This window comes from Roseibium album, from assembly GCF_001404515.1.
GTDB lineage: Bacteria > Pseudomonadota > Alphaproteobacteria > Rhizobiales > Stappiaceae > Roseibium > Roseibium album.
Genome location: NZ_CXWE01000002.1, coordinates 575801 through 633471, shown reverse-complemented (window position 1 = coordinate 633471; position 57671 = coordinate 575801). Strand labels below are relative to the sequence as shown.

Annotated in this window: 52 protein-coding genes (2 of these 52 running past the window's edge); 30 read left to right on the top strand and 22 right to left on the bottom strand. The window is 56.8% G+C overall.

The annotated features are described in order from the left end of the window. The 6 genes from LA5095_RS08130 to LA5095_RS08105 form a co-directional block, all read left to right on the top strand. On the top strand, nt 1-826 hold the 3' portion of the coding sequence (locus LA5095_RS08130) for an ABC transporter ATP-binding protein (protein WP_055113752.1). Its footprint begins 11 nt before the window's first position; the window shows 826 of its 837 coding nt (coding positions 12-837); its start codon lies off the left edge, out of view; it ends in the stop codon at nt 824-826. A gap of 1 nt (nt 827) precedes the next feature. Beyond that, entirely contained in the window at nt 828-1658 is an 831-nt protein-coding gene (locus LA5095_RS08125; RefSeq protein ID WP_055113750.1) for an ABC transporter ATP-binding protein, read from the top strand. Nucleotides 1659-1741: 83 nt separating this feature from the next. Then, on the top strand, nt 1742-3097 hold the full coding sequence (locus LA5095_RS08120; RefSeq protein WP_055113748.1) for an MFS transporter: 1356 nt from the start codon (nt 1742-1744) through the stop codon (nt 3095-3097). A gap of 85 nt (nt 3098-3182) precedes the next feature. Next, nucleotides 3183-3536 carry an ArsR/SmtB family transcription factor gene (locus LA5095_RS08115; protein ID WP_055113746.1) on the top strand — a complete coding sequence of 118 codons (354 nt, stop codon included), beginning with the start codon at nt 3183-3185 and terminating at the stop codon, nt 3534-3536. A gap of 28 nt (nt 3537-3564) precedes the next feature. Further along, complete coding sequence (locus tag LA5095_RS08110; protein ID WP_055113745.1) at nt 3565-4053, top strand: arsenate reductase ArsC; 489 nt, start codon at nt 3565-3567, stop codon at nt 4051-4053. Nucleotides 4054-4067: 14 nt separating this feature from the next. Further along, nucleotides 4068-4742 (top strand): aquaporin, encoded by a 675-nt coding sequence (locus LA5095_RS08105; protein WP_055113743.1) that lies wholly within the window; start codon nt 4068-4070, stop codon nt 4740-4742. 31 nt (nt 4743-4773) lie between these two features. On the opposite strand, the gene LA5095_RS08100 is transcribed toward LA5095_RS08105, so the two are convergent. Both LA5095_RS08100 and LA5095_RS08095 read right to left on the bottom strand, forming a co-directional pair. After that, nucleotides 4774-5211: a GNAT family N-acetyltransferase gene (locus LA5095_RS08100; protein WP_055113741.1), complete on the bottom strand. Its 438-nt coding sequence runs from the start codon at nt 5209-5211 to the stop codon at nt 4774-4776. A 78-nt stretch (nt 5212-5289) separates the two neighbouring features. Next, the gene (locus tag LA5095_RS08095) at nt 5290-5937 is read right to left on the bottom strand and encodes a GntR family transcriptional regulator (protein ID WP_055113740.1); all 648 of its coding nucleotides are present in this window, start codon (nt 5935-5937) and stop codon (nt 5290-5292) included. 197 nt (nt 5938-6134) lie between these two features. On the opposite strand from LA5095_RS08095, the gene LA5095_RS08090 reads away from it, so the two are divergent. Then, nucleotides 6135-6560, top strand: a complete 426-nt coding sequence (locus tag LA5095_RS08090) for a hypothetical protein (protein ID WP_144435915.1) — start codon at nt 6135-6137, stop codon at nt 6558-6560. A 72-nt stretch (nt 6561-6632) separates the two neighbouring features. Here the strand turns inward: LA5095_RS08090 and LA5095_RS08085 are convergent, their stop codons facing one another. After that, nucleotides 6633-7319, bottom strand: coding sequence for a DUF2270 domain-containing protein (locus LA5095_RS08085; RefSeq protein ID WP_029064737.1), 687 nt, complete (start codon nt 7317-7319; stop codon nt 6633-6635). A gap of 261 nt (nt 7320-7580) precedes the next feature. Between LA5095_RS08085 and LA5095_RS08080 the strand changes: the two genes are divergently transcribed. The 3 genes from LA5095_RS08080 (at nt 7581) to LA5095_RS08070 (ending at nt 10116) form a co-directional block, all read left to right on the top strand. Continuing rightward, nucleotides 7581-8246, top strand: coding sequence for a hypothetical protein (locus LA5095_RS08080; RefSeq protein WP_055113736.1), 666 nt, complete (start codon nt 7581-7583; stop codon nt 8244-8246). Nucleotides 8247-8473: 227 nt separating this feature from the next. Continuing rightward, nucleotides 8474-9187 carry a hypothetical protein gene (locus LA5095_RS08075; RefSeq protein ID WP_144435916.1) on the top strand — a complete coding sequence of 238 codons (714 nt, stop codon included), beginning with the start codon at nt 8474-8476 and terminating at the stop codon, nt 9185-9187. 167 nt (nt 9188-9354) lie between these two features. Further along, nucleotides 9355-10116 (top strand): hypothetical protein, encoded by a 762-nt coding sequence (locus tag LA5095_RS08070; RefSeq protein WP_055113732.1) that lies wholly within the window; start codon nt 9355-9357, stop codon nt 10114-10116. A 3-nt stretch (nt 10117-10119) separates the two neighbouring features. Here the strand turns inward: LA5095_RS08070 and LA5095_RS08065 are convergent, their stop codons facing one another. Beyond that, complete coding sequence (locus LA5095_RS08065) at nt 10120-12567, bottom strand: Tex family protein (RefSeq protein WP_055113730.1); 2448 nt, start codon at nt 12565-12567, stop codon at nt 10120-10122. A 403-nt stretch (nt 12568-12970) separates the two neighbouring features. Here LA5095_RS08065 and LA5095_RS08060 point away from each other — a divergent pair, with 403 nt between their 5' ends. Further along, nucleotides 12971-13621, top strand: coding sequence for a TetR/AcrR family transcriptional regulator (locus tag LA5095_RS08060; RefSeq protein WP_055113728.1), 651 nt, complete (start codon nt 12971-12973; stop codon nt 13619-13621). On the opposite strand, the gene LA5095_RS08055 is transcribed toward LA5095_RS08060, so the two are convergent. Continuing rightward, nucleotides 13605-14726, bottom strand: a complete 1122-nt coding sequence (locus LA5095_RS08055) for an ATP-dependent DNA helicase (RefSeq protein WP_055113726.1) — start codon at nt 14724-14726, stop codon at nt 13605-13607. The two genes, LA5095_RS08060 and LA5095_RS08055, sit on opposite strands and share 17 nt — an antisense overlap. A gap of 100 nt (nt 14727-14826) precedes the next feature. After that, nucleotides 14827-16158 carry an NAD(P)/FAD-dependent oxidoreductase gene (locus tag LA5095_RS08050; protein WP_055113725.1) on the bottom strand — a complete coding sequence of 444 codons (1332 nt, stop codon included), beginning with the start codon at nt 16156-16158 and terminating at the stop codon, nt 14827-14829. 282 nt (nt 16159-16440) lie between these two features. On the opposite strand from LA5095_RS08050, the gene LA5095_RS08045 reads away from it, so the two are divergent. Together LA5095_RS08045 and LA5095_RS08040 are read left to right on the top strand one after the other, a co-directional pair. Further along, complete coding sequence (locus LA5095_RS08045) at nt 16441-17358, top strand: fatty acid desaturase (RefSeq protein WP_055113722.1); 918 nt, start codon at nt 16441-16443, stop codon at nt 17356-17358. Further along, nucleotides 17355-18182 carry a phosphate/phosphite/phosphonate ABC transporter substrate-binding protein gene (locus LA5095_RS08040; RefSeq protein WP_208992592.1) on the top strand — a complete coding sequence of 276 codons (828 nt, stop codon included), beginning with the start codon at nt 17355-17357 and terminating at the stop codon, nt 18180-18182. The genes LA5095_RS08045 and LA5095_RS08040 overlap by 4 nt, the downstream gene beginning before the upstream one ends. A gap of 26 nt (nt 18183-18208) precedes the next feature. On the opposite strand, the gene LA5095_RS08035 is transcribed toward LA5095_RS08040, so the two are convergent. Further along, nucleotides 18209-19090, bottom strand: coding sequence for a LysR family transcriptional regulator (locus LA5095_RS08035; RefSeq protein WP_055113720.1), 882 nt, complete (start codon nt 19088-19090; stop codon nt 18209-18211). 151 nt (nt 19091-19241) lie between these two features. Between LA5095_RS08035 and LA5095_RS08030 the strand changes: the two genes are divergently transcribed. From LA5095_RS08030 to LA5095_RS08020, 3 genes are all read left to right on the top strand, one after another. Further along, nucleotides 19242-20279, top strand: a complete 1038-nt coding sequence (locus tag LA5095_RS08030) for a haloalkane dehalogenase (RefSeq protein WP_082442653.1) — start codon at nt 19242-19244, stop codon at nt 20277-20279. A 27-nt stretch (nt 20280-20306) separates the two neighbouring features. Further along, nucleotides 20307-20783, top strand: a complete 477-nt coding sequence (locus tag LA5095_RS08025; RefSeq protein ID WP_055113718.1) for an SRPBCC family protein — start codon at nt 20307-20309, stop codon at nt 20781-20783. A 147-nt stretch (nt 20784-20930) separates the two neighbouring features. Next, on the top strand, nt 20931-21236 hold the full coding sequence (locus tag LA5095_RS08020; protein ID WP_029064726.1) for a hypothetical protein: 306 nt from the start codon (nt 20931-20933) through the stop codon (nt 21234-21236). Nucleotides 21237-21257: 21 nt separating this feature from the next. Here the strand turns inward: LA5095_RS08020 and LA5095_RS08015 are convergent, their stop codons facing one another. The 3 genes from LA5095_RS08015 to LA5095_RS08005 are packed head-to-tail and all read right to left on the bottom strand — an operon-like array spanning nt 21258 to nt 26755. Beyond that, nucleotides 21258-22634: a M24 family metallopeptidase gene (locus LA5095_RS08015; protein WP_055113715.1), complete on the bottom strand. Its 1377-nt coding sequence runs from the start codon at nt 22632-22634 to the stop codon at nt 21258-21260. A gap of 51 nt (nt 22635-22685) precedes the next feature. Beyond that, entirely contained in the window at nt 22686-25121 is a 2436-nt protein-coding gene (locus LA5095_RS08010) for a GcvT family protein (protein ID WP_055113713.1), read from the bottom strand. Between the two features lie 53 nt (nt 25122-25174). Further along, entirely contained in the window at nt 25175-26755 is a 1581-nt protein-coding gene (locus LA5095_RS08005) for a trimethylamine methyltransferase family protein (RefSeq protein ID WP_055114296.1), read from the bottom strand. A gap of 187 nt (nt 26756-26942) precedes the next feature. Between LA5095_RS08005 and LA5095_RS08000 the strand changes: the two genes are divergently transcribed. Both LA5095_RS08000 and LA5095_RS07995 read left to right on the top strand, forming a co-directional pair. Next, complete coding sequence (locus LA5095_RS08000) at nt 26943-27935, top strand: phosphotransferase (RefSeq protein WP_208992591.1); 993 nt, start codon at nt 26943-26945, stop codon at nt 27933-27935. A 59-nt stretch (nt 27936-27994) separates the two neighbouring features. Beyond that, nucleotides 27995-29041 (top strand): ABC transporter ATP-binding protein, encoded by a 1047-nt coding sequence (locus LA5095_RS07995; protein WP_055113711.1) that lies wholly within the window; start codon nt 27995-27997, stop codon nt 29039-29041. A gap of 11 nt (nt 29042-29052) precedes the next feature. Here the strand turns inward: LA5095_RS07995 and LA5095_RS07990 are convergent, their stop codons facing one another. Together LA5095_RS07990 and LA5095_RS07985 are read right to left on the bottom strand one after the other, a co-directional pair. Next, entirely contained in the window at nt 29053-30753 is a 1701-nt protein-coding gene (locus LA5095_RS07990) for an ABC transporter permease (RefSeq protein WP_055113710.1), read from the bottom strand. Between the two features lie 88 nt (nt 30754-30841). Beyond that, a complete protein-coding gene (locus tag LA5095_RS07985; RefSeq protein ID WP_055113708.1) occupies nt 30842-31822 on the bottom strand; it encodes an ABC transporter substrate-binding protein in 981 nt (326 codons plus the stop codon). 221 nt (nt 31823-32043) lie between these two features. On the opposite strand from LA5095_RS07985, the gene gnd reads away from it, so the two are divergent. Beyond that, entirely contained in the window at nt 32044-33468 is a 1425-nt protein-coding gene (gene gnd / locus LA5095_RS07980; RefSeq protein ID WP_055113705.1) for an NADP-dependent phosphogluconate dehydrogenase, read from the top strand. 57 nt (nt 33469-33525) lie between these two features. Here gnd and LA5095_RS07975 read toward each other — a convergent pair whose 3' ends face one another. From LA5095_RS07975 to LA5095_RS07955, 5 genes are all read right to left on the bottom strand, one after another. Further along, on the bottom strand, nt 33526-33948 hold the full coding sequence (locus tag LA5095_RS07975) for a thioredoxin family protein (RefSeq protein WP_055113704.1): 423 nt from the start codon (nt 33946-33948) through the stop codon (nt 33526-33528). A 22-nt stretch (nt 33949-33970) separates the two neighbouring features. After that, nucleotides 33971-34687, bottom strand: a complete 717-nt coding sequence (locus tag LA5095_RS07970; RefSeq protein WP_055113702.1) for a cytochrome c biogenesis CcdA family protein — start codon at nt 34685-34687, stop codon at nt 33971-33973. A 155-nt stretch (nt 34688-34842) separates the two neighbouring features. Further along, nucleotides 34843-35661, bottom strand: coding sequence for a sugar phosphate isomerase/epimerase family protein (locus tag LA5095_RS07965; protein ID WP_055113700.1), 819 nt, complete (start codon nt 35659-35661; stop codon nt 34843-34845). Between the two features lie 81 nt (nt 35662-35742). After that, a complete protein-coding gene (locus tag LA5095_RS07960; RefSeq protein ID WP_055113698.1) occupies nt 35743-36690 on the bottom strand; it encodes a 2-hydroxyacid dehydrogenase in 948 nt (315 codons plus the stop codon). Nucleotides 36691-36807: 117 nt separating this feature from the next. After that, nucleotides 36808-38412, bottom strand: coding sequence for a TolC family outer membrane protein (locus tag LA5095_RS07955; protein ID WP_144435917.1), 1605 nt, complete (start codon nt 38410-38412; stop codon nt 36808-36810). Between the two features lie 768 nt (nt 38413-39180). Between LA5095_RS07955 and LA5095_RS07950 the strand changes: the two genes are divergently transcribed. After that, nucleotides 39181-39852, top strand: a complete 672-nt coding sequence (locus LA5095_RS07950) for a GntR family transcriptional regulator (RefSeq protein ID WP_055113696.1) — start codon at nt 39181-39183, stop codon at nt 39850-39852. Nucleotides 39853-39913: 61 nt separating this feature from the next. Here LA5095_RS07950 and LA5095_RS07945 read toward each other — a convergent pair whose 3' ends face one another. Continuing rightward, the gene (locus LA5095_RS07945; protein WP_082442652.1) at nt 39914-40951 is read right to left on the bottom strand and encodes a LacI family DNA-binding transcriptional regulator; all 1038 of its coding nucleotides are present in this window, start codon (nt 40949-40951) and stop codon (nt 39914-39916) included. A gap of 248 nt (nt 40952-41199) precedes the next feature. Between LA5095_RS07945 and LA5095_RS07940 the strand changes: the two genes are divergently transcribed. The 10 genes from LA5095_RS07940 to LA5095_RS07895 all read left to right on the top strand — a co-directional run bounded on the left by LA5095_RS07940 (nt 41200) and on the right by LA5095_RS07895 (nt 53051). After that, a complete protein-coding gene (locus LA5095_RS07940; protein ID WP_055113694.1) occupies nt 41200-42567 on the top strand; it encodes an ABC transporter substrate-binding protein in 1368 nt (455 codons plus the stop codon). A 141-nt stretch (nt 42568-42708) separates the two neighbouring features. After that, a complete protein-coding gene (locus LA5095_RS07935) occupies nt 42709-43950 on the top strand; it encodes a carbohydrate ABC transporter permease (RefSeq protein ID WP_055113692.1) in 1242 nt (413 codons plus the stop codon). Next, nucleotides 43950-45098 carry a carbohydrate ABC transporter permease gene (locus LA5095_RS07930; protein WP_055113689.1) on the top strand — a complete coding sequence of 383 codons (1149 nt, stop codon included), beginning with the start codon at nt 43950-43952 and terminating at the stop codon, nt 45096-45098. The genes LA5095_RS07935 and LA5095_RS07930 overlap by 1 nt, the downstream gene beginning before the upstream one ends. A gap of 33 nt (nt 45099-45131) precedes the next feature. Next, on the top strand, nt 45132-46223 hold the full coding sequence (locus tag LA5095_RS07925) for an ABC transporter ATP-binding protein (protein WP_055113687.1): 1092 nt from the start codon (nt 45132-45134) through the stop codon (nt 46221-46223). Between the two features lie 653 nt (nt 46224-46876). After that, nucleotides 46877-47665, top strand: coding sequence for a DeoR/GlpR family DNA-binding transcription regulator (locus tag LA5095_RS07920; RefSeq protein WP_055113685.1), 789 nt, complete (start codon nt 46877-46879; stop codon nt 47663-47665). Continuing rightward, nucleotides 47665-48735, top strand: coding sequence for an ABC transporter ATP-binding protein (locus LA5095_RS07915; RefSeq protein WP_055113683.1), 1071 nt, complete (start codon nt 47665-47667; stop codon nt 48733-48735). The genes LA5095_RS07920 and LA5095_RS07915 overlap by 1 nt, the downstream gene beginning before the upstream one ends. 67 nt (nt 48736-48802) lie before the next feature. Next, nucleotides 48803-50086 carry an ABC transporter substrate-binding protein gene (locus LA5095_RS07910; RefSeq protein ID WP_055113681.1) on the top strand — a complete coding sequence of 428 codons (1284 nt, stop codon included), beginning with the start codon at nt 48803-48805 and terminating at the stop codon, nt 50084-50086. 130 nt (nt 50087-50216) lie between these two features. Beyond that, nucleotides 50217-51104: a carbohydrate ABC transporter permease gene (locus LA5095_RS07905; RefSeq protein WP_055114291.1), complete on the top strand. Its 888-nt coding sequence runs from the start codon at nt 50217-50219 to the stop codon at nt 51102-51104. Beyond that, entirely contained in the window at nt 51101-51922 is an 822-nt protein-coding gene (locus LA5095_RS07900; protein WP_055113679.1) for a carbohydrate ABC transporter permease, read from the top strand. Before LA5095_RS07905 ends, LA5095_RS07900 begins: the two co-directional genes overlap by 4 nt. Nucleotides 51923-52142: 220 nt before the next feature. After that, a complete protein-coding gene (locus tag LA5095_RS07895) occupies nt 52143-53051 on the top strand; it encodes a sugar kinase (RefSeq protein ID WP_055114289.1) in 909 nt (302 codons plus the stop codon). Between the two features lie 127 nt (nt 53052-53178). Here LA5095_RS07895 and iolB read toward each other — a convergent pair whose 3' ends face one another. The 4 genes in view from iolB to LA5095_RS07875 are tightly spaced (at most 20 nt apart) and all read right to left on the bottom strand, a layout consistent with a single transcriptional unit that may run on beyond the window. Further along, nucleotides 53179-54000 (bottom strand): 5-deoxy-glucuronate isomerase, encoded by an 822-nt coding sequence (iolB, locus tag LA5095_RS07890; RefSeq protein ID WP_055113677.1) that lies wholly within the window; start codon nt 53998-54000, stop codon nt 53179-53181. Next, a complete protein-coding gene (gene iolE, locus LA5095_RS07885; RefSeq protein WP_055113675.1) occupies nt 53997-54893 on the bottom strand; it encodes a myo-inosose-2 dehydratase in 897 nt (298 codons plus the stop codon). Before iolE ends, iolB begins: the two co-directional genes overlap by 4 nt. A gap of 20 nt (nt 54894-54913) precedes the next feature. After that, nucleotides 54914-56755 carry a 3D-(3,5/4)-trihydroxycyclohexane-1,2-dione acylhydrolase (decyclizing) gene (gene iolD / locus LA5095_RS07880; protein ID WP_055113673.1) on the bottom strand — a complete coding sequence of 614 codons (1842 nt, stop codon included), beginning with the start codon at nt 56753-56755 and terminating at the stop codon, nt 54914-54916. Next, nucleotides 56752-57671, bottom strand: the final stretch of a protein-coding gene (locus LA5095_RS07875) for a bifunctional 5-dehydro-2-deoxygluconokinase/5-dehydro-2-deoxyphosphogluconate aldolase (RefSeq protein WP_055113671.1). It continues 1027 nt past the right edge of the window; the window shows 920 of its 1947 coding nt (coding positions 1028-1947); its start codon lies beyond the right edge, outside the window; its stop codon occupies nt 56752-56754. Before LA5095_RS07875 ends, iolD begins: the two co-directional genes overlap by 4 nt.

Genomic DNA, 57671 nt, shown 5'->3' with positions numbered 1-57671 from the left:
GGAAATCAGAAACCTGAGGGTTGAATTCGATACCGCGAAGGGTCCGTTCAGGGCGCTTGACGGTGTCGATTACCTGGTCGATGCCGGTGAAGTTCTGGCGATTGTCGGCGAATCGGGTTCCGGCAAATCCGTTGCCATGCTGGCAACAATGGGTCTGCTGCCGGACACTGCGACGATTACCGCAGACAAGATGGACTTCGAAGGCCTTGACCTGAGATCGTTGTCGGCAAAAGAGCGCCGCAAGGTAATCGGAAAAGATGTCTCGATGATCTTCCAGGAACCGATCGCGAGCCTCAACCCTTGTTTTACGGTCGGGTTTCAACTCGGCGAAACGCTCAAAGCGCATACGGACCTGAAAGGCAAACAGGTCAAGGATCGGGTCATCGAGCTAATGACTTCGGTCGGCATTCCCGATCCTGGGGGACGCGTCAATGCGTTTCCGCACCAGATGTCCGGCGGCCAGTGCCAGCGCGTGATGATCGCGATGGCGATTGCCTGTGCGCCAAAACTGCTGATCGCGGACGAGCCGACAACAGCGCTTGATGTGACGATCCAGAAACAGATCCTGGACCTTCTCGTCAAGCTTCAGCAGGACAGCGGCATGGGTCTGATCATGATTACCCATGACATGGGTGTCGTTGCTGAAACGGCCGATCGCGTGATCGTGCAATACAAGGGCCGCAAGATGGAGGAGGCGGACGTGCTGTCTCTTTTTGAAAACCCGAAAAACCCATACACCAAGGCGTTGCTTTCGGCGTTGCCGGAAAACGCGACCGGCGACCGGTTGCCGACCGTGAGCGACTTTGCCGAAGCGGGAGGATTCTGACTTGTCCGAAGATGTGATCCTCAAGGTCCGCGATGTCTACCGGACGTATGACATCAAGGGCGGCCTGTTCAAGCCGGCATCGACGCTTACCGCGGTCAAGGGTGTCAGTCTTGATGTCGCGCGCGGTTCCACGCTCGCGGTTGTTGGCGAAAGCGGCTGTGGCAAGTCCACGCTAGCCCGCATGTTGACAATGATAGACGCACAGACTTCCGGTTCCATCGAGATTGACGGTTTGCCTATCGACATTTCGAAGACAGGTATTTCCCGGGAAATGCGGCAGAAGGTGCAGATTGTCTTCCAGAACCCCTACGGGTCGCTGAATCCGCGCCAGAAGATCGGTCACGTTCTGGAAGAACCGCTCCTTTTGAATACCGACATGCCGGCAGCGGAAAGACAGGACCTTGCGCTGCAGATGTTGCAGAAGGTCGGATTGCTGCCTGAACATTACGGACGCTATCCACACATGTTCTCAGGTGGTCAGCGTCAGCGTATCGCGATAGCACGCGCAATCATGATGAAGCCGAAACTTCTGGTGCTCGATGAGCCGGTGTCCGCGCTCGATCTCTCCGTGCAGGCGCAAATCCTCAACCTTCTTGCCGACTTGCAGGACGAAATGGGCCTGACCTACGTGTTCATTTCGCATGACCTTTCCGTGGTGCGTTACATCGCCGACAAGGTGATGGTCATGTATTTCGGTGAAGTGGTGGAATACGGCACGCGCGAGGAGGTCTTCGATAACCCTCAGCATGACTATACCAAGACGCTGTTTGCCGCGACCCCGCAGGCCGATATCGAGAGCATCAGAAAACGGTTGGCGGCGAAGGCAGCTTAGCGGGCTGGCCGCTTGGCGAGACCGGAAGTGTTTTTCATCCGCCTGAACTGCGATAGGCTCTCGGACTTGTGCCGAGGGCCTTTATGCATCTGATCGACGAACAAAATCGCAAATGGTGGCTTCTGGGTGCGATCAGCTGCGTGCTTGGCATCGTCCTTCTGGACGAAACCGTTGTCGGGGTGGCGCTGCCGACCATTCAAAAGTCTTTCGGCCTGTCGAATACAGAAGCCCACTGGGTCGTCAATGCCTACCTTCTGACGTTTGCTGCGTTTGTTGCGATCGGAGGACGGCTGGCAGACCTGTTCGGCACGCTACGCGTCTTTCTGACGGGCCTGACAATCTTCAGCGTGTGTTCTCTTGTCTGCGGTTTTGCGCCAACCGGTTCCATTCTGATTGCAGCGCGCGCAGCGCAGGGTCTGGGTGCAGCTATTATTTTTCCGCTCTACGTGGCCATGATCGGCATGACCTTTCCCAAAGAACAGCGCGGCTTTGGTCTCGCGGTCGGCGGGGCGGTCGGAACAACTTTTCTGGCACTTGGACCCTTAACTGGCGGATTGCTGACAGAACTTGTCTCCTGGCGTTGGATCTTCTGGATCAACCCGCTGATTGCGGTCGGAGTCGGTACGATCGTGGCCCTGACCTGGCGCGAGATCGATCGCCCCGCCGGTCAACGGATGGACTGGATCGGGCTGCTGCTGATTGCAGTGGGCATGTTCTGCGTGGTGTTTGCGCTGATGGAGGCCAACAACTGGGGCTGGGAAGATCTACGCATTCCGGGGTTTCTGGTGGCTGGAGTTGCGCTGCTTGTCTTGTTCTGCCGTGTTGAAGTCAGCCGGAGAACACCGCTGATCGAAGTTCAACTGTTTCGAGACATGGTCTTTACAAGCAGTAACCTCACCATCCTGATGGCGCAATATTCGAAGATCATCCTGTTTGTTTTCATCGCCCTTTACGCGCAGACCGAGTTGGGCCTTGGACCCTTGCAGGCTGGTGCGCTGGTCATGCTGTCACCGATTCTGCAGCCTCCGGCTGCGCTTGTTTGCGGGCGTATGACCAAGAAAATGTCCTACAAGGGTCTTGTTCTCATCGGCATCACGGGACTGGGCGTCTGTCTGATCTGGTTAACGGTCGTTGCGCCTTTGAAAAACCTCCTGCTGGTAGCGTGCATTTTGCCCTTGTCCGGCGCGGTGTTTCCTTTCGTCATGATCCCGACAAGAGCAGCTATCCTTGCCATGCTGCCGGAACACAAACACGGGCAGGGTGGGGGTGTTTCCATGGCTTCACAGATTTCGGGCGGAACGATCGGCCTTGCAATCTCGAGCGCTGTCTTTCCGTTCGGCGGCTACCAGGCCGTGTTCGGGGTGGCAGCTGCGCTGTTTCTTGCGTTGCTCGGTTTCACGTTGCTGGTGTTCCGCACCGGTCCGCGCGAAAACGCCTGATCCGATCATCCGAAACCCCCTTCTGAAAACCACCTTGGTGCACAAATTGAATTGCATTGTTCGTTATTTCGAGTATTCTCGAACAATGGAAAAAAATAAAGCCCTTGATGCTCTTGCTGCCCTTGGTCAGGAAACGCGACTCGATGTGTTTCGCCTGTTGGTGAAGGTGGGTAAAGAAGGCATGACTGCCGGTGCCGTCGCAGATGCGCTTGAAGTCCGCCCGAACACCCTGTCGACCCATCTGGCTGCGTTGTCGCGTGCCGGTCTTGTTCAGGCAGAACGCGACGGGCGCTCCATTCACTACAGTTCCGATCTGACGACAATGCAGTTTCTGGTGACCTATCTCCTGCAGGATTGTTGCGGCGGCAATCCGGAACTCTGTGCTCCGATCGCCGATCTGTTCACTTCCGGTTCGTGCTCGAAAGCCAAGGCTCTCTGATTTCAAAATCCAGGTGGACATTCCAACAATGCGCAATGCTCTAATTTTATGTACGGCGAATTCCGCTCGTTCCGTGCTTGGAGAAGCACTGCTTCGCCATCTCGGGCAGGGCAGGTTCGCTGCCTTTTCTGCAGGATCGACACCGAGAGGCTCAGTCAATCCGGACGCACTGGCCTGTCTTGAGCGCCGTGGCCTGTCGACAGAAGGGTTCCGGTCGAAAAGCTGGGAAGAATTCGCGGGCGTTGATGCCCCGGCAATGGACCTGATCATCACTGTCTGCGACAGCGCGGCGGGCGAAGCCTGCCCGGTCTGGCCTGGTCATCCGATGGTCGTGCATTGGGGCATTCCCGACCCGGCTTCTGTCGAAGGGGACGACGCAACCCGCGGGGCGGCATTCGATCTGGCCTACCAAAGGCTGGAACGGCGCATCAATGACATGCTCGCGCTTGGCGACGAGGTATTCGAGGCCGAAGACGGCAAATCCAGGCTGGCGGCGATCGGCACTTCTTTCAACTAGTTGGGAAATTTTTCATGTCAGAATTCAGTTTGTCCCGGCGCCTGGCGGCGGAGGCGCTCGGGACTGCAATGCTTGTCGGCACGGTAGTCGGTTCGGGGATCATGGCCGACAGACTGTCGGACGATGTCGCCGTTTCCCTGCTCGGCAACACGATCCCGACAGGTGCTATCCTTGTGGTTCTGATCACTATCCTTGGGCCGATTTCGGGCGCGCATTTCAACCCGGCGGTGACCTTCGTGTTCTGGCTCAAACGGCATCTTGGTCTGGTGGTCGGTCTCAGCTATATCAGCGCGCAAATCATCGGTGGCATCTGCGGTTCGCTGATTGCACATGTGATGTTCGAACTGCCGGTGTTGCAGGCATCGACGACCGTGCGGACCGGTGCCGGGCAGTGGGTGGCTGAAATTGTTGCGACTTTCGGGCTGCTTGCCAGTATTCTGGCCGGTATACGGTTTCGGGAAACTGCAGTGCCATGGCTGGTCGGACTTTACATTACCGCCGCCTACTGGTTCACCGCATCGACGTCCTTCGCAAATCCGGCAGTCGCCATTTCCCGGGCCTTCACCGATACATTCGCCGGCATTCGTCCGATCGATCTCCCCGGCTTCATCGTGGCGGAAGTTGCCGGCGCTGCCCTGGCACTCGCGTTCTTTTCCTGGTTGCTGAGGTCCGAAAAGCCGTCAGACTGACAGAACAGACGTCCGGTTCATCGTCGCCTGGTCAGAGATCCTTCTTCATGAACCAACGGCGATGATCCGGCAGGGCCTGATCCGGCCTGTTTCCCAGAACCCCGAAATCCTGGTATCCGAGGCCCTGATAGAATTTGCGGGCTGTTTCATTCGAAGTGTCCAGCCATGCGCCATGACATCCAAGCCGTTTTGCTTCGAGTTCAGCCAGTTCGACAAGCCGGCTGCCGAGCCCGCCGCCCCTGACTGCGTCATCCACCCAAAGGGTCTTGATCAGCAGCCAGTGGTAGGACGTGCTTGCGCGCAGCCCACCCAGCAGGTGCCCGTTTTCATCGGTCGCCTTCAGGATGAATTCATCATTGTTCGCCTGCTTGTTTTCCTTGGCCAAGGACTGGAGCAGGCGATCCTCGATCGCCCTGGAAGTAGACGCCTTTTCCGCTTCATCGGCAAAGGAGATTTCGACATAGCTCATTGTGGTTCCGCAACCTGACTGTCCGGCTACAGCATCTCCCAAATGGCAAACTGGCGTCAATAACTTCACGCAGCCGGACTATCGTGGCCCGCTCATAAGGGCTGTCGCCTGCCTGCGGAGATACAGCATCAGGTTTTCGATCTGTTCCATGGCCTCTCCCTCGTCGCCATTGGCAATTGCCTGCATAACTTCCAGGTGGCTCCAGGCGGCCGGATTGAGATCCGCCCGGCCGAAATGCCGGTACCAAAACCTGCGGCTATGGGTCTGAAGGGGAGCCAGCGCCTTTGCCGCGAAAGGATTGCAGGCGGCCTGCGCGACAACTTCGTCAAATGCCTTGTCGAGGCGCAGATATTCCTCGACATCGGGAACGGAACCTGCGTCCCGCATGTCTTCGGCGATTTGTTCAAGTGTCCGACGTTCGTCCTGACTCGCAAGGCGTGCAGCCGACCCGGCAACAAGGCGTTCCAGGGCGTGCCTTGCGTCCAGCACCTTGATGAAATCCGCCGGGTTCATTTCCGCAACAATGACACCGAGACGCGGACGGATGCTCAAAAGACCTTCAAGGCTGAGTCGCAACACGGCCTCCCGGATCGGTGTGCGGCCCAGTCCGAAACGCTGTGCAAGAGCAACTTCTGTTACCGCTTCACCGGGTTTCAGTTTCAGTGTCACGATTGCCTCTTCCAATTGCCTGTAGGCCTGGGCGGATTGGCTGAGGTCACCTGTCATGTTGAGTTTAGTCCTGTCCACAAGAGATGTGCGCTTGATATATCAGCTGTCGATAAAAGGGAAGCTTCTTCTGAATTTGTGAATTTGTCCGGGTGTGATCCGGTGCCCACTGGAGGGCAATTGAAGATGTGTGACAGCTTGTGCGTGTAGCGCGCGTCTGCTACCGCTGATGCGATCTTTGCTGCCGAGAGTATCCCGTGAAACTTTGTTTATTGATTCTGGTTTTTTCTCTTTTGCTGGCCGGCTGTCAGACCAGCAACGAAACGATTGAGTTCGGAAACAAAACCGTTGTTGCCTTTGATGAAGAACACGGTGTGCAGGTTGCTTACATGTCGCAAAATCGACGCTCTTATCTTTGGTATCCGGGTAACGATCAGGTCACGAGAGGAAAATGGGAAACGCGCAAAATCGGGAGTGAAATCTGTTTCAAGTATCCTAACGCTTACAACCCGGTTACAAAGAAATCTGGCGGATTTTGGAGCTGCCTCGTCAGATCTGCATTTAAGAGAAAGTTGCACGCTTCATGTGTCGGAGACCCGTTCGGCCTGGAGAGTGGAAAAATTCCGTTTGTCCTTGAAAAAGGGCGCGTCCAGCTTGGTCAGCTCAAAAAGACCTGTTCTTGAAGTCACGCTGCTCAACAGAGCGCGGCAACGCCTGTGTTTTCAGGATCAAATCAAGGGGATTGGAGACTGGCTCTAGATCGCCTGCATGGGGGATTTGCGTTTTTTGCGGTAGCGCTTGTCGAGCCTGAGCGTGACGATGGCAAAGACGATCCAGCTTGTGTGAAACACCACACCGGCCAGGAACACGAGATATCCGGGAACCGGGCCAATGGCTGCGCGTTCGAATGCCTGGGAGAATTCAGTCAACGGAACGGGATGAATGGCAAGCTTGCCGAAATAGGCGATGGCCTGGATAGCGAGGATCCAGGAATAATTGCTGCGCAGCCGTCGTCCGGCGGCCCTGACAAGGCTGATATGATAATGCGGCGTCTCGTAGTCGTCAGCGAGCATTCTTGCCCAGGTTCCGTTCGTCGAGCTGCTTTTTCCAAGAAGGAGCGGAGCATAAAAATCAGACTCCAACAGCCGTGCGCGCGCCCGGAACATGTTGTAATACCGATAGCGCCGGGCCTCAAAAATCAGGAAAACGGTGACCAGCAAGCCGACCAGTACCATCGGCAGCGGCGAGGCATCCCGGTTGGAAAACGTGGCGGACAAGGCGATGCCGGTCGTGACGACGGCCCAGTTCGTCGTGTTGTCCAATCGCGAGCGCCAGTGGGTGCTGCGGAAAACCTCAGCGCGATAAAGATGGGCGATTGCCCCAATGGTACCGGGGTCCATCTCCTTCTTCGGCCTGTCCTCCTCGGCATTTTCGTCCGTCATGTGCCAGACCTTACCTCCCTCTCACTTAACTTAGGGTGAAGTTCCAGCCGGTCGAGGATATGGCGACCTAATGCAGCTGAACCATGCAGAACGCAAACGGAACCCTGACGGCTTTGGCGGACGCGAGAAAAGGAAAATGCGACGAGGTCGACGTCTTGCGCCCATCCCTTCTCCTGACATGCTATCTTTCAATTTGTCGCCTGCAATTTTGCTAGCAGCACTCGTCTTGCGATTTGCCAATTGTCTCTTTAACTGAGTGTCATGATACGCCTTTCCACCCTGTTCTGGCTCGCAGCCCTCCTGTCCGCCATCTGGAATGCGTGGACGTTCATAAACTATTCAATCAGAAAGACTTTTCACCCCATGGCCGCGAAGGGCGATATGCTGTGGCAAGTCAAGGAAGTGGCTCTGCTCGCTCCGATCCCCATTGCGATCGTCATGTTCCTGTTCTGGCTTTGGCGCCGACGGCTCACAGACCGGCCCTATGTCACCGGTCTTGTCTTGCTCGTTGCAGCGACGCTCCTGCCGTGGCTGCCGCGTATCGAGGGTAATTATCGTGAGGTTTACTGGCTGGCCGAGACGCAGCACGAAATCCCATGGTACTACGCGCCGTATAACGGCAGTTCCGAGCCCGGTGGCAAACTTTTCTGGGTGAGTGTTTCCTTTCCGGACCTTGAGCCGCGATACAAGACCCGAGACCCGTTGATTACTGTCGGCAAAGCCGTCGATTTCAACAACGGCAAGGGAGGCGATGCGCCTCAGGAGCCCTGCACGACATACGGGACGTATATCAAGTGTGAGTGGCGACGCGGGAACTTCGTGTACATGGTGAGCACCATCCCGGAGCACTTTCCGTCCGACATTTCGGCGTTCATGGTCGAGGCCGCGAACCTGCTCGACGGCTTTGAGGTGACAAAGGCCGACTGATCTTCACCTGCCGATCCTGAAAGGCACGTCCATTGCACCTGGATTGACGCGGGCGACAGCCGGAAGGCTGAGGCTCGATCGGTTGATCTGTAGCCAGGTCGAGACTGCGTGCAATGCAAATTTCAGGTTGCAATTCCGTTGAAACTATCGAATATCGGTAAAAACAACAGTGTGCGATCTTTGACGTGTATCAGACCAGAAACTTGTTTTCGGAGGTCTTCGGAACCTTGTACGCGCTACGTTGGCTAACGCTGGCGTATGTGGTGGTCAGCTGCGTGATTACGATAGCCGATACCTGGTTCGAAGACACTTGGTATTTTATGTTTTTGTATGCTCCGTTCGGCACTGTTTTTTGGTTTTGCTTTTTTTGGAAACTATTGGGAGCTCCCAGGCTTCAGAAACGTTTTAATCAGTTTGGCAGTTTCGCAATTTGGAATTTTTTGCTGATTTATTTGCTTCCAATTGGGAGCGCTGAGCTGATTTTGGTGCTCTTTGAGGCAGCGCCCGCCGAGACAATAGAGCAAAGTTTCTGGGCTCTAGGCTATTTTCTTTTGATAATGCTTGTTTTGTATTTGCCATATTATTTGTTTGGGACGTTTTTTCCGGCAATGATCTTAAAGAGATCCGACACTGTTCGGTCGGCGTTAGCAAGATCGCTTCGCCAAGCCGGATATCTGCTGCCGAGGTTTTTTGGGATTTTTCTTCCTATTTCGATTTTGTCCGCTGTTTTGTACACGGTGGTGCAATTTGCTGACGCAGATATGCAACCGATCACGACCGCCGGTGACATTAACTCGTTCAGTCTGTTGTTAATGGCGATTTCAGTCCCATTGTCGGTGTTGAGCGAAGCAGTTTTTATGGTCATTTCAAAAAATGCCTATCTGATGAATCTTCGGGAACTCGGAGACCTTCCCGAATTCGATGCTGAAGTGTTTGCGTAAGTCGACTCCAAACATTGAATATCCTGTCTGATATCAAAGCATTGCTTTTGCCCACTGCGAGGGACTGGCCACCGAGATTGCCGGGAGGCGGGAAGTCAACATAGGCGCCGAAGTCGTTTTCAATCTAGGGCTTAATATGACATGGCGTTACAAATTGGAGGTGTGCCTTGAGGCCTGAACTGAACATCTTTTCGCAAGCTTTCGCGGCGATTGCGGCGTGCTGGAGGTACTTTTTCGGTTTGGTTGCCGCGATCTACGTTCTGGAAACGGTGAGCGTTCTCTTCGACCTCGGAACCGGATTGACGATAGCGCGGGCATTCGTGGAAGCCGGAACCGTCTTCTATCTGTGTGCAAGCCTGCTGGGGCTGGATCTGAAATCCAGGGAAACGAGCAAAAAATACACAGGATTCATGATCCGCTACATTCTGCTGCTCTACCTGCCGGTGTTTGTGGTCGCAATGGTCGTTGTGTTCGGTGCCATGGCGACATCTGCGGGTGGTCTGCTGGATCAGGAGTTCTTTCTTGTCGTGATGTTTCTGACCGGCGGGGGCGTTGCCTTCCTGACAACGTTTCTGTTCGGAACAGTTTTCCCCGCCCATCTGATTGGTGTCGGCGCAGGGATCGGAACCGCGGCCGGCAGATCATTCCGACAAGCGGGTTACATGCTCCCCAGGCTCCTATTCGGTGCCGGTTCGATTGCAGGCCTTGGGTTCGTGATCCTGATTTTCTTTGAGAACATCGGGATAGGTTCTGATCCGATCACACCTGCGGGAGCGCCAAACATCCTTGGCGGACTCGTTCTGCTGTTGGTCAAACTGGTGGTTGGATACAGTTTCGCCGTGTTCTCGGTCATCGTCTGCCGGGCCTATCTCAAGGACCTGGAAGAACGGGGTGAATTGCCGGTGGCCGAAGCGGACGTCTTCGCCTGAAGACTACTTCCGCTTCTTGTTCATGGCCGCCGCAAGGGCCGCGGCCATGGCATTGTTGCCGCCATCATTTCCCGCACCCTTCGGAGCACCGCCTTTTCCACCTCCGTGCGGACCACCGCCACCGGGTCCGCGGCCACCTTGCCCGCGTTGTTCCTGGTTCCGGTTGCCCGTTCCGGGCCGCTGGTCGCGGTCCGACCGCTCGCGCTGGCCCTGATAGTCGGCCTGAGACTTCATGGTCATCGATATCCGCTTGCGCGGCACGTCCACGTCCAGGATGGTGACCTTGACGATGTCGCCTGCCTTGACCACCTGGTGCGGGTCGTCGACGAAACGGTCGGCGAGCTGGGAGACATGGACGAGGCCGTCCTGGTGAACGCCGACATCGACAAACGCGCCGAAGTTGGTGACATTGGTGACCGTGCCTTCCAGTTTCATGCCCGGTTTCAGGTCGGAAATTTCCTCAACACCATCCTGCAGGGCTGCGGTCTTGAACTCCGGGCGCGGGTCGCGGCCGGGTTTTTCCAGTTCCAGCAGGATGTCCCGGACGGTTGGCAGGCCGAATTTCTCATCCGTGAATTCAGACGGCTCCAGAGCCTTCAGAACGGAGGCATCTCCCATCAGCTGACGCACGTCGCGGCCGCAGGCTTTCACGATCCTCTTGGCAAGCGGATAGGCTTCCGGATGCACCGAAGAAGAATCGAGCGCTTCCTTGCCGTCGTTGATGCGCAGGAAACCGGCGCAGAGTTCAAATGCCTTAGCCCCCAGCCTTGGCACATCCTTCAGCTGTGTCCGCTTGTCGAAGCGCCCGATTGTCTCGCGGTGCTCGACAACGGCCTTTGCAAGACTGTCTGAAAGGCCTGAAATCCGGGAAAGCAGGGCGGGTGAAGCCGTGTTGAGATCGACACCGACGGCGTTCACCGCATCTTCGACGACAGCATCGAGTGCCCGTGCGAGCCTGGACTGGTTGACGTCGTGCTGGTACTGGCCAACGCCGATCGACTTCGGTTCGATCTTGACCAGTTCGGCAAGCGGGTCCTGCAAGCGCCGGGCAATGGATGCCGCACCGCGAAGGGAGACATCAACGTCAGGCATTTCCTTTGCCGCCAGTTCCGAGGCCGAGTAGACCGATGCTCCCGCCTCGTTGACGATCACCTTGACCGGACGCTGGGCCGAAGGAATGTCAGCAAGCACATCACCGGCAAGCTTGTCGGTCTCGCGGCTTGCCGTACCGTTGCCGATGGCGATCAGGCCGACCTTGTGTTTTGCAATCAGGGCCAGCAGCGCGGCGCGGGATCCCGAGACGTCGTTGCGTGGCTGAAACGGATAGATAGTGGCGGTGTCGACCAGTTTGCCCGTGTCATCGACGACGGCGACTTTCACGCCTGTGCGAATGCCCGGATCGAGACCAAGCGTCGATTTGGTGCCGGCAGGGGCTGCCAGAAGCAGGTCCTTCAGGTTTTTCGCAAATACCTGGATTGCCTCTTCTTCCGCCTTGTCCCGAAGGACACCCATCAGGTCGAGTTCCAGATGCAAAGCCAGTTTCACCTTCCAGGCAAAACGCGCCACGTCCATCAGCCACTTGTCTGCCGGACGGCCCCGGTCGGCGATGGCATACGTGTCGGCAACCATCTTCACTGCCGGCAGGACAGGTGAAACGTCGTCCGCATCGACCGTCAGGTCCACCGACAGAATGCCTTCGTTCCGTCCCCGGAACAGGGCGAGTGCCCGGTGGCTCGGGATCTTTGACCATTTTTCCGAATAGTCGAAGTAGTCGGCGAATTTCGCTCCCTTTTCCGACATACCGTCGATGAGTTTGGACTGAACGATACCGCGATCTTCGACATAGCGGCGCAGGCGACCGACCAGTCCGGCATTTTCGGCGAACCGTTCCATCAGGATCTGGCGGGCACCATCGAGAGCTGCCTTTGTGTCGCCGACGCCCTTGCTCTCGTCCACAAAAGCCGCTGCCTCGATTTCCGGCGTTTTTGCAGGATCGCCGAGCAAAAGATCAGCGAGCGGTTCCAGGCCGGCTTCCCGGGCAATTTGGGCCTTGGTCCGCCGTTTTTTCTTGTAGGGCAGATAGATGTCTTCCAATTGGGACTTGGTTTCCGCAGCTTGAATGCCGATGTTCAGCTCGTTTGTGAGCTTTCCCTGTTCCTCGATCGACCTGGTGATCGCGACGCGGCGATCTTCAAGTTCGCGGAGATACACCAGTCGTTCCTCCAGCTTCCGGAGCTGGCTGTCATCAAGACCGCCCGTGGCTTCCTTCCGGTACCGGGCGATAAAGGGAACGGTCGAACCTTCATCAAGCATTTGAACGGTCGCATTCACCTGTCCGGCCTTGCACCCGATTTCGTCTGCGATCCTGTGTGCAATGCGGATGGCGGTGTCCGCCGACGGAACCGTCCTGGCGGTCGCCGATGCAGAACCTGTGTCGGGAAGGCTGGTCATGAATGCAATAACTCTCGGACAGGGAAGACTTGAAGCGGCTGAAGATATTCCGCCTTAATCGGGCGGAAAAGAGACCTGATACCACCATCCACCGGCAAATGCCGATTGGCGAGACCAATTTCAGGTGATGCGCTCGTTTTTCTGGTCAATTCTTGATCCGCAGCAAAAAAATCTTGTAAATATCGCAATCGTACTACACTTTCTGATTGTTAACTGGCCATAGCTTGAACGAACTGCAACAAAATGCGTATTATGCATTGCGTGTTTGACGTTATTCTTTTGCCAAATTGTCATGATCGAGTTGGCTTTACATCAACGTATCAAGTGTGACGGGCGCAACAGACGGTGAAATGATCTTCGGCTCTGATCTTGAAACGGGGTTGTAAACAAGGAGTGCAAACTGATGGCACGCGGACGGCCGAGGAAAGTAGATACAAAAGATGCCTTGCAGTCGGTGATGATTGCGTTCTGGCAGAACGGATACTCCGGCACCTCGATGAATGATCTTGCCGAAGCCTCGGGCATGGCAAAACCGGGTCTTTACGCCGCCTTCGGCGACAAGGAGGCAATTTTCGAAAAGGCGCTGCTGCACTATTTCGAAACGTATGGCGGGCCGGTGTTTTCCAGGCTTCAGGAAGCCAGAAAACACTTTGTCGACGATTTTCGTGATTTTCTGGGTGCGATCGCCGATCTGACGCTCGACGCAAACACCCCGTCGGGCTGTTTTCTGGTGAATGCCATTGTCGATTGCACGTACGGAGCCGAACGCCATCAGGAAGTGGTCAATGGATTGCGGGAGTCCCGCTACGCGGCCATCAAGGAACGTCTGATCAAGGCTGCCGCGGCCGGACAGATGCCCGCCGATGCCGACATCGAACGAGCCGCGACTTTCCTCGACGGGCAGTTTTCGGCAATCGCAATGCTGGGTCGGAGCGGTATCAGTGAGCCGGATCTGAAGACTTTCATTGAAACAGGCCTTCGGGCCTTACCGGTCAGCGATCCTGACGGATTTTTCGAGCAACGCGTCCTGAACGTGCCTATTTTACGACAGTGATGCGTTCGGCCGCCCTGGTGACAGCCGTATAAAGCCAGCGGCTCTTGTGCTCGCGGAAGGCCCAGCTTTCGTCAAACAGAATGACGTCGTCCCATTGGGAGCCCTGCGCCTTGTGGACGGTCAGCGCGTAGCCATAGTCGAATTCATCCGCCTTGCGCCGGATGGCGTAGGGAATACTCTCCGCGCCGTCCTCGAACATCGCGGGAAGAACTTTCACCTTGACTGTCGTGCTGGCTATATCCTCTTCGGAGACGACGTCGAACCGCAATGTGTTGCCGCGCGGCTGGCGCAAGCGCTTGACTGCCCACAGACCTCCATTCAAGAGGCCCTTGGTCTTGTCGTTGCGGAGGCAGACCAGTTTGTCTCCAACGGCAGGCATGGGTGTGGTGAAGTCTTTCAGTTCACGGATACGGCTGTTGTAGAGACGCCGGGTCTTGTTCGTGCCAACCAGAACCTGATCGGTGGAAAGGATCTGGTCCTTGTCGATCTCGCGCCGATGAATGACCTTGCTTTCGCCGAATGTCCCATAATCCAGTTGTCCGCCGTCCCGGATGGTCATGGACATGCGAACGATCGGATTGTCCTGCGCCTGCCTGTGCACTTCGGTCAGCATCACGTCCGGATCGGCTTCAGTGAAGTATCCGCCTCCCTTGACCGGAGGCAACTGTGCTGGATCACCAAGCACCAGTACCGGTGTTCCGAATGAAAGGAGATCCTTGCCGAGTTCCTCGTCGACCATTGAGCATTCGTCGATCACAATCAGTTTGGCAGTTGCCGCCGCGCTGTCTCGCTTGATCGCGAATTGCGGGCCGGTGTCCTCTTCGTCGTCATCCAGATCTTCCTCTTCCTTCGCAGAGCGAGGGCGGTAGATGAGCGAATGGATGGTGCCGGCGTCCTCGCAACCCTTCTGACGCAGAACATGGGCTGCCTTTCCGGTGAAGGCGCCGAAGCAGACGTCCCCGTCGATGTCCTCGGCAAGATGCCGCGCAAGGGTGGTCTTGCCTGTACCGGCGTAACCGAACAGGCGAAAGACCTGCCGGTCGCCCCGCTTCAGCCAGGCTGCGGCCTCTTTCAGGGCGTCATCTTGTTGTGGGGACCAGGCCACTGGAATGCTCCCGAGAATTGCAGACCCGGATGCTTACCCTGATTTGTCCGATTCCGCCAAGGACGAATTCCAGACTGAGCCTTTCAACGGATGAACGTGGCTAGCCCAGTACCGAGAATGAGCTTTCTCTCGTCAATTCTCTCTTGCGGGAGAAGGTGGCCGTGTTGAGCGTGTGGTTGACATGTGTCAGCTGCAACTGCAGGGGAGTGCCGTCATGATCATTGCCGCTCTCGCAATAGTCGATCAGTTTCGTCATCAGGCGTCCGGCGACAATTGCATTCTTGAACTGGTTGCCGCTCGTGCCGATGGCAAGATAATAGCCGTCAATATCGCTCCGGTCATAAATCGGCAACCAGTCGTCGGTGGCATCATAGAGATCCGCAACACCGACAGGGTGTTGCGACACACCGAGATCGGGCAAGCGCTGGGAATAGCGGTAGGCATAAGTAAGCGCGCGGTCAGTGAGGTCCCTGCGGAAGTCGTCGGGATCTTCCTCGATATGCGCGTCACATGCCGGATTGAGACTTCCGATCATCAGCTGACCACCGCTTCCGGGCTTGACGTAAACACCGACATCGTTGTCGGCGACTAGCAGACCCTCACGCGAATATCCGAGTGCTTCCGGCGGTTTGACCTGCACGACTTCCTGGCGCAGGGGACGATGCCCGATCCTGACGCCCGCATCTCCCTCCACCAGAGCGTTTACCTTGCCCGAATGGGGACCTGCCACATTGAGAACAACACGGGAGTGAAAGATACTGCCATCGTCACAGATCACGCCCGTCACCCGATTGTCTTTCACCGGGATTTTCACGACCTTGGTGTTGAAGCGGAACTCCGCTCCGTTGCGACCCGCCGCGTCTTTCAGGTTCCTGGCAGCTATCTGTGGGTCGTCGACGTATCCGCCGGCGTGAAAGTAAATTCCGCCGTCCAGGTGTCCGCCGGTAGGGGCGCCGAAAGTGTCGTCTTCCATCGTCTTGACCGGGGCAAAACATTCCAGGTTGTAGCCGGGCAACCGCTGCGTGATCTGTTCTGCCGACCAGTGTTCGTAGGAAATTCCAAGCGCGTCGGAATGCTGCAGAATCCGATCCATGCTATCGGCAGCCGTTTTCATGACGAGCGTGCCGGTTTCGACAAACCGCGCAAGACCGTCTTCGGTATCTGCACCGACTGTCTGCTGCCAGTTTTTCCAGTCGTGGTAGCCTTCGTAGGCCATGGCAGTGCCGTCCAGCGTGGAGTAGTAGGTCCGGATCACGGCGGCTGAACTCGAGGTCGACCCATACCCTGCGGCAGGCAACGCATCAATGTTCAGTGTCTTCAATCCTTTCCGGGCCAGATTGAAGGCGATCGCGCAACCGACCACGCCGGCGCCGATAATGATTGCGTCATACGTCTTCGCAGAATGGTCGGTATTGGGTGAGGGGGGATGCATTGGGGTAATTCCTTTGATATCCGGATCAGATCAGACGAGACGACTGATTTTGTCCAGAAACATATCCGCCATCCTGTGTTCTGGATCAGCCAAGAGCGTTGAAAAAATCAAGCTATTTGGAGTTTTTGTGAACACATGGTGAATTAATTCACAAGACTGATGATTTTGGAAAATTTTGCAGAGTTTGTGCCATAGTCTCAAATTGCGTACCGTTCGGTGTGCGGGCATTCTGATTCCAGAGTTGCCGGATTTTCCGGTTCTTTCAACAATTTGGAGTGAATTGTGCCGCCCGCTTTCTTACGCGAATGGCCGACGCTGGCATTGCTTTTAGCCGCGTCGGTTACCTGGATGCTGTTGATCGGTTATTACTCGGAGCTTGGCGGATGGGTGGTCTGCCCGTTGGCCGCAGTCCTCGTTACCTTGCAATCGTCTCTGCAGCATGAGGTATTGCACGGTCATCCGACACGAAACCCGGCCGTAAACGAAGTGCTTGTGTATTGCTCACTAGGCCTGTTCATTCCCTATCGCCGCTTCAAATCCCTGCATTTGCGCCATCACAACAACGACCGCTTGACCGATCCCTATGACGATCCGGAAACATTCTACCTCGCCTGGACCGATTGGGAGAGATTGCCGAAAGCACTCCAGATCGTCTTGACCATCAACAATACACTCCTTGGCAGGCTGCTGATTGGCCCACTTGTCTCGATGGTGGGTTTTCTCGGGGCCGAACTGCGGATGATGTCAAAGGGCGACACGGCTGTCATGCGCGCCTGGCTGCATCACCTTGGGGGTGCGATTCCGGTCCTGATCTACATAACAGCTGTCGGGAAAATGCCCATCTGGCTGTATATTCTGTGTGTTTCCTATCCCGCGATGAGCCTCCTGATGCTGCGAACCTATGCCGAACACCGTGCGCATGAACATGCCGAGGCGCGGTCGATCATCGTTGAGTTCTGCCCTGTTTTTTCGTTGCTGTTTTTGAACAACAACCTTCACATCGTGCATCATGCCCATCCGCGCGCGCCCTGGTACGAACTGCCTGCAATGTACGATAGTGCGAAGGAAGACTGGCAGCGCAGAAACGAGGGTTACGTTTTTTCAAGCTACGTTCAACTCGCCAGAAGATATTTGTTCAAGGTCAAGGAGCCGGTTCCGCATCCGTTGAAACGTCGTCATTCCGATGGAGCGGCTTCTTGAGCAACGGAACTTATCATCCGGTTCGGCTGCCGATGTATGACTGGCCGGAAGTCCGTGTTGCGACAGCGGAACTGGAAAGCGCGCTTCATGCAGCGCTGGTCGACACGCTCGGATTGCCCCCTGCGGACATGATTTCCTGGCCGAACGAAATCGACACTCCATCCATGTGGGATAACCCGGGCGTATTGCTGGTGCAGACATGCGGATATCCGCTGACCCACGCTCTGAAGGGCAAGGTGAGGCTCCTCGGCGTGCCGCACTATTCCGCCGGCGGGTGCGAAGGGCCTCGTTACTGCAGTCAACTGGTGGTTTCCAGGGCCAGCGGTCATGAGCGCCTGGAAGACCTGCGGGGTCTGAAAGCAGCCTACAACAGTCCGGACAGCCAGTCGGGCATGAATGCCTTCCGTCATGCCGTTGCCCGGTGTGCCGGTGGGGCGCCGTTTTTCTCACAGGTGTTCGAAAGCGGCAGTCATCTTCGATCGCTGGAGGCAATTGCCGATGGCCAGGCCGATGTCGCCAGCATCGATGCGGTCTGTTGGGCGCTTGCCTGCCAGGAACTGCCTGCACTGACGGCAAATCTGAAGTGCATCGGACACACTGAAGGGGCGCCGGGACTGCCATTGATCACCTCCACCGGGTTTTCACAGGACGAAGCCCTGAAAATGACGGAAGTTATACGGTTGGTCCTGTCGGACCCGTCAACTGCCGAATGCCGCAAACGCCTGCGCATTAGCGGGTTTTCGAGCGCTTCTGTTGAAGATTATGATCCGATTCTGAAAATGGAGCTGGAGGCCGTCAAGCTCGGGTATCCGGACCTGGCTTGAGCGCTACGCCCGTTTTCGTTGCAATTCTACTCGGTAAACAGGCGTTCGTTGCTGGTGAAATATTCGATTGCAAAATCGACAAATGCCCTGACCCTGGCGACCCGCCGCAGATCTCCGTGATAGAGGAGCCAGATCGGATATCCGGACTGCAGCGGAACGTCCGGTACGCGGACAAGGCGGGGATCGTCGTCTCCGACAAAGGCCGGTATCTTGACGAGACCCAAATTTCTTGCCGCGGCCTCGATCTGCATGGAGACCTCAGGCAGAACGTGCCGAACCCTTGCCTTCGGAAAAGGACTTTGCGCAACCCACTCGTGATGGCTGCTCCATGCGATCCAGTTTGCGCCCTCTCCGCCGGTTGCAAGAAGATTCCTGTGCTGTTTCAAATAGTCGGGCGACGCGAATACGGCCTGGACAAAAGTGACAATCTTACGTCCAAGGACATCCTCATCCACGTTTCTGGCAACGCGCAGCGAGATATCCGTTTCCAGTTTCTGCAGATCGGAGACGCGATTGGTTGATATGGCATGCACGGAGATTTCCGGGTAGAGCCGCGTGAACTGCGAAAGCATGTCGGACAGAAGACCGTGTGACAGGGCAGGCGGGAGGCTCAGTCGGACAGACCCAGAGGGAACCAGGTCCAGTCCCGTCAACTTGCGCGTTATTCTGTCTGCCTGGCACTCCATTTCCTCGGCGGGTTCGATCAGTGCCTCGCCTGACTGCGTCAATTGCAGTCCGCTTGTCGTGCGGTCGAAGATGCGTGTCCCGAGATCTTGTTCCAGCGCTGAAATGGCCCTGTGCACGGTTCCATGATTGACCCCGAGTTTCTCGGCTGCCCGTCTGAAACTGCCGGTGCGTACCGCAACGAGAAATGTACGCAAGTGGTCCCAATCAAGGTCTCGTTTCATTCCATGTCCTGCCGCGTCATCTGAATCAAGTGGATTGTTTTTAATCCACGATGGTCAATTTGATCGTATTCAAATCTAAAATCAATCCGCCAAATTTCCCCTTGAAGGCGCGTGCAGCGGGCCAGCAACAATTGACAGAGGTGGAAACAGGATGAGTGACAAACCAAAATTCAGTGCAAGCAGGCGGACTTTGTTGACGGGTGCCCTGGCGAGCGGTGCGGCGCTTGCGCTGGCTCCCGCGAACCAGGCCGCAGCACAATCGCCGGAAAAACAGCTTGGCACAGACCCTTCTTCACCTTACGGCCTTGCCATCGAGGCAAGTTTTCCCTTTCAAAAGAAGGAAATGCCTGTTCTCGGGTCGTCCATCAGATATGTGGATGAAGGGCAGGGTCAGCCGGTTGTCTTTCTGCACGGCAATCCGACATCTTCCTACCTCTGGCGGAACATCATTCCGCATCTTCCGGACGGGTACCGGGCGATCGCACCCGATCTGATCGGCATGGGCGGCAGCGGCAAGCCGGACATCGGCTATCGATTTGAAGATCATGCAAGCTATCTGGATACTTTCCTGGATCAGCTGGACCTGACAAATACGATCCTGGTTGTCCATGACTGGGGCTCTGCCCTTGGCATGCGCTACGCTCGCCTCAACCCGGACAGGATTGCCGGACTGGTTTTCATGGAGGCGATCGTGCCGCCGGTTCTTCCCGTTGCGTCCTTTGACGATATGCCTGGCCCGCTTGCCGATTTTTTCCGTCTCATGCACAGCGACCAGGGTGCCGACATGGTGCTCAACCAGAATTTTTTCGTCGAGGCGGTGCTGCCGCAGATGGGGGTGGTGCGTCAGATGTCGGAAGCGGAGATGGATCACTATCGCCGTCCTTTCCCGACGCCGGAGAGCCGCAAGCCGGTGCTTGTGTGGCCACGTGAGGTTCCGATCGAGGGCAAACCCGCGGATGTGGTTGAGGAGGTCAGGCTGAATGGCGAATGGCTCACTTCAAGCTCCATCCCGAAGCTGATGTTTTATGCAGAACCCGGCGCGCTGATACCAAAACCCGTTGCCGACTTCCTGGTGGCTGAAGTGCCGAACCTTGAGGTGCGTTTTGTCGGAGCCGGAACGCACTTTCTTCAGGAAGACCACCCGCATGTGATCGGACAGGGGATCACCGACTGGTTGAGGCGAATCTGAAACACTCCAAAGACCGAGGAATTCAAAATGGCAGAAGTTGTCGTTACCCAGGTGGTGAATGCCCCGCTTGCCGATCTTTGGCACAGCTGGGACAATTATGACGAGATCTACAGGTTCAATCCGGTGATCAACCAGTCTCCGCTCCTTCCCGGAAGCGCGCAGACCGGGATCGGTGCGGAACGGATTTGCAAACATGTTGATGGAAAGACCTATCTCAAGGAACGTATCATCGGGTATCAGCCGCAGGAGCTCATTGTCGTCGACATATTCGACGCCAATATTCCGCTCAAGAAGGCGATCGTAACCCTCGACTTCAAGGCAATGAAGGACGGCCGCAGCCGCGTGACGATGCGTATCGGCTTCACGCCCAAATTCGGGCCGTTGGGATGGTTCATGACGCCGTTGATCAAATCCCAGTTCAGAAAAGGTTTGACCGAACTGTTGTCTGCAAACGCAACCTTCGTGGAAAAAGGTGTCGAAACGCATCCCAAAGCGGCGGCATAAGTCTTGAAGTGTCTCATTATAAGACAACCATTAACGATGTTCTTTGTTGGAGAGGCACTTTTCTGATGAAATCGGCGGGAACACTGGCGCAGATGTTAACAAAGGGTTACGATTCCCGGTAAACCAATAGTTAACAATGAGTGCGTCATGAAAACGGTTCTTAAATCACTCGTAGCTGCTTCCGGTCTCCTCGCCGTTCTGGGCACCGCTGCCTACGCTGAAAGCGGAACGACCCGCATCGTTCACGATGAGCCTTACGGGGCGATCGTGACCAAGGAAGCCGGTGTCCTCGTTTTCCGTGGACTGCCGCCGACCCGCAAGGTCATCGTCAATCCGGAAGGCAAGACACCGCTTGATCTGAAGCTGACCGAAGTTCGTGAGACCAATGTGGTCGTCTTCAGTCAGGACGACTACGTTCGCGGACTGGGCTCCAAGATCCTTCGCGTCAGATAAACTTTTCCGATTGCTGGGCCGTCAAAACCGACGGCCCAGCAACCTTTCGTCTAACGGGTATGTGCTGAGGCACTCGTATCCGCTTTCGGTGATCAGGACCTGATCTTCAAGCTTGACACCCTCATGACCGCCATGCCGGCCGACATAACTCTCCACACAGACAACCATGCCCGGTTCCAGAACACCGTCGTAGCCGCCGCTTTCCCAATCCGAGGGATAGGGGACGGCGGGATATTCATCGCATAAACCGACACCGTGGAAGAGAACAGAGTAGCGGTTGGCGAGATAGTCTTCCGGCAGGCTCGTGCCGTCGTGAGACAGTTCCCTGAACGATCTGCCGGGGGCAAGCATTTTCATGTTGGCTTCGATCTGGTCGGAAGCCATCTGGTAAAGCGCGCGCTGCTCGTTGGTCGGTTGACCGTCTCCACACAGCCAGGTTCGTGAGATATCGCAGCACATACCGTATGGACCCACCAGATCCGTATCAAAGGCAAGAAGATCACCGGCCTCGATTTCACGCGACGATGCTTCTTGGAACCATGGATTCGTGCGAGGACCTGAAGAGAGCAGATGCGTTTCGATCCATTCTCCCCCCCTGCGGATATTGCCCGCGTGCAGCAGCGACCAGAGATCCCACTCCGTCATGCCCGGCACGAGCGCCTCTTCCATTTCCCGCATCGCGGCTTCACAGGAAGCGATCGACCGGCGCATGGCCTTGATTTCGTCGGGACACTTGATGGCGCGGGCAAGTTCCATCACTTCTTCACCGTCGTGCAACTGCAGGCCATGGGCTTCCAGAGCCGTCACGCCTTCGCGGCGAACCTTGTCAACGGCGATCCGGCTGTTGCCGCCGCCATGGGTCCTGACAAGGTCAGCCAATTCGTCCGCCCATTTCACCGCTAGTTCCGCTGACCGCGGTCCCGCTTCGAAATAGAACCACGGAATTCCATGCCTCATCTCGTCGACAAGGAGGTTGTGAGCTGACAAGTGTTCACAATTGTGAAAATCGAAGGCAACCACCGGTCCTTCCAGGGCAACGAACGTATAGCGCACGGCATTGTGCGTCGACCAAACCTGCATGTTGGTCGAGTCGGTTGCGTAGCGGACATTCAAGGGATCGCACAAGATGGCCGCGCCCAGGTCGCGCGCCACGAGTTGCTGGCGGATCCGTCCGAGCCGGTATTTCCGGATGGCTCCGAGATCGGGAGCGTCCAGTCCGAGTGCTGCCCATTCTCCCTCCACGAATTCGCCATAGCCGAGCACATGCCGGTTCAGCAGCGTCGCCTTTTCGCTCGCGTAGGCGGAAAGTGTTGCATAGTCAGCCTGGTCGCCAGGATGGGACGGCAGTTCCACCGGCATGATCTTTCGTCTGTGACGGCCGAAATGTTCTGTATTCATCTATGCCCTGCGCCTCCTCCGCGCGTCGGCTCTTTCCTTGTTTGAGAGGGGTTACATGCGCATGCGTTGCGCTTGCGGATCGAAAGGCGGTTCGGACAGGATGGTCGCCTTGCACATTTCACCCAGTATTTCGATTTCAAATGCACCTTCGGTGGTATCCCCGGCAAACTCGGCCGGAACATAGCCCTGGGCGAGTGACTTCCCGACCCAGTGGGCGAAGCCGCCCGACGTAATCCAGCCGATGACTTCGCCGTTGTGCCAGATCGGTTCGTCGCCCATGACATCGGCGTCCGACACCTCGACAGCAAAGCTGGTCCTCAGGCGTTTTGGTCCGTCCTCGAATTCCTTCCGGGCCGCTTCCTGGCCGATGAAGCGGTTTTTCGAGAGTTTGACGAAACGGCCGAGGTCCGCCTCATACGGGCCGTAGATCGGACGGAACTCGCGAAACCAGGTGCCGAAGTTCTTTTCAAGACGCATGGACAGAAGGGCGCGCATACCGAAATTCCTGATATCGAATTCGACTCCGGCCTCCATCAGGGCTTCATAGACCTGGCGCTCATATTCCGGGGCCATCCAGATCTCGTATCCGAGGTCACCGGTGTAGGTGATGCGGTTGACCTTGCACGGTGCGTTGGAGACATCCATTTCGCGGAAATCCATGAAACGGAAAGCCTCATTGGAAACGTTCTCTCCAGTGACTTTCTGCAGGACCTTTCGGGAATTGGGACCCGCGATCGAAAGGCCGACCCAGCCGAGGTTGATGGCCTTCAGGGTTACCGATCCGTCCTGTGGCAGATGCTTTTCGAACCACCGCATGTGATAGATCTCAGCCTGGGACGATCCGAACATGTAGAATTTTTCGTCCGCAGCGCGGGCGATCGTGAAGTCGCCTATCAGCTTGCCGTTTTCGTTCAGCATCGGTGTCAGGACAATGCGTCCGATCTTCGGCATCGTGTTGGTCATCAGCATTGACAGAAAGTCTTCGGCGCCTGGTCCGCTGATTTCGTATTTCGCGAAATTGGCGATCTCGGTAACACCGACACTTTCACGCACAGCGCGGCATTCTGCGCCCACATGCTCAAAATCGTTTGAGCGGTGGAAGGAGAAGACGTCCCTTGCTTCCACGCCTTCCGGAGCGAACCAGAGCGGCGTTTCCAATGCCCAACTGTCACCCATCACGGCTCCTTGCGAGAGCATTCGGTCGTAAAGGGGCGTGGTCTGATGCGGCCGGGCCGCAGGGAGTTCCTCGTTCGGGAACCGGATGCGGAACCGGCGGCGATAGTTTTCGCGCACCTTCGCGTTGGTATACGAAAGCGTTGCCCAGTCGCCGTAGCGGGCAACATCCATCCCCCAGATGTCATAGCCCGGGTCGCCGTTGATCATCCAGTTGGCAAGCGAAAGACCGACGCCACCACCCTGGCTGAATCCGGCCATGACACCGCAGGCAACCCAGTAGTTGTGAAGACCCCTGACCGGACCAACCAGCGGGTTGCCGTCCGGCGCGAAAGTGAACGGACCGTTGATGACCTGCTTGATGCCGGCATTCTGAAGCGCCGGGAAGTGTTCGAAGCCGACCTCCAGTTCCGGTGCAATCCTGTCGAGATCCGGCGCAAGCAGCTCATGGCCGAAGTCCCAGGGGGTTTGGCGCGGGCTCCACGGGCGGCAGTTCTGCTCGTAGGTTCCAAGCAGCATGCCCTTGCCTTCCTGCCGGGTATAGATCTCGCCGCCGAAGTCTAGAATGCCGATCAGTTCCTTCCCCGTCGCTTCGTTGTGGGCGACGACTTCAGGCATTTCGTCGGTGAGCAGATACATGTGCTCCATCGCAAGCACGGGAAGTTCAATGCCGACCATGCGCCCGCATTCACGTGCCCAGAGCCCTCCTGCATTGACGACGTGTTCGGCCCGGATGGTTCCCTTTTCGGTGATGACATCCCAGATGCCATCGGGTGTCTGCACCAGTTCCTCGACCTTGGTGTGCCGATGGACGGTTGCACCGTTGATGCGCGCTGCCTTGGCATAGGCGTGTGTCGTGCCGGAGGGATCCAGATGGCCTTCGACCGGATCCCACAGGGCACCTATGAAGTGTTTTTCGTCGAGCATCGGGAACATGGTCTTGGCTTCTGCGACCGAGATGAGTTCCAGTTCCATGCCGAGATAACGGCCCTTGGCCTGCGCCAGGCGGAGAAAGTCCATGCGCTCCGGCGTATCGGCGAGCATGACGCCCCCTGTCAGGTGAAGGCTGCAGGATTGACCGGATATCTCCTCCAGCTCCTTGTAGAGGTCGACCGTATAACTCTGGAGCTGTGCGACGTTCGGGTCGCCATTCAGGGTGTGAAAGCCGCCTGCGGCGTGCCAGGAGGATCCTGATGTCAGTTCGTCGCGTTCAACCAGCGTGACATCTTTCCAGCCAAGCTTGGTCAGATGATAAAGAACACTGCAGCCGACAACGCCCCCGCCAATGACAACGACTTGAGTGTGAGTTTTCATGCAAATACTCCGGCATCCCCGACCCTGGCAGGCGGGGTTTGAAATTGGTGGGATCAGAAATCGGTCGGTACGCCGCCTTCGGCCTTGCGCCGGTCGACAAATTCGGAAATCTCTTCGTCGACCGCCGGATCGAGCGCGGGCTGCTCATAGGCCTCGAGGGCTTTCTTGTAGAGCATGTTGGCCTTGTCATAAGCGGTTGGGCTGCCGGCCTCCGCCCAGGTTTCGTAGTTGCGCCAGTCCGATACGATGGGCGGATAGAAAGCGTCCTTGTAGCGGGCTTGCGTGTGTTCTGTGCCGAAGAAGTGTCCGGCCGGTCCGACATCCCGGATTGCATCGACCGCGAGCGATGCTTCGGAGACATCGAGAGGTGTGAGGTACTCCGCGATCTTCTGCAGCAGGTCGATGTCGGCAATGAATTTCTCAAAGCCCGCACTCAGTCCGCCTTCGAGCCAGCCGGCTGCGTGTTTGATGAGATTGCCGCCGCCGTTGATCGCCCCCCATTCCGACAGGGTCGTTTCCAGGGCGGCCTGGTAGTCGACGGTGTTGGCCGCGCAGACACCAGAGGACCTGAAGGGCAAGTTGTACCGTCTGGCGAGCTGACCGCTCACAAGAGCCGCTTGCATATATTCGGGTGTGCCGAAGGCGGGCGCCCCTGATTTCATGTCGACATTGGAGGTGAAGCCGCCATAGACCACTGGTGCGCCGGGACGCACGAGCTGAGCAAAAGCGATCCCCGCAAGGGCTTCGGCATTCTGCAGTGTCAGGGCACCGGCGACAGTTACAGGAGCCATGGCACCGGCAAGTGTAAACGGTGTGACGACCGAAACCTGCCCGGCCCTGGCCATTTCGATGATCCCCTGGAGCATGGGCGTGTCCAGACGCAACGGCGAAGACGTGTTGATCACGGTCAACGTGCAGGGGGTCTCGACGAGTTCCTCAGGTGTCAGGCCATTGGCGATCCGCGCGAGTTCGATGCCATCGTGATTGCGTTCCTTGCCGAGCGAATAAAGGTGCAGGACCTTGTCCGTCAGCCTGATGGCGTCGGCAATGCAGTCGAGATGGCGAATGGAGGCATGAATATCGACGGGTTCGACCGGGTATCCGAGCGGTGCATGGATGATGTTGAAGAACTGGCCGAGTTTCAGGAGTTTCTGAAAGTCCTCCCGGTTGCCCGGTCGGCGACCACCATCCCGGTCGACGACGTTCGGTGTGCTTGCGACACAGGAAAAGACAATCGCGTCTCCACCGATCCTGAGATCGTGGTTCCTGTTTCTCGCGCGCAGCACGAATTCGGACGGTGCCTTGGCGACCAGTTCTTCCACCATGGCACGGTCCATCCGCACCCGGTCCTCGCCCGGTTTCACCTGCGCGCCGGCGGCTTTCAGCATGGCCCTGGCTTCTTCGTGGAGAAAATCCATGCCGATTTCCTCCAGAACGCGCATCGAGGCGTCGTGGATGGACTCCAGCTCGTCGGCAGAAATGGCTTCGATCGGTTTGAAGATATGACGCGGTTGTCGGAAAGGTTTTTGCGGGAATAGGTCGGGACCCGATTTGCCACCGCCACCCCTACGGCGGCGTCCGCGCCGTGCCGGGGCCGTTTCGTTCAAGGATGCCGTTTCAAGGTCAGCTGTCATCCGATCCGCCGTGGTTTGGGTCTGAAGCGGGGTCAAGGACTTGTCCCGCTGCTTGCTGCGGAGTCAATTTCCGCGCCAATCTCATGACTGTAGCGGAGAGGGCAAATTTCAGACGCAGTCTGAGAGCGACGGTGAGTGCCTCAACTCCGACATGGCCGGTATTCGGTCGGGTCCTTGAAGGTTGACTTTGGAAGTTCGACTTGACGAACGGTATCCTGAAGGCGATCAGAGACCTGTTGATGTCAAAACGGACAAACCTGACGTGACCGAACAGCTTTCCGATTCAGTTCTTCTGGCGTTTCTGAAGGACCAGCTTTCCGTGCAGGATTGGAGCACGGCACGTTTGCGGCCGCTGCCGGTCAATTATACCAGCCGATTCTGGCGCCTTGATACTCCTGAACGCATCTTCGTGGTGAAGGAATTCTTTCCTGACAACGAGGAAAATCCGCTCTATCCGACCTTGCCGGACCAGGAGGCAGAGGCGCTGACTTTTCTGGCACGCTATGATCTTGCTCCTGCGCTTGAAATCTATTCGCATAGTCCCGTCGGAACGCCTCTGCTTGTCTATGGTTATGGCCTTCCGAAAAACGATGAGATCGATGTTGGCGAAGCCGCGGATCTGATCGGCCGCATTGCAGCTCTCAGGGAACCTGTCCCGGGTCACCAGGTTGTGCCTGCCGGATTTCATGAGGTCCTGGAGGGAGGCGATGCGATGCTGGCGGCCATTCCCGAAAGCCCCAAGGCCGTCAATCTCAAGCGGTTGCGTCCGGCTGACGATCTGGTCAAACGGCGCGCGGTCGAACGCACGCTCGTGCACCGGAGCTTTTGTCTCGGGACCATCCAGTCGACACCAGAAGGAGCGCGGATGATCGACTGGCAATTTGCCGGATATGGTGATCCCGTTGAAGACATCTGCGGTTTCGTGTCGCCGGGACTATTGAAGTTGTACGGGCTGCATCCGCTGGTCGCTTATGCGGAAGACATGTTCCTGAAACACTATCCGAACCAGGATACGGTGGAGAGGTTTCTTGAAGAACGAAGTGCCTATCACTGGCGCCTTGCCGCCTATTGCCTGTTCCGGCACGAAACACTTGGCCAGATCAACGCACCGGCCGCGCGTGCCTATGGACGCGCACTCGAAGAAGAGGTCGATCTTTTGCTGAGACTTCGCGTCAAATGACGTCTTGGCTTTCCGGACCTGTGTAATCTGGCTGTCACACGAGAGGGATAACGGGAGGCATGTCCATAACCGTTACCTCCGTTTCCAAGTCATTCGGTTCACACCCTGCCTTGAACAACGTGTCGCTCGGGATCGATGACGGGATGTTTTTCGTCGTGCTCGGGCCTTCGGGATGCGGCAAGTCAACGCTGCTGCGTGCGATTGCCGGTCTTGAGCCAATCGACGCGGGCGAAATCCTTCTGGATGATGTTCCCGTTGCGCACGGGACCCTGCATGTCTCGCCCGAAGATCGGCGCGTCGGTGTCGTTTTTCAATCCTACGCGCTGTGGCCGCACATGAGTGTTGCGCGCAATGTTGCCTTTCCCCTGGAGACCGCGGGAAAGCGGCGACCTGAGGTGAACGAGCGTGTTGCGGAGTGCCTGGAGACAGTCTCGCTGTCACAGTTTGCCGAAAGAAGACCGGCAGCACTTTCCGGCGGGCAGCGCCAACGGGTTGCGCTTGCAAGATGCCTTGCTCAGGGAGCAGAAACGGTCCTGATGGATGAGCCGCTTGCCAATCTCGACCCGCATCTGCGCAGCACCATGGAAGAAGAACTGGCTGCCTTTCACAAGGCGAGCGGCGCAACGACCCTTTTCATTACCCATGACCAGCGCGAGGCGATGGCGCTCGCCGATCAGGTTGCGGTGATGTGGGAAGGAGAAATCCTTCAGGTTGCCAAACCGGACGTGCTCTACCAGCGCCCGAATTCAAGACGTGTGGCCGGGTTCATCGGACAAAGCAGCCTGGTGCCCGTCACGGTGGACAAGGTGCAGGGCGGTTCGGCGCGGGTTTCGTTTGCCGACGTTTTCGCCGACGTTGATTGCCCCATGACCGTGAAAACGGGACCTGCAACGCTGGTACTGCGTCCCGAGCACCTGGTGCTTGCACCTGGCGGGTCCGGTTTTCAGGCCACCGTGCTTCGCACCGTCTACCGGGGTGGTTCGTGGGATGTGTTCGTGAAAGTGAAAGGGTTGCAGGAACCGTTGAGGATGACACTGGATCGGCGCGCGGATCCCGGCGAGCCCTTGCATGTGTCGGTTCTGCGGGGCTGGGTGTTGCCGAACTGAGGTTCCATGCCTCAATCCTTCCAGGGAATCGTTCCGGCGGGCACTCGTTTGGCCAAGACATTCATCGCGAGCATGATGAGGACTGTTGCTGCGACCACAACAGCCGACATCGCGGCAGCCAGTGTGGTGTAACCGCCGTCCTCGTAGTTGAAAATCGTGGTTCCGATCGTTTCATTGCCGGTTGACCAGAGTAGCGCCGAGACGGTGACCTCGTTATAGGCGGTCAAGAAGACGAGAATCGCACCTGATGCGGCTGACGGAGCGGTTAGCGGGGCAAAAACCCTGGTTATTCGGCGGAAAAAACCAGCTCCCGATACTTTTGCGGCGTCCTCCAGTGAACCGTCCATTTGCAGAAAGGCGGCAGCGACCGGTTTCAGACCGACGGCCAGAAACACGGACAAGTAGGCGAGCAGGATGATCCACAACGAGCCGTATAGAGAGACATTCACCAGGGGGAGTGGTCGGATGAACGCGAGAATGAAGGCGATGGACATTACCAGGCCGGGTACGGCGAATGCGATTTCGGTCTGGGTCAGCGCGAACTCGGCCCACCGTCGGTGTGCTCGGTGCCTGTGCGATAGAAAGTATCCTAGCAGCAGGCTGGTACCTGCAATGAGCACGGCGGCAGCCGCTGCGACAAACGTGGAGTTTGCAAAGGCCCTGAGGGTTACGGTCTGACGCCAGAGCACTTCGACGAAATTTTCCAGCGTGAGTGTGTCGAGCGACAACGGCAAGCCATAGGTTCTGACCAATGATGTTGCCAGGAGCGAGGCTGCAGGCAAAAGAAGCACACTGGCGACAAGCAACCAAATGAGCGCTTCGATATAGGGTCGCTTGCGTCCCAGTGAAATGGCAAGAGGGTCCTGCGGCAACCCGATCAGGCTGGCCCGCATGCGTCGTTGCAAGAGGCTTTGAAGAAGGATTGCCGTGAATGCGACAAAGGCAAGGATAACCGAGATCACCGCCACGTTCGGCAGGATGTCGGGGCCAAAGCTTGCCAACCGCCGCCAGACCAGAACGGGCAGTGTCGTATAGCGAGCCGGAATACCGATCAGCGCGTTGATGCCGAAATTGCCAAGCGCTGCGACGAAGGCAAGTGCAAAGCCGGCAAGCAATGCGGGGCCAAGAAGGGGCAGCGTGATCCGGCGCAGCATCGTGAATGCGCCGGCGCCGGATATGCGCGCCGCGTCGGACAGTTCACGCGGAAAGGATCTCAATGCTGCTCTTGTCAGCAGAAAGACGAGCGGACTGTGTTGAAGCGTCAGCAGCAGAACCAGACCTTCGCGGGAATAGAGCGGGTGTGTGGAGCCGAGTTCGGGCGCCAGACCAAGCCAGCGCAAGACGGGGCTGGCGGGGCCGAGTGCCTGGATCCATGCAATTGCCGTTACGTGGGGCGGGATCATCATCGGCAACAGGATCAGGAAGACGAGAAGCCCCTTTGCACGGATGTTTGTGAGGCCGATGAGCAGCGCAAGTATGGTTCCAAGCACCGTCGCCGCCAGCGCCGACAGGAAACTGGACTCGATCGAATGCCAGAGAGCCCGTTTTACCGACCGGTTTTGCAGGGCTTCCAGAAGCGGTCCCACATTCAGGCCGGTGGTGTCGGTAAGACCCGTCTTGAAGAGCAGCAGCAAGGGCAGGCCACAGATGAGCGTCGCACCGGTAACCACCAGCAGGAGTGTAACTTTTTCGGATGATGACGCTGATTGCATACGCGTGCGACTGTCGGACAAAATATTCCCAAGGCAGGCAGCGCGAAGCCGGTCGCGCTGCCTGCAATCATGTCTGTAAAAAATTGCGTCAGCCGCCGAAGATCTCGGTGAACTTGATCTTGTTGGCCTGATCCTGTTGCAGGGCCTGGGCGGGGTCAAACTCCATCAGCTTGATGTCTTTACGCTCCGGGAAACCTTCAGGAGCGGCGACGGACGGGTGCGCAGGGAGGTAACCCTGGGACGAAGCCAGTTTCTGGCCGTCTTCCGACAGGAGGAAATCCACAAACGCCTTGGCAGCGTTCGGGTTCTGGGCCGTTGACAGGATTGCGACGGGCTCGGTGACTGCGGAGACGCCTTCTTCGGGAAACACGAACTCAACCGGAGCGCCTTTGAGTTTTTCACGGATCGGCAGGAAGTCGACAACGAAGCCGTAGAGTTTTTCACCGCCTGCAATCGCCTTGTAGGTACCACCGTTGCCACCCTTGGGATTGGCACCCTGGTCGGCAAGGCCTTCATAAAGCGCCCAGCCTAGATCCGGATTTGAGGTCAGCGCGGTCATGTGGATGGTTGCCGCGCCGGACGTCAGGGGGGATGGCATCGCCAGCTTGTCCGTGGCTTCTTCCTTGAGGAGATCCTTGTAGGATGTCGGCACCATCGGCGCGTTGGTGTTGTAGACAATGCCCGTGGTGATCAGTTTCGTTGAGAAATAGGTCTTGTCGTCGTCCATGATCGCCGGATCGTAGGCAGAAGTATCTGCGCCTTCGTGCGCCATCAGGCGCCCTTCCTTTTTCAGACCTTCCATGGTGACCATGTCGGCGATCAGGAGGACGTCCGGCTTCGGAGCCCCGGCCTCGAATTCGGCACGGAGCTTTGCCATCATTTTCGTGGTGCCGTCGCGAACCCATTCAACATCAACACCGGGGTGCCTGACCTTGAACGCATCAACGGTTGCCTGGGCATCCGCATTTGGCTGGGAGGTGTACAGCACCAGCGTGCCGGTTACGTCCTCGGCATAAGCTGTCGCAGTCGCTGCGGCCAGAAGGCCGGCTGCAATCAGAAAGTTCTTCATCAGACAAATCCTTTGAGCAGAACCGCAGGAGGATGCGGATGCCAAGGTGGTTAGCAGTCTTATGTGACAGTAATTTTCGAGTGCCGCAGAAATCTCGCGTTTGAAGGTATTGGTCAAAAAAATGGATGGATCGAGGGGGCGAGCTAGGCATTGCCCCGAGAGGACGGGTCGGATATCACCGCGTGACCAAAAGTTAAATCGATTTGAGAAAGGCACCGTCTATGAGTTCACAAGGCGCTATTGCGGAAATTGGGCTGATCGGTCTTGGAACGATGGGCGGGAATCTTGCTCTCAACATTGCCGAAAACGGCTTTCAGATCGCGGTTTACAACAGGACGGGCGAAAAGACGGACCAGTTCATGGCCAAGGCGGGAGAACTCGCCGGCAAACTGGTGCCATCGAAAGACCTGAAAGACTTTGTCGGTTCGATCAAATCACCGCGCGCAGTCATTTTGATGGTTCCGGCCGGTGAGGCCGTCGACGCGCAGATCGAAGCGCTGCGCCCCTTGCTTGATGCCGGCGACCTTATCATCGATGCCGGCAATGCCAATTACCACGACACCAACCGGCGTGCCGAAGCGGCTGAAAAGCAGGGACCCCGTTTCATGGGCATCGGTGTTTCAGGTGGCGAGGAAGGTGCCCGGTTCGGACCGTCTGTCATGGCGGGTGGGCCCACTGATGCCTGGAATCAGGTCGGACATATCCTCGAAGCGATCTCTGCGAAGCATGACGGAGAACCGTGCGCCGCCCATCTGGGCGAGGCCGGGGCGGGTCACCTGGTCAAAACCGTGCATAACGGCATTGAATATGCCGATATGCAGATGATTGCCGAGGTCTACGGCGTCATGCGCGACGGTTTCGGCATGACTGCCGGAGAGATCGGTGAGGTACTTGAGACCTGGAACGGCGGTATCCTGCAGTCCTATCTGATCGAAATCTCCGGAAAGGTAGCCAAGGCGGCGGATCCGCAGACCGGGAAACCTATGCTCGATATTATCCTTGATCGGGCAGGGCAGAAGGGCACTGGCCGTTGGACAGCGATAGAGGCACTGATGCTCGGAACGCCGGCAAGCACCATCGAGGCTGCGGTCGCGGTACGCAACATGTCCTCCAGGCTTGATGAGCGCAAGGCAGGCGAGGCGGAATTCGGCGCGGCGCCTCAACCGATGGACCGGAATGTTCTCGGCATCGATGCTCTCGAAGCGGCGCTCGTTGCCGGCAAGATCGTCTGCTATGCACAGGGGTTCGGTCTCATTCTGGAAGCTGCAAAGCAATACGGATGGGCCATGCATCTCCCGAAAATTGCCATGATCTGGCGGAACGGTTGCATTATCCGGTCTGCAATGCTGAACGACATGTCGGCGGCGCTGACGGATGATCCGCAGCGGAACCTGATGTTTGCGCCGTTCTTCTCGGAGAAACTGAAGGAGACCGAAGGCAAATTGCGCCAGGTCGTGGCGCAGGCGGCGCTTCACGGGTTGCCGGTTCCGGCGCTGTCATCGGCTCTGTCCTATTTCGACATCATGCGCACCGCCCGTTCAACCGCGAATATGCTTCAGGGACAGCGCGACTTCTTCGGAGCGCATGGCTTTGAACGAACCGACAAGGACGGTGGCGGGTACCACGGTCCCTGGGCAATGGGCTGACACGACAAGACCTCCGCGGGCAACGCGGAGGCCGGTTCTTGTCCGGTCGAGAGCTGGTCAGCTTCCCGCCTGAAGTCCTACATCGAGCAGGGACTTGATCTGTTTTTCGCTGGTTCCGGCTACTACGCGTCCCAGTTCCTGATCACCTTTCAGAACAATGAGTGTCGACCGGCGCGGAATTTTGCGGGACTTGGTCACTTCGTGGCTGCTGTAGTCATCCCAGTCGACACGCACGAAAACCAGAGCCTGGTCGTAGGCCGGGTTTTCGGATCTGAGAGCATTGATCACACGCTCCTGGCGTGCGCAGGTACCGCACCAGGAGGCGGCGTAATCGACGAAAACGGTCTTGCCGTCGGCAAGATGCTTCTGGATAAGCCCCGGAGAATAATCGAGAGTTCCTCCGGCATGTGCGGTTGCCGGGAGCATCACAGCGGTTAATGCGGCACCGGCGGTCGTAGCAAGAAAATGGCGACGATTCATAAGACTTCCTTTCCCGATAATATCAAAACCGGACTGACAAATCCTGCAGCCAGATGGGCATGACGCTCATGGCCCATGCGTCGATCATGTGATGGACATTGAGCAAGAGTAACAAGCCGACTGCGATAAATACGATTCCCATGACGGATTTGGATTTCTCGGCAATCCCGCGCAGTTTGTCGGCCCTCATCCTCAGCGTCTGTCCAGCTCCGAGGCCAAGGCCGACAATCAGGGTCGAGACGCCCAGAGCAAAAGAGCACATGATGAGCGTGGCCCAAAGCAGGTTCTCGCCCTGGGAGGCAAGCGCGATCGCGCCGCCAAGTGTCGGTCCGATGCAAGGCGACCAGACAGCGCCCAGCAATACACCGCCAAGGAACTGGCCTCGAAGGCCACTCGTGTCGGTGCTCTGCAGTCTTTGACCTGCGGAACCCGAAATCCCCGCGGTGGCGAGCTCGAACCGCTGGCTGAAGGAGGGGACCAGCAAAACAATTCCGAAGACGATCATCAGGCTGGCACCGACCTTCGACATGACGTCTTCCGTCAGACCGATGGCGTAGCCGAGCGTTGAAATCAGCATGCCCACAGCGACGAAGGAAACGCTCATTCCTGCTGCCAGCGCAAACGGCGCCTGCCGGTTTGCGTTGAGTGCAGAAGCGAGAACGATCGGAAGAACCGGCAGCACGCATGGGTTGATCAGCGTCAGGAGACCAGCGAGATAAGCCAGCGGAAGTTCGAGCATCTGGTTTGAGTACCCTTGCTGAAATCTTTGGATCCAGGAGGCGTGAAGACCGGCCCTGAGCCTATTGCGCCTTACTTAGGCAAAGGGTGTGTTCTTGTCCGATAAAACCTCATCACAAGTTTGTGGGGTCGCGTCGCTTCCGAGCAAGCAAGCACTTACTGAGCCAGTCCGAGTGCGGCCATGTTGGCTATGGAGGCCGGAAGCCCCGCGTGATCACGGAGCTCAATGATCAGCCTCGGGTTGCTGTCGAGTTTCGCAAGCGCATCAAAGACGGCATGCCAGTTGATCGTGCCTTCACCGAGCGTCCAGTGGCGGTCTGCATAACCATCGGCGTCCTGAAGGTGGATGTGACGGAGCGCGTTACCGGCAGCCTTGACGTAATAATCGACCGGGGGAGCACCGGTAGAACCGTGGGCATAATGCGCGTGGCCAGTATCGATCGACACTTTCACGGAAGGCGAGTCGAAGCTTTCGGCGAGCTTGACCCGCGCATGTGGGTCCTTGTCCTCTATGTTCTCGATTACCAGTTCGCAGCCGATATCCTCCGCACGCCTGACAGCGTCCTTCATGGTCAGGTGGCAAAGCTCGACCTTGCGTTCGCGGGCGTTTTCGAAATTGTCGAGATTGTTGTAGTCCCAGGTGGAATAGGGACTGTGAACGACCATATGCGTTGCGCCAAGCGCTTCACAGACGTCGAGACCCTGGAGCAGGCGTTTCCTGACGACTTGCCGCACATCGACATCCACGGAATCGATGTTGAAACCCCAGAATGGGCCATGAATACCAACGCGACCTTCGTGGCCGTCAAGAAGTGACTTTGCGCGCTCGACCAGCGGCGTCCAGTCACCGTTGAGGACCTCTGCGGGCCAGAAATCCTGCAGTTCAAGATCCCGATGTTTGTCGAGCATCAGCCGGCGATGGGTTTCAAGAGCATTGACGTTGAGTGCTGCACCGAGAATCGGAAGATCTGACATTGTTCACCTGTTGAAATTGAAAACTTGAGAACCTGATAGATTGATTTCCTTGACACTGTTACGACGCGGCGACGTCATTGTTCAGTATCCCTGCATTCGGTCGACATGTTGCGGAATTCTTCCCGACTCCAGATACGCTCGTATGTTCCTGGCGACAATCATTGACGCTGTGCCGGTGATTGTCGGTGCAGAAATGTGCGGCAGCACCGTCACCTTGTCGTGCTGCCAAAGCGGGCTTTCCGGCGTAAGTGGTTCTTCATCGAATACGTCGAGAACGGCGTGAGAAAGATGCCCCCGATCGAGCGCTGCGACAAGCGCATCGACATCGAGGATAGGTCCCCGGGCAAAATTGATGATGGCTGCTCCCTTTTTGCAGCCATTCAGTTCTTCAGAACCCAACATTCCACGCGTTTCGGAGGTAAGCGGCACCAGAATCACAACAATGTCGGACTGTCCGAGGAGGTTGAACAATCCCTCCTTACCATGAAAGCAGATGATGCCATCACGGGTTTTTTCACCACGGCTCCAACCCAGGACCCTGAAACCGTTGGCACTCAGACGCTGGGCAGAGGCACTTCCCAGTTTCCCCAGGCCGAGAACGCCAACCGTGCGTTCCTGCGGTGTTTTCAGAAGCTGCTCCTGCCAGACCTTATCGCGTTGCTGATGCATGTAGCGCGGCATGTCGCGATGAACGTAGAGCGTCCAGGCAAGCACGGCCTCAGACATGGTGTCCGCCATCTGCGGGTCGGCCAGACGCACGATCAGCGGTCCATCCTGCGGCAATTCGGCGGTCAGGCGTTCAACGCCGGCCCACAGGCTCTGTACCCAGACAAGATTGGGGAGAGCAGCAACATCGGCCGGATCCGGATTTGCGACAATTGCCACCGTGGCAGTTTGGCGTTCATCGTCGGTCAGCTTTTCGAACGGTTTGACGGTGGCATATGGGGCCAGTGTCCTGCCAAGTTCTTCCTGCCACATATCCCGTTCGTGAGAAGTTGCTTCGGGTACGAAGGGAACAACCGGCTTCATCTTCAACTCTCTCCTGAAATCGCGGCAGACACTGAAGGAGGACCGAGCCTGCAACAAAGGGCAATGAAAGAGACTTATTTCAAAAGATGAGGCGCAGACAAGGGGATCAAGGGATGATCAGAAGTGGTGGAGACCAAGAGCGGCAAGAGAATTCCAGAGTTTCCGTGTCCGATTCCTTGGTGCAGCCGGCCGAGTTTCATTTTCAGTGCCGTTGCGATATGGCCAGTTGACCCAGTTGATGGAACCGTTTGCCTGAGATTGATAGCCAAGCGGTTCAACATGAGAGGAAGTTGCCACCTGTGTCTCTAACGTATCGTTTTCTGTTGGACCCAGTTCCAGGTTTTCAGGAGGGAATTCGGGAACGAGCCGACTGACCGGAGCCGGGCGCGTTTCGATGATCGCAAAGTGCCTGGGAGCCAACCGGCCGATGTTTGCCAACAGGAAGAAATCGGCAATCCGCGCATCGTAACGGGCACGGACATAGTCGACCTGGCTCAAGAGGAGTTCCCGTTCACCGTCCAGCACGTCGAGCAGTGTGCGCTGACCGCCGTCAAACTCGATCTGAAGACCTTTGACGGCTCTTTTGTTCGCCTCGATCGCTCTTTTGCCTGCCTGTGCACGTAGCCTTGAAGCCGTGCGTTGCTTCATTGCCCGGATGACGTTTTCCCGAATGATCTGCTGCGTGTCATCAAGCTCATACTCTTCCTGTGAAGCTGTGAATTTCGCGCGTCTGACGGCAGCAATGTTCCGACCACCAGTGAACAGCGGTGCGGACACGCGCACACCGAACCTGAATTCTTCATCGTCCTGGCTGGAAAGATTGTCCTTGTATCCGTTTTCCCATTCGCTCTCGAGCGAGACACGCGGCAGCATGTCGCCAACCGAGGCACGAGCCGCGTAACGGGCTGCTCTTGCATCCGCCGTGGCGGCGCGAATGGACGGATTGTTCTGAAGCGCAGTTGATATGGCGTTGTCCAGATTTGCCGGCAGGATCGATTTGGGAACGGCTGGCCATCCGAGTCGTTTCGGGATTTGACCGGTCAGGCGCTTATACAGGGCTTCCGATGCCTCCAGGTCACCGACTGCCTGATCGCTGTTGCCCTGCGCTTCCGCCAGACGAGCAAGTGCCTGTTCGATGTCGGTCCGGGTCGCATCGCCGGACCTGTAACGGGCCCTTGACGCAGTCACCTCGCGCTGCACCACGGCGGTATAAGCCCTCAGCCGGCCAAGAATTTCGAGGTCCCTTACGACGCGGAGATAGGCATCGGCGGTATTCAGCATCAATGTCTGTTCAGCACCAATCAACTGGTTGCGTCCGGAAACGGCCTCCTCATGCGCCTGGTTAAGACGGTTCACACCTGCAAAGCCCTGAAAAAGGGTCTGCGAGACGGAGAGGTTCAGTTCGTGTGAAAAATCGCGATCGCGGTTGTTTGTGCTGTTCAGGCTGCGTGCGTTGTGCTCCCCCAGGTAGGAACCGGTGACGGTCGGAAGGAATTCCGATCGCGCCGTCCAGACACCCTGGTTTGTCGCCTGATAGCGTGAGCGCTCTGCCTTGAGGCGCGGATTGACGGCGTAGGCAGCCGACATGGCTTCCTCGAGCGATTGTGCCATGGCGGGCGCATGCGCAAGGAGCAGGCTGACCAGAGACAGTCCGGACAGCATAATTGCCAGGTTGAAACTGATCCCTCGCAGCAATTTCAGAGGGGCGAAAAAAGGTGTCATCAATGCGCCGTTTTGTTATCTGCGCAAAAAGTAAATTTATATGGTTAACCAATGGTAAGCGACGGGGGATTTGCTGGTGAAAATCATGTAAACTCTCCAAAGGCAAAAATACGAATTATTGAATAAAATGCCGATTATCTGATAATCTTAAATAAACTTGAATATAGAAATTCACGTTTTGATGAACTACGAGATTTATCATGATGATGAATTAGTTTATGTTTCATAAATGCATAAATATATTGCTCGTTCTTCAGTTTTATTCTTGGGATTCTGTAGATTTTGAGTGAATATTTGAATCGAATGAAAGCGCGGTCGCCGATATTTTATTGGCGCGAATCTGAATGACCTCACAGTGGGCAAGCTGTTGGACATGGCAACCGTCTTGGCGCGATCGGCAATCTGGTCAAACGGTATTGCCCGCCAAATCCCGATGCGGTGTCGAAAATGCAAAAGAATTCTCGAGCAAGACGGGAGTCAAATGATCTTGTTCAGCTTTCTTCAAGGAGATCATACGTATTTTTGACGATGGCATCTTCGGGTGTCGTGCGAAATTTCATTTTAAAAACAAAAGGATAATGTTCGGGCAGTATTGCCGGCGGGCAATCTCATTCGACAAAACCGGCATTTGTGTAAAATTTTATCGATTTAATTATCAATGATGAATTGATTTGCTTGCAAAAAAGGGTCTTCCCGGCCGGGTTTGCCCGCCGCCGGATTTCCTGCGCAATCATCTGGTCACCGCAAAAGGTTTGAAAGCTTCAGGCAATGTTAGCGAAAGCCAAGTCCACACGGGTCGACAATGCATATGAACGGCTGAAACGCGAGATTCTACACGGCGTCCTGCCACCAGGATATCAGGCGCCCGAACCGGACATTGCCAATCGGCTCGGCATGAGCCGGACGCCGGTGCGTGAAGCTCTGATCCGGCTTGAAGCCGAAGGTCTGATTGATCTTGTGCCGCGTAGAGGGGCCAAGGTTGTTGCGATATCCCGTAAAGATTTTTGTGAGATATTTCAGATTCTGGCTGTCCTTGAGGCGCTTGCGGCGCGCGAGGCGGCCTGTCGGGACGACCGAGGCCGGGCCCTGGAAGAATTCGAGCATCTGCTTGCGGAAAGTGACCTCGCGCTGGAAGCTGAAAATATCGGCGACTGGGCCAAGCTGGACGACAGTTTTCACAGGCTGATCGCTGAGCTTTGCGGGAATGACCGGCTTGAAATCGAGATCACGGGCCTGCTCGACCAGATCTACCGTGCAAATTCAGTATTGCTGCGTCTGAGCGGGGCGCCGGCCGCCAATTCAGAAGATCATCGAAGGATCGTGGAGGCGATCGCCGCAGGTGAAGCCGAGACAGCCTCCGAGATCGCCAAGACGCATCGGCTGCATGGGTTGAGCACCATGAAAAACCTGATGCAAAACAGTGGACTGTCCCAAGTCTAGGTCTGCAAAACGACGAAATTCACCGTTCCGTTGGAACCGCCGAGTATTATGGTCGACCCTTTTACCTGCCCGGTACCGGACCGGTGGATTGACCGATGATCAACTCCGCGTCGAGATGGAGTGACGATGGTTCCCGTTGCGGACTCGCGATTATGTCGAGGAGCAGTTCGGCAGCCCTTTGTCCGGCGTATCGCACGGATGATCGGGTACAGGTGAAAATCGGCACTTCACCGCTGTTGGGCAGGAAGGAAAGCGCATCATCATGAGTGATGATCGAAACGTCTTTTCCGGTTTCCAGGCCACACTGTCCGATAGCACGGGCAACGCCGATCGCAGAGATCATTGACGAAACCAGAAAGGCTGTCGGCGGGTTGTCCGACTTCAGCATTTCCATGGCGTTGTCGCAGCCAAAAGGCTCCGTCATGTCGGAACTTCGCATGATCGCGTTGTCCGCCGCCAGACCGCGCGCGGCCAATGCATCTTCGAACCCCTTTCGCCTGCGCCTGGCAAAGTCCATGTGTTCGAGGCCGTTCAGAAGCGATATCCGCTGGTGTCCGAGATCGAGCAGAAGGTTGGTTGCCCGCTCGAACGCGCGCCGGTTGTTCATGTCGACCCAGGTTGTCTCGCTTTCGGCGCCGGGAATGCGCCCGTGCACGACGAATGGCAGATTTATTTCCTTCAAGAGCCTGTGACGGTGTTCATCGGCCGCAGGGCCGTGAACAATCACGCCGTCGGCTTTCTTGCGGGTGGCGATTTGCCGGTAAGCATCTTCTTCGTGATCATCCTCCACAACGGAAATGATCATGTCGTAGCCGTGTTTTGAGTAGGTTTCACCAGCACCGGCAATGAATTCCAGAAAGATCGGATTCATCATTTCGTGGATCGACCTCGGAATGACGTGACCGATCGCCATCGAACGCCCGGTTGCCAGTCTCCTTGCCTGGCTGTTGGGGGCGTAGCCGAGCTCATCGGCCATTTCCGCGACGCGTTTGCGGGTCTCCGCGCTGACTTCCGGATAGCCGTTCAGAGCACGGCTGACTGTCGTCTGCGAAAGGTTCAGACGATTTGACAGTTCCCTGAGATTCACACCCTTGCTCATGATACCCAAAACGCTTTGAAAGCGACCTCCAAACAAGCTGTTATTGAAATGCAACATTAATTCGCGAGTTGTTCGCTTGACAAGACCGAAGTGTGGCGACATGTTTAGAGTTAAATCCAAAGCGGTTTGGATGCCGGATACCGGTGAGTTTGCTGCCGGGGGAAGAGGCTTCGGTGTTGATACCGGTGGGTGAGGTATGCCACTTTAAATGGAGTGTCCCGGTAAAGGGACAATCTGGGAGGACTGACATGAAAACACGTTTGATGGCCTGCGCGGCAGGCTTGGCGCTGGGCGTTTCAATCGGCGCAAGCGGTTCCCTTGCAGCTGACCTGAAATTTGCGCCGGGCGAAGGACCCTTTGACTGGGACAGTTACAACAGCTGGGCTGAAAGCGCTCCGGATCTGAAAGGGCAGACCGTCACGATTGCCGGCCCCTGGCTGCAGCCTGAAGACGGGTACTTTCGCAATGTGCTCGCCTATTTCTCCGAGGCGACGGGAGCGGAGGTCATATACACCGGCTCGGATTCCTTTGAACAGCAGATCGTGATCGATGCCGAAGCCGGGGCCGCCCCGAATATTGCGGTTTTTCCGCAGCCAGGTCTTGCCTCGGACATGGCGTCCCGGGGCCTGTTGAAACCTCTTCCTGAAAGCATGGGCAACTGGGTTGCAGACAATTACGGGGCAGGTGACAGCTGGGTGAACCTCGGCACATACAAGGATGCCGACGGCAATGATCAGCTCTTCGGTTTCTTCTACAATGTCAACGTCAAGAGCCTCGTCTGGTACGTGCCGGAAAATTTTGAAGACGCCGGTTACGAAGTTCCCGAATCGATGGAAGACCTCAAGGCGCTGACGGAGCAGATTGTCGCCGATGGTGAAACACCGTGGTGCATCGGGCTCGGATCGGGCGCTGCAACCGGCTGGCCGGCCACCGATTGGGTGGAAGACATGATGCTTCGCACGCAGCCTGCAGACGTCTATGATCAATGGGTTACCAACGAAATCCCGTTCGACGACGAGCGTGTCGTTGCGGCAATCGAGGAATTCGGCTGGTTCGCCCGCGACGACGACAAGGTTGCCGGAGGTGCCGATGCGGTAGCCTCGACCGACTTCCGTGACAGTCCAAAGGGCCTGTTTTCGTCTCCGCCGCAGTGCTATCTGCACCGTCAGGCATCCTTCGTTCCGGCATTTTTCCCAGACGGGGTCGAATTTGGTGCGGATGTCGACTTCTTCTATTTCCCGTCCTACGCGGAAAAAGACCTCGGCAATCCGGTTCTGGGCGGCGGCACGTTGATGGCCATTACCGAACCATCCGACGCAACCACGGAAGTGATGAAATTCTTCCAGCTTCCGCTCGCGCATGAAATCATGATGGCACAGACCGGCTTCCTGACACCTCACAAGGGCGTCAATCCAGAGGCCTATCTGAACGACACCCTGCGCGGACAGGGCGAAATCCTGGTCAACGCAACGACATTCCGCTTCGATGGTTCCGATCTTATGCCGGGCGGTGTTGGTGCGGGCACATTCTGGACCGGGATGGTCGACTACACTGGCGGCAAGGATGCTGGTGCTGTCGCCGGAGAAATCCAGAACAGCTGGGACGCTCTCAAGTAATGTAACAACGGCCGGACCTCGCGCGAGATCCGGCCGTTGTCGTTTGATACGAAAGCGCACTTTACGCTCCTTTTTCCCCAAGACAGGTTCTGCCCGGAAATTCCGGGAAGGAACTGCAATGACTAAAGGGATGGAACGGCCATGTTTTCAAACAACCCGGCGCTCTATGGGCTGACGGTAATCATAATTGGTGTTGGCGGCTGCCTCGGATACTTCTTTTTGTCGAACCTGTTCCTCGACAAGGTGCTCTTTCCGGCATCCGGTCCGAATGCAGGACGGAACATCAATCGTGCGAACATGATCCGCCCCTGGCTGTTTCTGTTTCCGGCATTGTTTGCACTGGTTTTGTATCTAGCATACCCGGTTTTTGAAACGCTTCGGCTTTCACTCACCGACAGGGATCAGGGTGGCGCCTTCGTCGGACTGGCAAACTATCGCCAGATGATGGATGAACCGAAATTCTGGGAAGCGGTCCAGAACAACATGCTCTGGCTGATTGTCGTCCCTGCCATATCGACCGCATTCGGTCTGCTCGTTGCGCAGTTGACCGACCGGATCAGATGGGGAAACCTAGCCAAATCCCTCATTTTTATGCCGATGGCAATATCCTTCGTCGGCGCTTCGGTCATTTTCAAACTGATTTACGACACGCGTCCGGAGGACCAGAACCAGATCGGTATCCTGAACGCGATCTGGTTGAAACTCGATGGTGGCATCGGATCTATCCTGATGTTGCAGGTGTTGCCGTCAATCCTGCTTGTAGGGTTTGTCGTCATTGTCGCCTCCGTTGCATGGTCGTTCGTGCGCGGGATCATCGCCAAGGGTGAAGACAAGTCGGTTTGGCTGCTTCCGCTGCGCCTGCTTGTCGCCGGCGGCGCTCTCTGGCTGATCTGGGTGTCCATAAGCTCCTTGCTTGGGCTCTGGATCGGCGGCCTGCCTTACGGCGAAGCACAGACATGGCTGACGATTCCGCTTTGGAACAACTTTTTCCTGATGGTCGTCCTGATCTGGATCCAGACCGGTTTTGCGATGGTGATCCTGTCCGCAGCCTTGCGGGGTATTCCGGAGGAGACAGTCGAGGCAGCCATCATCGATGGCGCGAACCCCTTTCAGATCTTCTTCAAGATCAAGGTTCCGCAGATCATGGGAACCATTGTCGTCGTCTGGACCACGATCACGCTAACTGTTCTGAAGGTCTTCGATATCGTATTCGCGATGACAAACGGTCAGTGGGAAACGCAGGTTCTGGCCAACTACATGTACGACAAGCTGTTTCGCGCAAATGACTGGGGCATCGGCTCGGCGAGCGCGATCGTCATCATGCTGCTTGTGACGCCAATCCTCGTCTGGAACGTCTACAACGCCCGGAAGGAGATGAAGTGATGGCCAGCATTGCCGGCAAAAAATCCGCTTTGACATGGGCGGTCCATATCTCGGTTGCCCTGCTTGTGCTGCTCTGGTTGTTTCCGACGATCGGCCTGTTCGTATCGTCGTTCCGGACCGCTGACCAGATTTCGAGTTCCGGCTGGTGGGCTGCGCTGTTTCCAGCAGAACAGAACGAAGTCTATCGGGCCGCCGATCCGGACGACAACCGGGTGGCGGACGGCGACATGTTCGTCGTCAAGGGCAATATTTTCGAAGGTGACCCAAGGGACATCCGCTCCTGGGGTGTGTCTTCCCGCAATGTCTCCGCCTATCAACCCGGTGACACCGCGGAGATGAAAGACGGCGAAAGCGTGACCCTTCAGGCTGACGGCAGTTATGTCTGGCGCGGCAATGACAAACAACTTTCCGGGCGAGGGCAACGGATCTTCATCACCGCAACCGTGCCGCCTGAATTCACGCTCGGCAACTATACCACGATCCTGTTTTCCGGATCCGGCCAGGACAACATGGCCAAGGCATTCTTCAACACGCTGACGGTGACGATCCCTGCGACCATCATTCCGATCGTTGTTGCAGCGTTTGCTGCCTACGCGCTTGCCTGGATGGAATTTCCCGGACGGGCGCTGCTGATTGCGGCCGTGGTCGGGTTTCTGGTCGTGCCGCTCCAGCTTGCGCTAATACCTCTCCTGAGGCTGCATTTGGGAATAGGCATCGGGAAAGGGTATCTGGGGGTCTGGCTTGCCCATACGGCCTTCGGCATGCCACTCGCGGTCTATCTCCTCAGGAATTACATGGTTGGACTGCCCCGGGATATCATCGAAAATGCCAAGGTGGACGGCGCGACCGATTTCCAGATCTTCACCCGTATCATTCTGCCACTCAGTTTCCCGGCCCTGGCGTCGTTCGCAATCTTCCAGTTCCTGTGGACCTGGAACGATCTTCTGGTGGCCAAGGTGTTCCTGATCGACGCGACGGGGTCAACAACCGTCATGACCAACCAGATCGTCGAGCTGCTCGGCACGCGTGGCGGCAATTGGGAAATCCTGGCAACGGCCGCCTTCGTTTCGATTGCCGTTCCGCTTGCCGTCTTTTTTGCGATGCAGCGGTATCTGGTCCGCGGCCTGCTAGCCGGATCGGTGAAATAACATGAACACGAAACCTTTTGGAGAGCAGCCGACATGACCTCCTTGTCCTTGAAAGACGTCTGCAAGTCCTACGGTGAAATCGAAGTTCTGCGTGACATCAACCTGGAAATCGAACAGGGCGAACTGATTGTATTTGTCGGCCCGTCGGGCTGTGGCAAGTCGACGTTGCTCCGCATGATTGCCGGACTTGAAAAGATCACCGGTGGTACGCTTGAGATCGATGATGTCGTGGTCAACGACGTACCACCGGCGCAACGCGGCATCGCCATGGTGTTCCAGTCCTATGCGCTCTATCCGCATATGACCGTCTACGACAACATGGCCTTTGCGCTGAAACTCGCGCGCAAGTCCAAGGAAGAGATCGACGAGGCGGTCAAGAATGCGGCAGAAACGCTTCAGTTGACCGAATATCTCGACCGCCTGCCGAAGGCTCTCTCCGGTGGGCAGCGACAGCGGGTTGCCATCGGTCGATCCATCGTGCGGGATCCGAAGGTGTTTCTGTTTGACGAACCGCTTTCCAACCTGGATGCCGCCCTGCGGGTCGCAACCCGGATCGAAATCGCGCAACTCAAGGAGAGCATGCCGGAAAGCACGATGGTCTACGTCACTCATGACCAGGTGGAAGCGATGACACTCGCGAGCCGGATCGTGGTGCTGCATGGAGGCAATGTCGAGCAATTCGGTGCGCCACTGGATCTTTATGAACGGCCGGCAAACACCTTCGTCGCCCAGTTCATCGGGTCACCGGCGATGAACCTGATCGAAGCGAAGGTGACGGCAACCGGTGACACTACATCTGTGAAAATGGCCGACGGTGGGCATGCGGATGTCCCCATTGCATCGGTCGACGGTGATGTGGGCGGCACATTCAAGCTCGGCGTTCGACCCGAAGACCTCACAGTTACGGAGAGCGACGACTACCTCGTTTCCGCACACGTTGACATGGTGGAAGCGCTGGGTGAGACCACGGTTCTCTACTTCAGGTCACAAAACGGCGAACCGGGTCTGGTTGCCAAACTTCCGGGAATTCACCGCATCGCCAAAGGCACGAATATCCGGCTGAACTCGGTGCCGGAGAAACTGCATCTTTTCGACGGTGATGGGCGATCCTTGTTGTATCGGTGAAGGCAAGCCGACACGCAAGAGTGAACCGGCTGAAAGCATCGAAGAACCTGCGCATTTATCCCCCTCTTCCGGGGGATGGATGTCTTCGTATCTCCGGTCGTTGCAAACAGCCGGTGGCCGGCTTGAACCATGGCCTGACAGCCGTTCCCCTGTGAGTGACGAGGGGCGCCTTTTGGTCGAGGACCTCAAGGGCGGGAACAAGGCAGCCTTCGTGCAGGCTGCGGAGCCTGTGATTACCCGTGCAAGCATGGCTCCAATCTTCGCTTTCGGGACAATTCCTGGCAATGGTGAATGTTTTCGATCGCGACGTCGAAATGCCGGAGTTCATCGTTTGGCAGATGACGGCAAAAGACGCTGAATTTCTTTGTTTCAACATTTGCCGAACAATCTTCTCCCGTAAACTGCTTCAACCGCCCTTGCAGACTCTGTTTTAAGTCCCTGCAACGGTTCCGTTTTCATTAAAATTTCAGACTGACGGTTCGCGAGACGTCAAAAATGTCATATCATTTTCATATGAACGTCGAATAATGTTCATATGAAAATGATTTATCGCACTTCGAGGTTGATTGTTTTCGAGTCAACGCGAAGTGCTTGCAGTTCATCCGCTCTCGACTCCAGTCGTGGCGGCTCAGCAGATATCGGGTCGAAGGCATATGCTTGGGCAAGTTGACATTTCAAAACGTCAGGCGGAAATCGCAGACCTCGTGCAGAAAGCGGGCTTTGCGTCGGTCGAAGAGCTTGCCGAGCGTTTCGAGGTGACGACCCAGACCATCCGGAGGGACGTCAACGGGCTATGTGAACTTGGCGTTTTGCGTCGGACACATGGTGGTGTCGAGCCGCCGGCCCCGGCCTCCAATATTCACTACTCTACGCGGCAGATTCTAAATCACCCTGAAAAACAACTGATTGCAGAGCAGGTTGCCGCAAGGATCGAGAACAATCAGTCGCTTGCATTTTCGATTGGTACGACACCGGAGATCGTCATGCAGGCACTGACCGGTCATGAAAAACTTGCGATATTCACGAACAATCTGAATGTCGCCTTTACAGCGTCGAGCAACCCATCCTTTCAGGTGACCATCGCCGGTGGCCGTCTGCGTCACGGAGACAGGGATATCCTTGGGTCTGCGGCGCAGACGTTTTTCTCCAACTACAAGGTCGATGTCGGTATATTCGGTGTGGCGGGCGTCGATGAAGACGGAACACTGCTGGACTTTCATGAGGACGAAGTCGCCGCCAGGCAGTCGATCCTGGCCAACTGCCGAAAGTCATTTCTTGTTCTGGATCACAGCAAATTCGGACGTGGTGCACATGTTCGCGGCGGGCAGCTGAAAGATGTTGATGCAATTTTTACCGACCGGCCCGTGCCCGGGGAATTCTTGGCAAGCCTCGAAGGAGAAGCGACCGAGTTTATCGTTGCGGGTGAAGGGAGTGGCTTGTGATGGTGAACGGACAACTATCAATTTCCGGCAAACCGATCGGCCTAGAAAATGTTTCCCGAGTCTGGGGCGAAACGATTGCAGTCGATGCGCTGTCAATCGAGATCCCCGCCGGATCATTCACGGCGCTGCTCGGTCCTTCCGGGTGCGGAAAGTCTACCACCCTGAGGATGATCGCCGGCCTTGAGAGTGTGAGCGGCGGGCAGATCCTGATCGGCGGAAATGACGTTACCGGCAGGCCGTCCTCCAAGCGTGACCTGTCCATGGTTTTCCAGTCCTATGCGTTGTTTCCGCATCTGAGCGTAGCGGAAAACATTGTTTTCGGCTTGAAGGTCCGGCGCATGAACCGCACCGAGCGTGACTCCCGGCTGAAAAAGGTTGCAGACCTTCTCGGCCTGTCGCAACTGCTCGAGCGCAAGCCGGGCCAGCTCTCGGGCGGGCAGCAACAGCGTGTTGCACTCGGGCGGGCGATTATCGGCGAAAAACCGATCTGCCTTATGGATGAACCGCTTTCGAATCTCGACGCCAAGCTCCGCCATGAAATGCGGCTCGAAATCAGGTCCCTTCAGCAACAGCTGGGCTTCACCATGGTCTACGTCACTCACGATCAGGTGGAAGCGATCACCATGGCAGATCAAGTCGTTCTCATGAACAATGGCCGGCTGGAACAGGCGGCGGCGCCCCGGGAGCTCTATGAAAAGCCGGCAAGCCCGTTTGCGGCCCGGTTTATCGGAACCCCGCCGATGAACCTTTTTCCGGCAAACGCATTCAAAAAACTCTGCACCGCACCGGATTTTCAGCTCGGTGTTCGGCCGGAGGCCATGCACCTTCAGGACAGCGGTCCCGTATCAGCCTCCGTCAGAGCCGTCGAGTATCTCGGTGCCGACATTCTCGCAGATTGTGTCGTTGCTGACACCTCGTTTCAGGTGCGGTTGCCGACAACGCGCCCGGTTGCACCGGGCGAGGCTATCGAATTGGGTTTCGAACCCGACGCGCTTCATGTCTTTGACGCCGACACCGGTCGACGCAGGGATGATCTCGTTTCAGAATTCGGAACGCTGTTGCGTTCCTGACCGACTGCGCGCGCCCGCGTAGACCAGCCGCTTTGTTGCGGATGTTCAAACCTTAGGAAGTAAACAGATGTTGAAGTCAACTTTCCTGAAAGCCGTTGCTGCAACGGCTCTTTCCTTCAGCACCTGGGCGTCCGCTCAGGCTGTTGATCTGCAATTTTATTTCCCGGTCGCTGTTGGCGGTAAGGCCGCCGAAACCATCCAGGAGCTGACGAACGAATATATCGCTCAGAACCCGGGTGTGAACATCGATGCTGTCTACGCCGGTTCCTACCAGGATACCGTGGCCAAGGCGATCACCGCGTCGCGCGGCGGCAATCCACCGCAGCTTTCGGTCATCCTGTCCGTCGACATGTTCACCCTGATCGATGAAGACCTGATCATTCCTTTCGATGATTATCTCACCACCGATGAAGACAAGAAGTGGGTTGAGGGTTTTTATCCTGCCTTCATGGAAAACAGCCAGACCGGTGGCAAGACCTATGGCATTCCCTTCCAGCGCTCGACACCGGTGCTCTACTGGAACAAGAAAGCTTTCAAGGACGCTGGTCTTGATCCGGATGTTGCACCTGAAACCTGGGACGAGATGGTTGATTTCGGCAAGAAACTGACCAAGAAGGATTCAAGCGGCAATGTCACGCAATGGGGTGTGCGTATTCCGTCTTCCGGTTTCCCCTACTGGCTGTTCCAGGGTCTTGCCATCGAAAACGGGGCGATCCTTGCCAATGCAGAAGGCAACAAGACCAATTTCGACGACCCGAAAGTTGTCGAGGCTCTTCAGTTCCTTGTCGATCTGAGCACGAAACATGAAGTAATGGCGCCAGGCATCATCGAATGGGGCGCAACGCCCAAGGCCTTCTTTGAAGGTCAGACGGCCATGATGTGGACTTCCACCGGTAACCTGACAAATGTGCGCAGCAACGCGCCATTCGACTTCGGTGTCGCCATGCTGCCGGCCAAGGAAACCCGTGGCGCACCGACGGGCGGTGGCAATTTCTACCTGTTCAAGGGTGCGTCCGACGAACAGTCGAAGGCAGCTGTCGAATTCGTCCAGTGGATCACCGCTCCGGAACAGGCCGCGAAATGGACCATTGCGACCGGATATGTCGCGCCGCGTGCGGAAACCTGGGATACCGATACGATGAAGGCCTATACGGCCGATTTCGCACCGGCTCTGGTTGCCCGGGACCAACTCGAGTTCGCCAAGGCCGAACTGTCCACTTACCAGAACCAGCGCGTGACGGGTCTCTTCAACGATGCCCTGGCTTCCGCGATCACCGGTAAGAAAGACCCTGCGACCGCTTTGAAAGAAGCCCAGGAGCAGGCTGACAAGATCCTCGCGGAATATCGCTGAATTGTCATGGGTCGGGGCACCGGTACTCCTGCCGGTGCCCTGTTCCTTCTTTCAATCAGGACTTGCCGGGGTCGGTGACACGAGAAGGCGGACCCGGGCGAAAGTTCAGAATTTTTGAAATGTGATGAAGATGCGGGCACTCAAATTGAAGCGGGACTGGATCCACGGATGGCTGTTGCTCATGCCGGCATTGGTGTTCCTGTTCGCCTTCACCCACATTCCCGCAATCACGACGTTGATCAACAGCTTCTTTTCGACGCCACGCGGCCGCAGGTCGGCGAAGTTCATCGGCCTCGAAAACTACGATCGCATGGTCAACGATCCCGTCTTCTGGAAAGTGCTCTGGAACAATCTCTGGTTCGCGATCGGTACAATTCCGGCTTCCGTCGGATTGGCCATCGTGATGGCTTTGTGGGTCAACGAGAAACTGATGGGGCGCGGCTTTGTGCGCATGGCCTATTTCACGCCCACGGTCCTGCCGTTGATTGCCGTTGCCAATATCTGGCTGTTCTTTTTTACGCCCGGCTTCGGACTGTTCGACCAGATCACCGGATTTCTTTTTGGCTGGCCTGCAAGCAACTATCTCGGCAATCCCGACACGGCCCTCAATGCCATCATCGTGGTGACGGTCTGGAAAGAAGCCGGGTTCTTCATGATCTTCTACCTGGCGGCGCTTCAGGCGATCCCGGTCTCGCTCAAGGAAGCGGCGCAGATCGAAGGGGCCGGGCGCTGGACGATATTCTGGCGCATAACCTTTCCGCTGTTGATGCCAACGACCCTGTTTGTCTGCGTAAACGCTGTAATCAACTCCTTCCGACTGGTTGATCACATCTTCATCCTGACCGACGGCGGCCCGGACAACGCCTCGGCGCTTCTGTTGTTTTACATCTACGAAGTGGCATTCCGCTTCTGGGAGACTGCATATGGAGCCACGCTGACAGTTGCGCTGCTTGCACTTCTGTCGCTGCTCGCCATCGGCCAGTTCTTCTTCTTCGACAGGAAGGTGCACTACAAATGACCCGCACCTCGGAGACGTTCGACCGTGTTCTCAATACCGGTGCCGCATGGGCGCTGGCGCTTATCTGGGTGCTGCCGCTCGCCTATGCTGTCTGGACCGCCTTTCATCCCGCCGCCTACGAGGCGCGGTTTGAATTGTTCGCCCCCCTTACGCTGGAGAACTTCTCCAAGGCCTGGGATGCGGCCCCCTTTGCCCGATATTTCCTGAACACCTTCATTCTGGTGACGATGATCCTCGCCGGACAGTTCTTTCTGTGCACATTGGCGGCCTTTGCGTTTGCGCGGTTCGAGTTTCCCGGTCGCAATATCCTGTTTGCCCTTGTGCTGCTTCAGCTTCTGGTGATGCCCGACATACTGATGGTCGAGAACTACAAGACCATGAGGCTTCTCAATCTGGTCGATACGATCCCTGCGATCGCCTTGCCGTATATCGCCTCCGGCTTCGGCATTTTCCTGTTGCGTCAGACGTTCATGACAATTCCCAAGGAACTGGACGAGGCCGCACGTATAGAAGGAGCGTCTTTCCTCGGTGTCCTCTGGAAAGTCTATATTCCACTCGCCAAACCGACTTATCTTGCCTATGGCCTGGTGTCCGTCAGCCACCATTGGAACAATTTCCTATGGCCACTGATCGTGACAAATTCAGTCGAAACGCGGCCTGTTACCGTCGGTCTCAGTATTTTCTCGGCGATCGACAGCGGCATCGAATGGTCCGTGATCAATGCAGCCACCCTGATGACATCGGGGCCGTTGCTGATTGCCTTCCTGTTGTTCCAGCGCCAGTTTGTTCAAAGCTTCATGCGCGCCGGAATCAAGTGATATCACCCGCCCCGACGTGAGACTGTTTTCCGCCACCTTGTCCCTGAAAGTGATTTCAAAAGGGCGTCAGTTTCCGGACCTGTCTAAAGTCTGATGGGAAAGGCGATTGACGCGTTCAACATTCGTGATATTAACTTAAGCCGAATTTAAATGGATTTAAATCGCAGAAAACAGCGATTTGTGTGCCTCTGGCACCGTGGTGATTCCTTGGGAGGAACTTGTGTCTAAAACGTTTCTGGCCGTCGGCGAGTGCATGGTTGAGATGGCTCCAACCGGCAACGGCACATTTTCGATGGGGTTTGCAGGAGATACTTTGAACACGGCGTGGTACGCGCGCAAGTGCCTTCCGGACAGTTGGAATGTTGGCTACCTCACCGCGGTCGGCCAGGATCAGGTGTCCGAGCAGATGCTTGGTTTTCTCAAGCAGTCCGGCATCGATGTCGACCCGGTTCGCAGACTGGATGACAGGACGGTCGGCCTCTACATGATTCAGCTGAAAGAGGGGGAACGCAGCTTTGCCTATTGGCGCTCCCAGTCCGCTGCGCGTTGCCTTGCTGCCGACGGCAATCATCTTCGCTCTGCCATCGGCGGGGTCGACCTGATCTATTTCAGCGGGATCACACTGGCGATCATGTCGGAGGAGGACCGGGAAACCTTCTTTGCGGTCCTGAAGGAAGCGCGGCTGGCCGGTGCGAAGACGGCCTTTGATCCCAATCTCCGGCCGCGTCTGTGGGAGAGTGCAGACATCATGCGCGCCTGCGTGACGAAGGCCGCCGGCTTGTGCGACCTGGTCATGCCGTCTTTCGAAGATGAACTTGCGTATTTCGGGGATACAACTGCCGACGTGAGTGCGGACCGGTATCTGGCGGCAGGTGCCGGCATGGTTGTGGTCAAGAATGGTCCCGAGGAAGTCATCTGCGCCTCAAGGGAAGACAGGCAGGCTTTCCAGCCGAAACCCGTTTTGGACATTGTCGACACCACCGCGGCTGGTGACAGTTTCAATGCGGCTTTCCTTGCCGAATATCTGACCAGTGGCAATGTCGGGGCAAGCGTCGACGCCGGGGCGAGGCTTGCAGGAACAGTCATCCAGCATCGCGGCGCGCTGGTGGATTGTTTCGAAGCGGCTTAGCTTCAGCCACCTGAAACGACTGTCGGTTGAATGCACGGCCCCGGGCTTGGTCCTGACTGCCGATCGCTTTGTTTTCAGGTGGTCCCGGATCAAGTCCGGAACCGCCTGAGATCTCAGTGACGGGCCTTCAGCCCGCGTCTCTTTGCGCAATCCAGTCGTGATCCGGATGGTTCTTGAAACGCCAGTTTCGCATCGGTCCTGCCATGACGTTGAGATAGTACATCTCGTATCCGTAGGGTGCGCCGCAGGGGTGGTGTCCCCTGGGAACGAGAACGACGTCGTGACTGTTCATTGAAATCGTCTCATCCAGGGAACCGTCTTCGGTAAAGACGCGCTGGTGTCCATAGCCCTGATCCGGATTGAGACGGTGATAGTAGGTTTCCTCCAGATAGGTCATGTCCGGAAAGTTGTCCTCGTCATGCCGGTGCGGTGGATAGGACGACCAGTTGCCGGACGGCGTGAAGACTTCGGTGACCAGGAGACTGTCGGCGACATCCGTCTCTTCCATTGCGATCGGGAAGATGTAACGGGTGTTGGCACCCTTGCCGCGCGTGACTTTTTCGGGAACCGGCAGAACCCGTGCCTCATGGCCGCCTTTTCCCGGTGCCGTGCACACACCGATGGTGCAGTCGGTCGTTGCCGTTGCCGACCAGTCGGCGCTACTTGGCACATAGACACTGTGTGGCGGCAGCTGTTCGAACACGTTCATGCGCTCGCCCTGTTCGCCGAAGTCTTTCCCGCCGGCGGAGATCGACGCCTTGCCTTCCACCATCACCAGGATGACTTCCAGAGCGCCGGTCTGTTCCGACACTGTTTCACCCGCCTTCAGCCGATACAGACCGAAACCGACATATCCCCAGTCGGACGACTTGGGGCCTTTGGCGTTTTCGATCGTGATGTCGTGAACCTTGCCGCCGTTTCCGGCTGGCTTGCGCAGAAGTTCGCTCATGTCAGGTCTACCTCCTGTGCTGCGGTCTTGAGCGTTTTCAGACCGAGGCTCTGGTAATGGAATGGATTGCGGGCAACCGGATCCTGTTCGGCTTCAATCACGATCCAGCCCGCGTATCCCGCGTCCTTCAGGATTTTCAGGAGGGGCGTGAAATCGATGCCGCCTTCTTCGTCTCCCGGCACCGTGAAAACACCGGCACGAACGCCGTCCATGAAGGATTTGCCTGTATTTCTGATGTCTTTCATGACACCCGGGCGAACATTCTTGGCATGAAAATGCCTGACCCTGTCAATGTATTTTTCCAGGATCAGAGCGGGGTCTTCACCCTTGCTGCCGAAGTAACAATGGCCGGCGTCGAACAGCAGTTTCGTTGCCGGGCCGGTTGCCGCCATGAAGGCGTCGATTTCGTCGGGAGTTTCGACGACGGTGCCCATATGGTGGTGATAGACGAGATCGATACCCTGGCCTGCGCAAAATTCCGCCAGTTCCTCCATCTTGGCGCCAAAGACTTTCATCCCGGTTTCGCTGAGCACAGGGCTCGTGGAGATATCGACATCAGCAGCCTGAATGGTGTTGGAGGTCTCGCAGGCAATGCAGACCTTGCAGCCATTGTGCTTCAACTTGTCCAGATGCGGCTGGATCGCTTTCTTTTCGTCCTCGACCGACTGGGCAAGGAGGTTAAGGGAATACCAGCCGGACACGAATTTCAGGCCATGATTGCCGAGAAGCTGCTTCAGCTCTTCCTTGTCATCGGGCCAGCGGTGACCGTTTTCGATGCCATCGAAACCGATTTCAGAAGCCTCGCCAAGGATCTGCTCGGTCGGGATGTGTGCGCCGAGGCTCTGGTCGTCGTCATTTGCCCAGGCGATCGGGTTGGTGCCGTATTGGATCATGCGTTTTGTCCTGAAGAAAATTAATCCGCGGCGCGCTGATGCTTCAACGCCGCCACATAACCCTCGCGCGCGGTCCTGACCGCCTCGCGGGAAGAAACCTCTGGGATGGCAACATCCCACCAGTGGCCACCACCGTTCTCACCCGGGCCGTGCATCGGGTCGGTGTCGATAACGATGACGGTCGGGACCGCCCGGTCACGGGAGGCCAGAATCTGGACTTCCAGATCCGCAATGTCCCGTGCCTTTGCGGCGTGCGCACCCATGGAAGCAGCATGGGCGACAAAGTCGATATCCGGCTGAACTTCGACATTGCAGTTTTGATAGAGATTGTTGAACTGCTCTCCACCGGTGCCCATTTGAAGTCGGTTTATACAGCCATAACCTCGGTTGTCGGTTAGAACGACCGTAAAAGGGACCCGGCGCATGACCGCAGTGGCCAGTTCGGAATTGGCCATCATGTAGGAACCGTCTCCGACAAAACAGACAACATCCCGGTCCGGTTTCGCCAGTTTGACACCCAGGGCTCCGGCAATTTCATATCCCATGCAGGAATACCCATACTCCATGTGGTAACCGCCTTGCGGTGCCTGCCACAGCAGCTTGAGCGCTCCCGGCATGGTGCCGGCGGCGCACATGGCGATGGTCTTGTGCGTTGCGGTGCGCTGAACAGCACCGATGACTTCCGCATCGAGCGGAAGACAGTCTTCCGGGATATTTGTGCGGGCGGTGCAATGGGCATCGACCCTTGCGAGCCAGTCAAGACGGGATTGCGGGTCGAAGGCGCCGCTGTTGTAATCTCCGAGTGCACTGGAGATCTTCTCAAGCGCGGCCTTGGCATCGCCGACAACGCCTGTGGCACCATGCTTGCAGGCGTCATAGCCCTTTACGTTGATGGACACGAGTTTGCGGCCGGAGTTCTTGAACAAGGCCCAGGATCCGGTGGTGAAATCCTGAAAGCGTGTACCGACACCGATGACAAGATCGGCAACTTCAGCCAGCTTGTTGGCGCACTCGGCGCCATCGACACCTGCCGCACCGAAGTTCATCGGATGGGACTGGGCCAGGGCGGATTTGCCGGCCTGTGTCTCCAGGACCGGAATGCCGTGCCGGGTTGCGAAATCCGCGAGCGTCTCTTCTGCCTGCGAATAGACAACACCGCCACCGCATATCAGGACCGGATTGTCCGCAACCTTGATCATCGCTGCGACGTCGTCGATATCACGGCTGTCAGGCTCCGGGCGCCGAATGCGCCAGACCTTCGGCTCGAAGAAGCTCTCCGGGTAGTCGAAAGCGTCGGCCTGGGTGTCCTGACAGAATGCAAGTGTGACCGGTCCGCAATTGGCAGGATCGGTCATGACCTGAAACGCGCGCGGCAAGGCCGTCAGCAGGTGTTCAGGTCGGCTGATCCTGTCGAAGTAACGCGACACGGGACGGAAACAGTCATTCGCCGACACCGTACCGTCGTCAAAGTCCTCCACCTGTTGCAGAACCGGGTCCGGAGCGCGGTTTGCAAAGACGTCACCGGGAATCAGGAGCAGGGGAAGTCGATTGACATGGGCGAGAGCTGCTGCGGTGACAAGGTTGGTCGCTCCCGGGCCGATGGAGGACGTGACGGCCATTGCGCGGGTCCGCTTGTTGGCCTTGGCATAAGCGATTGCCGTATGAGCCATTGTCTGCTCGTTCTGACCGCGCCAGGTGGGCAGCGCATTGCCCGCCTGTTCAAGTGCCTCTCCAAGGCCGGCGACATTGCCGTGGCCGAAAATAGCCCAAACGCCGTCAATGAAACGGTTGCCGTCCTCAGTCATCTGCGCCGCCATGTAACGGACCATCGCCTGTGCGGCGGTGAGGCGGATCGTGCTCATTCGTGAATTCCTTGAGGTTCGTTCAGCCGCGCTTTGCTGCGTGCTTCGTCCCAGATGTGGCAAAGCCGTTCATAGCGACTGCTCATATCCGCGACAGCTTCTTCATTTGTCATCCTGTTCGCAAGCCATTTGCGGGCGGCATCGGCAAAGATCGTGCGGCCAACCGCGAATCCCTTCACGAGTTGAAACTGAGCAGCCTGGGCAAAGCTTGCCGCCAACTGATCTTCAGGTGCATCGAGACCAAGAACGACAATGCCCCGTGTGTAGGGGTCGTTGTCGGTGATCGCTGCACAGGCCTTCGACCAGGCCTCTTTTGAGGTCATGGGTTCGAGTTTCCACCAGTCCGGATAGATGCCGATCTCGTACATGCGCCGAATGATTGTTGCGGTCGTGTCGTCGTCGATTGCGCCGACCTTTGACGGTATCACTTCCAGCAGCAACTCGAGGCGGTTGCGCCGACAGGACGCGAACAGTCGTTTCAGGATATCTTCCTGTTCGGTTCTCATCTCTTCGGAATCGTCCGGGTGATAGAAACACAGCACTTTCACCACGTGTTCGGTGGGCCATTCCGCCAGACCACCGAAATCAGGACCGATTTCGGGTTCCAGGGTGAGTGGACGCGAGGCCGGCCATTCGACAGGGTGACCGATCCACAACCCGGTTCCGGCGGCCCGGTAAAGCGCGTCGCGGCCGTGACGGCTGTCGCAAAGGATGCCGTAGCCTGACCGGTCGTGTGCAACGCTGAGCGCCGCGTCGAGGCACAGGTTCTTGAAAAATCCGATGTGCTCATGGGTGACGCCTGCTTCATCCGCCATCTTCTCGATCTGGATGCGGTGATCGAAGGCAAACACGCGCATGGTCGACCAGTCACCCCCATGGGAAAATTGCCGGTTGGTCGACCAGTGGATCTGATCCA

Coding starts and splice junctions, on each gene's coding strand:
- LA5095_RS08120 (WP_055113748.1), top strand. CDS start 1,742: ATGCATCTGATCGACGAACAAAATCGCAAATGGTGGCTTCTGGGTGCG.
- LA5095_RS08115 (WP_055113746.1), top strand. CDS start 3,183: ATGGAAAAAAATAAAGCCCTTGATGCTCTTGCTGCCCTTGGTCAGGAA.
- LA5095_RS08110 (WP_055113745.1), top strand. CDS start 3,565: ATGCGCAATGCTCTAATTTTATGTACGGCGAATTCCGCTCGTTCCGTG.
- LA5095_RS08105 (WP_055113743.1), top strand. CDS start 4,068: ATGTCAGAATTCAGTTTGTCCCGGCGCCTGGCGGCGGAGGCGCTCGGG.
- LA5095_RS08100 (WP_055113741.1), bottom strand. CDS start 5,211: ATGAGCTATGTCGAAATCTCCTTTGCCGATGAAGCGGAAAAGGCGTCT.
- LA5095_RS08095 (WP_055113740.1), bottom strand. CDS start 5,937: ATGACAGGTGACCTCAGCCAATCCGCCCAGGCCTACAGGCAATTGGAA.
- LA5095_RS08085 (WP_029064737.1), bottom strand. CDS start 7,319: ATGACGGACGAAAATGCCGAGGAGGACAGGCCGAAGAAGGAGATGGAC.
- LA5095_RS08080 (WP_055113736.1), top strand. CDS start 7,581: ATGATACGCCTTTCCACCCTGTTCTGGCTCGCAGCCCTCCTGTCCGCC.
- LA5095_RS08065 (WP_055113730.1), bottom strand. CDS start 12,567: ATGACCAGCCTTCCCGACACAGGTTCTGCATCGGCGACCGCCAGGACG.
- LA5095_RS08060 (WP_055113728.1), top strand. CDS start 12,971: ATGGCACGCGGACGGCCGAGGAAAGTAGATACAAAAGATGCCTTGCAG.
- LA5095_RS08050 (WP_055113725.1), bottom strand. CDS start 16,158: ATGCATCCCCCCTCACCCAATACCGACCATTCTGCGAAGACGTATGAC.
- LA5095_RS08035 (WP_055113720.1), bottom strand. CDS start 19,090: ATGAAACGAGACCTTGATTGGGACCACTTGCGTACATTTCTCGTTGCG.
- LA5095_RS08030 (WP_082442653.1), top strand. CDS start 19,242: ATGAGTGACAAACCAAAATTCAGTGCAAGCAGGCGGACTTTGTTGACG.
- LA5095_RS08025 (WP_055113718.1), top strand. CDS start 20,307: ATGGCAGAAGTTGTCGTTACCCAGGTGGTGAATGCCCCGCTTGCCGAT.
- LA5095_RS08020 (WP_029064726.1), top strand. CDS start 20,931: ATGAAAACGGTTCTTAAATCACTCGTAGCTGCTTCCGGTCTCCTCGCC.
- LA5095_RS08015 (WP_055113715.1), bottom strand. CDS start 22,634: ATGAATACAGAACATTTCGGCCGTCACAGACGAAAGATCATGCCGGTG.
- LA5095_RS08010 (WP_055113713.1), bottom strand. CDS start 25,121: ATGAAAACTCACACTCAAGTCGTTGTCATTGGCGGGGGCGTTGTCGGC.
- LA5095_RS08005 (WP_055114296.1), bottom strand. CDS start 26,755: ATGACAGCTGACCTTGAAACGGCATCCTTGAACGAAACGGCCCCGGCA.
- LA5095_RS07995 (WP_055113711.1), top strand. CDS start 27,995: ATGTCCATAACCGTTACCTCCGTTTCCAAGTCATTCGGTTCACACCCT.
- LA5095_RS07990 (WP_055113710.1), bottom strand. CDS start 30,753: ATGCAATCAGCGTCATCATCCGAAAAAGTTACACTCCTGCTGGTGGTT.
- LA5095_RS07985 (WP_055113708.1), bottom strand. CDS start 31,822: ATGAAGAACTTTCTGATTGCAGCCGGCCTTCTGGCCGCAGCGACTGCG.
- gnd (WP_055113705.1), top strand. CDS start 32,044: ATGAGTTCACAAGGCGCTATTGCGGAAATTGGGCTGATCGGTCTTGGA.
- LA5095_RS07975 (WP_055113704.1), bottom strand. CDS start 33,948: ATGAATCGTCGCCATTTTCTTGCTACGACCGCCGGTGCCGCATTAACC.
- LA5095_RS07970 (WP_055113702.1), bottom strand. CDS start 34,687: ATGCTCGAACTTCCGCTGGCTTATCTCGCTGGTCTCCTGACGCTGATC.
- LA5095_RS07965 (WP_055113700.1), bottom strand. CDS start 35,661: ATGTCAGATCTTCCGATTCTCGGTGCAGCACTCAACGTCAATGCTCTT.
- LA5095_RS07960 (WP_055113698.1), bottom strand. CDS start 36,690: ATGAAGCCGGTTGTTCCCTTCGTACCCGAAGCAACTTCTCACGAACGG.
- LA5095_RS07955 (WP_144435917.1), bottom strand. CDS start 38,412: ATGACACCTTTTTTCGCCCCTCTGAAATTGCTGCGAGGGATCAGTTTC.
- LA5095_RS07950 (WP_055113696.1), top strand. CDS start 39,181: ATGTTAGCGAAAGCCAAGTCCACACGGGTCGACAATGCATATGAACGG.
- LA5095_RS07945 (WP_082442652.1), bottom strand. CDS start 40,951: ATGAGCAAGGGTGTGAATCTCAGGGAACTGTCAAATCGTCTGAACCTT.
- LA5095_RS07940 (WP_055113694.1), top strand. CDS start 41,200: ATGAAAACACGTTTGATGGCCTGCGCGGCAGGCTTGGCGCTGGGCGTT.
- LA5095_RS07935 (WP_055113692.1), top strand. CDS start 42,709: ATGTTTTCAAACAACCCGGCGCTCTATGGGCTGACGGTAATCATAATT.
- LA5095_RS07930 (WP_055113689.1), top strand. CDS start 43,950: ATGGCCAGCATTGCCGGCAAAAAATCCGCTTTGACATGGGCGGTCCAT.
- LA5095_RS07925 (WP_055113687.1), top strand. CDS start 45,132: ATGACCTCCTTGTCCTTGAAAGACGTCTGCAAGTCCTACGGTGAAATC.
- LA5095_RS07920 (WP_055113685.1), top strand. CDS start 46,877: ATGCTTGGGCAAGTTGACATTTCAAAACGTCAGGCGGAAATCGCAGAC.
- LA5095_RS07915 (WP_055113683.1), top strand. CDS start 47,665: ATGGTGAACGGACAACTATCAATTTCCGGCAAACCGATCGGCCTAGAA.
- LA5095_RS07910 (WP_055113681.1), top strand. CDS start 48,803: ATGTTGAAGTCAACTTTCCTGAAAGCCGTTGCTGCAACGGCTCTTTCC.
- LA5095_RS07905 (WP_055114291.1), top strand. CDS start 50,217: ATGCGGGCACTCAAATTGAAGCGGGACTGGATCCACGGATGGCTGTTG.
- LA5095_RS07900 (WP_055113679.1), top strand. CDS start 51,101: ATGACCCGCACCTCGGAGACGTTCGACCGTGTTCTCAATACCGGTGCC.
- iolB (WP_055113677.1), bottom strand. CDS start 54,000: ATGAGCGAACTTCTGCGCAAGCCAGCCGGAAACGGCGGCAAGGTTCAC.
- iolE (WP_055113675.1), bottom strand. CDS start 54,893: ATGATCCAATACGGCACCAACCCGATCGCCTGGGCAAATGACGACGAC.
- iolD (WP_055113673.1), bottom strand. CDS start 56,755: ATGAGCACGATCCGCCTCACCGCCGCACAGGCGATGGTCCGTTACATG.